The 57671-nt window shown below is 71.6% G+C and carries 48 protein-coding genes and 1 pseudogene (2 of these 49 cut by a window edge); 13 read left to right on the forward strand and 36 right to left on the reverse strand.

Annotated elements, in window-relative coordinates:
- Positions 1 to 757, reverse strand: partial view of an NAD-dependent epimerase/dehydratase family protein gene (locus tag AB0L37_RS18125; RefSeq protein WP_365505816.1) — the 5' portion only. Its footprint begins 98 nt before the window's first position; the window shows 757 of its 855 coding nt (coding positions 1–757); the start codon lies at positions 755 to 757; its stop codon lies beyond the left edge, outside the window.
- A gap of 138 nt (positions 758 to 895) precedes the next feature.
- On the opposite strand from AB0L37_RS18125, the gene AB0L37_RS18130 reads away from it, so the two are divergent.
- Positions 896 to 1726, forward strand: coding sequence for a helix-turn-helix transcriptional regulator (locus AB0L37_RS18130; RefSeq protein WP_365505819.1), 831 nt, complete (start codon positions 896 to 898; stop codon positions 1724 to 1726).
- Positions 1727 to 1742: 16 nt separating this feature from the next.
- On the opposite strand, the gene era is transcribed toward AB0L37_RS18130, so the two are convergent.
- Positions 1743 to 2693 (reverse strand): GTPase Era, encoded by a 951-nt coding sequence (era, locus tag AB0L37_RS18135; RefSeq protein ID WP_365505822.1) that lies wholly within the window; start codon positions 2691 to 2693, stop codon positions 1743 to 1745.
- 120 nt (positions 2694 to 2813) lie between these two features.
- On the opposite strand from era, the gene AB0L37_RS18140 reads away from it, so the two are divergent.
- A complete protein-coding gene (locus AB0L37_RS18140) occupies positions 2814 to 4130 on the forward strand; it encodes an ammonium transporter (protein WP_365505825.1) in 1317 nt (438 codons plus the stop codon).
- Complete coding sequence (locus AB0L37_RS18145) at positions 4127 to 4465, forward strand: P-II family nitrogen regulator (protein ID WP_365505828.1); 339 nt, start codon at positions 4127 to 4129, stop codon at positions 4463 to 4465. Before AB0L37_RS18140 ends, AB0L37_RS18145 begins: the two co-directional genes overlap by 4 nt.
- A gap of 89 nt (positions 4466 to 4554) precedes the next feature.
- Here AB0L37_RS18145 and AB0L37_RS18150 read toward each other — a convergent pair.
- From AB0L37_RS18150 to AB0L37_RS18160, 3 genes and pseudogenes are all read right to left on the reverse strand, one after another.
- Positions 4555 to 4920, reverse strand: a pseudogene (locus AB0L37_RS18150) (transglycosylase family protein); the annotation flags it as partial.
- 374 nt (positions 4921 to 5294) lie between these two features.
- Positions 5295 to 5648, reverse strand: a complete 354-nt coding sequence (locus tag AB0L37_RS18155) for a cytidine deaminase (protein ID WP_365505831.1) — start codon at positions 5646 to 5648, stop codon at positions 5295 to 5297.
- 52 nt (positions 5649 to 5700) lie between these two features.
- On the reverse strand, positions 5701 to 6525 hold the full coding sequence (locus tag AB0L37_RS18160) for a helix-turn-helix transcriptional regulator (protein ID WP_365506219.1): 825 nt from the start codon (positions 6523 to 6525) through the stop codon (positions 5701 to 5703).
- A 178-nt stretch (positions 6526 to 6703) separates the two neighbouring features.
- Between AB0L37_RS18160 and AB0L37_RS18165 the strand changes: the two genes are divergently transcribed.
- A complete protein-coding gene (locus AB0L37_RS18165) occupies positions 6704 to 8161 on the forward strand; it encodes an MFS transporter (protein ID WP_365505834.1) in 1458 nt (485 codons plus the stop codon).
- A 4-nt stretch (positions 8162 to 8165) separates the two neighbouring features.
- On the opposite strand, the gene AB0L37_RS18170 is transcribed toward AB0L37_RS18165, so the two are convergent.
- The 8 genes from AB0L37_RS18170 to AB0L37_RS18205 all read right to left on the reverse strand — a co-directional run bounded on the left by AB0L37_RS18170 (position 8166) and on the right by AB0L37_RS18205 (position 16378).
- On the reverse strand, positions 8166 to 8522 hold the full coding sequence (locus AB0L37_RS18170) for an MmcQ/YjbR family DNA-binding protein (protein WP_365505838.1): 357 nt from the start codon (positions 8520 to 8522) through the stop codon (positions 8166 to 8168).
- Complete coding sequence (locus AB0L37_RS18175) at positions 8519 to 9808, reverse strand: hemolysin family protein (RefSeq protein WP_365505841.1); 1290 nt, start codon at positions 9806 to 9808, stop codon at positions 8519 to 8521. The genes AB0L37_RS18170 and AB0L37_RS18175 overlap by 4 nt, the downstream gene beginning before the upstream one ends.
- Positions 9805 to 10302: an rRNA maturation RNase YbeY gene (gene ybeY / locus AB0L37_RS18180; protein WP_365505844.1), complete on the reverse strand. Its 498-nt coding sequence runs from the start codon at positions 10300 to 10302 to the stop codon at positions 9805 to 9807. The genes AB0L37_RS18175 and ybeY overlap by 4 nt, the downstream gene beginning before the upstream one ends.
- 13 nt (positions 10303 to 10315) lie before the next feature.
- The gene (locus AB0L37_RS18185) at positions 10316 to 11353 is read right to left on the reverse strand and encodes a PhoH family protein (RefSeq protein ID WP_365505847.1); all 1038 of its coding nucleotides are present in this window, start codon (positions 11351 to 11353) and stop codon (positions 10316 to 10318) included.
- 119 nt (positions 11354 to 11472) lie between these two features.
- On the reverse strand, positions 11473 to 12570 hold the full coding sequence (locus AB0L37_RS18190) for a PfkB family carbohydrate kinase (protein ID WP_365505850.1): 1098 nt from the start codon (positions 12568 to 12570) through the stop codon (positions 11473 to 11475).
- A gap of 68 nt (positions 12571 to 12638) precedes the next feature.
- Positions 12639 to 13943: an MFS transporter gene (locus tag AB0L37_RS18195; protein ID WP_365506221.1), complete on the reverse strand. Its 1305-nt coding sequence runs from the start codon at positions 13941 to 13943 to the stop codon at positions 12639 to 12641.
- Between the two features lie 180 nt (positions 13944 to 14123).
- Positions 14124 to 15428, reverse strand: a complete 1305-nt coding sequence (locus tag AB0L37_RS18200; RefSeq protein ID WP_365505853.1) for a glucarate dehydratase family protein — start codon at positions 15426 to 15428, stop codon at positions 14124 to 14126.
- The gene (locus AB0L37_RS18205) at positions 15425 to 16378 is read right to left on the reverse strand and encodes a 5-dehydro-4-deoxyglucarate dehydratase (RefSeq protein WP_365505856.1); all 954 of its coding nucleotides are present in this window, start codon (positions 16376 to 16378) and stop codon (positions 15425 to 15427) included. Before AB0L37_RS18205 ends, AB0L37_RS18200 begins: the two co-directional genes overlap by 4 nt.
- A 104-nt stretch (positions 16379 to 16482) precedes the next feature.
- Between AB0L37_RS18205 and AB0L37_RS18210 the strand changes: the two genes are divergently transcribed.
- Entirely contained in the window at positions 16483 to 17289 is an 807-nt protein-coding gene (locus AB0L37_RS18210) for an IclR family transcriptional regulator (protein WP_365505858.1), read from the forward strand.
- A gap of 264 nt (positions 17290 to 17553) precedes the next feature.
- Positions 17554 to 18909: an MFS transporter gene (locus AB0L37_RS18215; RefSeq protein WP_365505861.1), complete on the forward strand. Its 1356-nt coding sequence runs from the start codon at positions 17554 to 17556 to the stop codon at positions 18907 to 18909.
- On the opposite strand, the gene AB0L37_RS18220 is transcribed toward AB0L37_RS18215, so the two are convergent.
- From AB0L37_RS18220 to AB0L37_RS18245, 6 genes are all read right to left on the reverse strand, one after another.
- Entirely contained in the window at positions 18861 to 19892 is a 1032-nt protein-coding gene (locus tag AB0L37_RS18220) for an adenosine deaminase (RefSeq protein WP_365505864.1), read from the reverse strand. The genes AB0L37_RS18215 and AB0L37_RS18220 overlap by 49 nt on opposite strands.
- A gap of 26 nt (positions 19893 to 19918) precedes the next feature.
- The gene (locus AB0L37_RS18225) at positions 19919 to 20827 is read right to left on the reverse strand and encodes a ribonuclease Z (RefSeq protein ID WP_365505867.1); all 909 of its coding nucleotides are present in this window, start codon (positions 20825 to 20827) and stop codon (positions 19919 to 19921) included.
- Between the two features lie 19 nt (positions 20828 to 20846).
- Positions 20847 to 21200, reverse strand: a complete 354-nt coding sequence (locus tag AB0L37_RS18230) for a histidine triad nucleotide-binding protein (RefSeq protein ID WP_365505870.1) — start codon at positions 21198 to 21200, stop codon at positions 20847 to 20849.
- Between the two features lie 63 nt (positions 21201 to 21263).
- A complete protein-coding gene (locus AB0L37_RS18235; RefSeq protein WP_365505873.1) occupies positions 21264 to 22142 on the reverse strand; it encodes an RNA polymerase sigma-70 factor in 879 nt (292 codons plus the stop codon).
- 134 nt (positions 22143 to 22276) lie between these two features.
- A complete protein-coding gene (locus tag AB0L37_RS18240; protein WP_365505876.1) occupies positions 22277 to 25486 on the reverse strand; it encodes a PDZ domain-containing protein in 3210 nt (1069 codons plus the stop codon).
- A 27-nt stretch (positions 25487 to 25513) separates the two neighbouring features.
- Positions 25514 to 26029, reverse strand: a complete 516-nt coding sequence (locus AB0L37_RS18245; protein ID WP_365505879.1) for a hypothetical protein — start codon at positions 26027 to 26029, stop codon at positions 25514 to 25516.
- Positions 26030 to 26163: 134 nt separating this feature from the next.
- On the opposite strand from AB0L37_RS18245, the gene AB0L37_RS18250 reads away from it, so the two are divergent.
- Positions 26164 to 26550, forward strand: a complete 387-nt coding sequence (locus AB0L37_RS18250; protein ID WP_365505882.1) for a hypothetical protein — start codon at positions 26164 to 26166, stop codon at positions 26548 to 26550.
- Here the strand turns inward: AB0L37_RS18250 and AB0L37_RS18255 are convergent.
- The 5 genes from AB0L37_RS18255 to hrcA all read right to left on the reverse strand — a co-directional run bounded on the left by AB0L37_RS18255 (position 26547) and on the right by hrcA (position 31202).
- Positions 26547 to 26939: a VOC family protein gene (locus AB0L37_RS18255; RefSeq protein WP_365505884.1), complete on the reverse strand. Its 393-nt coding sequence runs from the start codon at positions 26937 to 26939 to the stop codon at positions 26547 to 26549. The genes AB0L37_RS18250 and AB0L37_RS18255 overlap by 4 nt on opposite strands.
- Before the next feature lie 99 nt (positions 26940 to 27038).
- Positions 27039 to 27785 (reverse strand): 16S rRNA (uracil(1498)-N(3))-methyltransferase, encoded by a 747-nt coding sequence (locus tag AB0L37_RS18260; RefSeq protein WP_365505887.1) that lies wholly within the window; start codon positions 27783 to 27785, stop codon positions 27039 to 27041.
- A complete protein-coding gene (locus AB0L37_RS18265) occupies positions 27782 to 28855 on the reverse strand; it encodes a nitronate monooxygenase (protein ID WP_365505890.1) in 1074 nt (357 codons plus the stop codon). The genes AB0L37_RS18260 and AB0L37_RS18265 overlap by 4 nt, the downstream gene beginning before the upstream one ends.
- Before the next feature lie 193 nt (positions 28856 to 29048).
- The gene (gene dnaJ, locus AB0L37_RS18270) at positions 29049 to 30185 is read right to left on the reverse strand and encodes a molecular chaperone DnaJ (RefSeq protein WP_365505893.1); all 1137 of its coding nucleotides are present in this window, start codon (positions 30183 to 30185) and stop codon (positions 29049 to 29051) included.
- Positions 30186 to 31202: a heat-inducible transcriptional repressor HrcA gene (hrcA, locus tag AB0L37_RS18275; protein WP_365505896.1), complete on the reverse strand. Its 1017-nt coding sequence runs from the start codon at positions 31200 to 31202 to the stop codon at positions 30186 to 30188.
- A gap of 140 nt (positions 31203 to 31342) precedes the next feature.
- Between hrcA and AB0L37_RS18280 the strand changes: the two genes are divergently transcribed.
- Complete coding sequence (locus AB0L37_RS18280; RefSeq protein ID WP_365505899.1) at positions 31343 to 32092, forward strand: MBL fold metallo-hydrolase; 750 nt, start codon at positions 31343 to 31345, stop codon at positions 32090 to 32092.
- A gap of 34 nt (positions 32093 to 32126) precedes the next feature.
- On the forward strand, positions 32127 to 32945 hold the full coding sequence (locus tag AB0L37_RS18285) for a DUF3097 domain-containing protein (RefSeq protein ID WP_365505901.1): 819 nt from the start codon (positions 32127 to 32129) through the stop codon (positions 32943 to 32945).
- Between the two features lie 120 nt (positions 32946 to 33065).
- Here the strand turns inward: AB0L37_RS18285 and hemW are convergent, their stop codons facing one another.
- Together hemW and AB0L37_RS18295 are read right to left on the reverse strand one after the other, a co-directional pair.
- A complete protein-coding gene (gene hemW, locus AB0L37_RS18290) occupies positions 33066 to 34298 on the reverse strand; it encodes a radical SAM family heme chaperone HemW (RefSeq protein ID WP_365505904.1) in 1233 nt (410 codons plus the stop codon).
- A 39-nt stretch (positions 34299 to 34337) separates the two neighbouring features.
- Positions 34338 to 36263 (reverse strand): SpoIIE family protein phosphatase, encoded by a 1926-nt coding sequence (locus AB0L37_RS18295; RefSeq protein ID WP_365505907.1) that lies wholly within the window; start codon positions 36261 to 36263, stop codon positions 34338 to 34340.
- Positions 36264 to 36491: 228 nt separating this feature from the next.
- On the opposite strand from AB0L37_RS18295, the gene AB0L37_RS18300 reads away from it, so the two are divergent.
- On the forward strand, positions 36492 to 40574 hold the full coding sequence (locus AB0L37_RS18300; RefSeq protein WP_365506224.1) for a HAMP domain-containing protein: 4083 nt from the start codon (positions 36492 to 36494) through the stop codon (positions 40572 to 40574).
- An 11-nt stretch (positions 40575 to 40585) separates the two neighbouring features.
- Positions 40586 to 41167, forward strand: a complete 582-nt coding sequence (locus tag AB0L37_RS18305) for a response regulator (RefSeq protein WP_365505910.1) — start codon at positions 40586 to 40588, stop codon at positions 41165 to 41167.
- Between the two features lie 30 nt (positions 41168 to 41197).
- Here AB0L37_RS18305 and AB0L37_RS18310 read toward each other — a convergent pair whose 3' ends face one another.
- Together AB0L37_RS18310 and lepA are read right to left on the reverse strand one after the other, a co-directional pair.
- A complete protein-coding gene (locus AB0L37_RS18310) occupies positions 41198 to 43084 on the reverse strand; it encodes a long-chain fatty acid--CoA ligase (protein WP_365505913.1) in 1887 nt (628 codons plus the stop codon).
- Positions 43085 to 43332: 248 nt separating this feature from the next.
- Positions 43333 to 45198: a translation elongation factor 4 gene (gene lepA / locus AB0L37_RS18315; RefSeq protein ID WP_365505915.1), complete on the reverse strand. Its 1866-nt coding sequence runs from the start codon at positions 45196 to 45198 to the stop codon at positions 43333 to 43335.
- A 222-nt stretch (positions 45199 to 45420) separates the two neighbouring features.
- Here lepA and rpsT point away from each other — a divergent pair, with 222 nt between their 5' ends.
- Positions 45421 to 45687 carry a 30S ribosomal protein S20 gene (gene rpsT / locus AB0L37_RS18320; RefSeq protein ID WP_338696377.1) on the forward strand — a complete coding sequence of 89 codons (267 nt, stop codon included), beginning with the start codon at positions 45421 to 45423 and terminating at the stop codon, positions 45685 to 45687.
- A 292-nt stretch (positions 45688 to 45979) separates the two neighbouring features.
- On the opposite strand, the gene holA is transcribed toward rpsT, so the two are convergent.
- The 8 genes from holA to leuS all read right to left on the reverse strand — a co-directional run bounded on the left by holA (position 45980) and on the right by leuS (position 57136).
- Positions 45980 to 46969 carry a DNA polymerase III subunit delta gene (gene holA / locus AB0L37_RS18325; protein WP_365505918.1) on the reverse strand — a complete coding sequence of 330 codons (990 nt, stop codon included), beginning with the start codon at positions 46967 to 46969 and terminating at the stop codon, positions 45980 to 45982.
- 65 nt (positions 46970 to 47034) lie between these two features.
- Entirely contained in the window at positions 47035 to 47280 is a 246-nt protein-coding gene (locus tag AB0L37_RS18330) for a hypothetical protein (RefSeq protein ID WP_365505921.1), read from the reverse strand.
- Between the two features lie 105 nt (positions 47281 to 47385).
- The gene (locus tag AB0L37_RS18335) at positions 47386 to 48267 is read right to left on the reverse strand and encodes a YceI family protein (protein ID WP_365505924.1); all 882 of its coding nucleotides are present in this window, start codon (positions 48265 to 48267) and stop codon (positions 47386 to 47388) included.
- Between the two features lie 356 nt (positions 48268 to 48623).
- Positions 48624 to 51218, reverse strand: coding sequence for a ComEC/Rec2 family competence protein (locus tag AB0L37_RS18340; RefSeq protein WP_365505926.1), 2595 nt, complete (start codon positions 51216 to 51218; stop codon positions 48624 to 48626).
- Between the two features lie 80 nt (positions 51219 to 51298).
- The gene (locus AB0L37_RS18345) at positions 51299 to 52324 is read right to left on the reverse strand and encodes a ComEA family DNA-binding protein (protein WP_365505928.1); all 1026 of its coding nucleotides are present in this window, start codon (positions 52322 to 52324) and stop codon (positions 51299 to 51301) included.
- Positions 52325 to 52474: 150 nt separating this feature from the next.
- Positions 52475 to 53323 carry a DegV family protein gene (locus tag AB0L37_RS18350; RefSeq protein WP_365505931.1) on the reverse strand — a complete coding sequence of 283 codons (849 nt, stop codon included), beginning with the start codon at positions 53321 to 53323 and terminating at the stop codon, positions 52475 to 52477.
- 82 nt (positions 53324 to 53405) lie between these two features.
- Positions 53406 to 54092 carry a hypothetical protein gene (locus AB0L37_RS18355; RefSeq protein ID WP_365505934.1) on the reverse strand — a complete coding sequence of 229 codons (687 nt, stop codon included), beginning with the start codon at positions 54090 to 54092 and terminating at the stop codon, positions 53406 to 53408.
- A gap of 155 nt (positions 54093 to 54247) precedes the next feature.
- Positions 54248 to 57136 carry a leucine--tRNA ligase gene (gene leuS, locus AB0L37_RS18360; RefSeq protein ID WP_365505936.1) on the reverse strand — a complete coding sequence of 963 codons (2889 nt, stop codon included), beginning with the start codon at positions 57134 to 57136 and terminating at the stop codon, positions 54248 to 54250.
- Between the two features lie 474 nt (positions 57137 to 57610).
- Here leuS and AB0L37_RS18365 point away from each other — a divergent pair, with 474 nt between their 5' ends.
- Positions 57611 to 57671, forward strand: partial view of a cytochrome b/b6 domain-containing protein gene (locus AB0L37_RS18365; protein WP_365505939.1) — the start only. The gene runs 1082 nt beyond the window's last position; 61 of the gene's 1143 nt are visible here — the first part of the coding sequence; its start codon is at positions 57611 to 57613; the stop codon falls past the right edge of the window.

A 57671-nucleotide genomic window follows, 5' to 3' on the forward strand; every position in this document is an offset into this window, starting at 1 on the left:
AAGGATCCGGGTCCACCTTGTCGTACACCTGCGCCGGCACCGCCATCCCGTTCAGCTGGAACAGGTCCACCGTCGTCACCGGCGCGTCATCGGCGATGTTGTACACCCCGGACGCCCCCTCCGCGTACAGCAGCCGCCGCAACCCCTGGGCCACGTCCACGTGATGCCCCATGTGAAGGCGCTGCGTCGCAGGCCAGTCGGGCGCCCACCGCATCACGTCGACCAGGTGCGGATCCCCGTCCCCGTACACGAACGGCAGCCGCCCGATCCGCAGGTCACCGAGACCGTCCATCGCCCCGAGCGCCCGCTCCGCCTCCCACTTGGACTCGGGGTACGCGCCCCACATGCCGCCGCCCGGCACCGTCTCGTCGCTCTCCACCAACGGCCTTCCCCGCCCGGCGCCGTACACCAGCGACGTACTGACCTGCACGAACCGCCGCACGCCGGAGGCCACCGCCGCGCGCCCCAGCTCGATCGCCGCGTCCCGGTTGACCGCCCGCGCCTCCTCGTCCGGCACTCCACGGAACGCCGCCGCGACGTTCACCACGGAGTCCACCCCCGCGGTCGCCTTGCCCAGCACGTCGACGTCGCGCAGATCGCCGAGAACCACCTCCGCGCCGAGCTCCGCGAACCGCTCCCCGCGGGCCGCGTCCCGGACCAGCACGCGCACCCGGTCCCCCTGCGGAGCGCTCTGCAGCAGCCGCGGTACGAACCGCTTCCCGACCTGTCCCGTCGCACCCGTCACCAATGTCAGCATGGCCGCCTCCTCGCTGTCGTAGCCATGCCTGAAGCCTCGGCGAACTCCGCTCGCGGCGGGAGAGACGCGTTTATCCAGGGACCGGCACTCCCTGGATACGCCCTGGCCGCACGCCCCGCTCCGCGCGATCCTGAAGAGGTGAACCGAGCCGAACTCGCCGACTTCCTGCGCCGCTGCCGCACCCGCCTGGCCCCTTCCGACGTGGGCCTGACCGAAGGACCGCGGCGGCGTACGCCGGGCCTGCGCCGCGAGGAGGTGGCGCAGCTCGCGGGGATGTCCGCGGACTACTACACGCGGCTCGAACAGCGCCGCGGCTCGCATCCTTCGCGGCAGATGCTCACCGCGCTGGCCCGCGCGCTGCGGCTGACGGACGCGGAGCGCGACCACCTGTTCCATCTGGCGGGCGAGGAGCCGCCGAGGCCCGGCGGCTCCTCGGGGCATGTGCGTCCGGGGCTGCTGCTGGTCCTGGACCGGCTGCACGATCTGCCGGCGAGCGTGATGAGCGACTGGGGCGAGATGCTCGCGCAGAACACGATGTCGATGGCGCTGACCGGCGACCACGAGGGCACGAACCTGATCCGCCGCTGGTTCACGGTGCCGGGCGCCCGCGACCTGTTCCCCGCGCAGGCCCACGCGGTGCACGCCCGCAGCCATGTGGCGAGCCTGCGCGCGGTCACCGCCGCCCGCCCCGACGACCCGGGCCCGGCCGCGCTCGTGGCCGAACTCCGGGCTGCGTCACGGGAGTTCGAGGAGCTGTGGCAGTCGCACGAGGTCACGGTGCGCCGCCCGTCGCCGAAGCGGTTCCTGCACCCGGTGGTCGGCGTTCTCGACCTGGACTGCGAGGTGCTGACCGGCGACGGCCACAGCCAGCAGCTCGTCGTGCATTCGGCGCGGCCGGGCTCGGACACGTACGAGCGTCTCGAACTGCTGCGGGTGATAGGCCTCCAGGACCTGACCCCGAGCGCGTAGAAGACGCGTAGAACTCCTAGAAGCCCAGCTTGCGCAGCTGGCGCGGGTCGCGCTGCCAGTCCTTGGCGACCTTCACGTGCAGGTCGAGGTAGACCGGCGTACCGAGGAGGGCCTCGATCTGCTTGCGGGACTTGATGCCGACGTCCTTGAGGCGCTTGCCCTTCGGGCCGATGATGATGCCCTTCTGGCTGGGGCGCTCGATGTAGACGAAGGCGTGGATGTCGAGGAGCGGCTTGTCGGCGGGGCGGTCCTCGCGCGGCAGCATCTCCTCCACGACGACGGCGATGGAGTGCGGCAGCTCGTCCCGTACGCCTTCGAGCGCGGCCTCGCGGATCAGCTCCGCGACCATGACCTGCTCGGGCTCGTCGGTGAGGTCGCCCTCGGGGTAGAGCGCCGGTCCCTCGGGCAGCAGCGGCACGATCAGATCGGCGAGCAGGCCGACCTGCTTGTCGCCGACGGCGGAGACGGGGATGATCTCGGCCCACTCGAAGCCGAGCTCCTTGCCGAGCTGGTCGATGGCGATGAGCTGCTCGGCGAGCTGCTTGCTGTCGACGAGGTCGGTCTTCGTCACGATCGCGATCTTCGGCGTCTTCTTGATCGACGCCAGCTCCTTCGCGATGAACCGGTCGCCGGGGCCGAGCTTCTCGTTGGCGGGCAGGCAGAAGCCGATGACGTCGACCTCGGCCCACGTGGTGCGCACGACGTCGTTCAGGCGCTCGCCAAGGAGCGTGCGCGGCTTGTGCAGACCCGGGGTGTCGACCAGGATCAGCTGCGCGTCGTCGCGGTGCACGATGCCGCGCACCGTGTGCCGGGTGGTCTGCGGCTGGTCCGCGGTGATGGCCACCTTCTTGCCGACCAGAGCGTTCGTGAGGGTGGACTTGCCCGCGTTGGGGCGGCCGACGAAGCACGCGAAACCGGCGCGGTGGGCAGGTCCGGCGGCAGGGGTGTGAACGCTCATGGGCCCCATTGTCCCTGATACCGCAGGCGCCGCTGCACCGTGAGACATCGGTAACACCTCGGCAACACGAAACACGGCGGAAACGCGTGGGTACGGATTCGGAAACGCGGGACCGTGACGCTGGCCCGCATGACCGTCCTCGCCGCCCCCGCACTCGATACCGGCGACACCGCATGGCTGCTCGCCGCCACCGCCCTCGTCCTGCTGATGACGCCCGGACTCGCCCTCTTCTACGGCGGCATGGTCCGCACGAAGAGCGTCCTCAACATGCTCATGATGAGTTTCGTGTCGATCGCCCTGGTCACGGTGGTGTGGCTGGTCGCCGGCTACTCCCTCGCCTTCGGCGACGACGCCTTCGCCGGCCTGATCGGCGGCCTCGACCACGCGGGCATGGCGGGCGTCGGCCCCTCCGACGTCACCGGCACGGTCCCCACCTTCCTCTTCACCACCTTCCAGCTGACGTTCGCGATCATCACGGCGGCGCTGATCAGCGGAGCCGTCGCGGACCGCACCAAGTTCGGGGCGTGGCTCGTCTTCGTACCGGTGTGGGCACTGCTCGTATACGTTCCCGTCGCGCACTGGGTCTGGGGCCCGGGCGGCTGGGTCGCGCACCGGCTGGGCGCCCTGGACTTCGCGGGCGGCCTGGTGGTCGAGATCGCCTCGGGCGCGTCCGGTCTGGCGCTCTGCCTCGTCCTCGGCCCGCGCATCGGGTTCAAGAAGGACGCGATGCGCCCGCACAACCTGCCGATGGTGCTCATGGGCGCCGGCCTGCTCTGGTTCGGCTGGCTCGGCTTCAACGGCGGCTCGGCACTCGGCGCCAACGGCCTCGCCGCCGCCTCCCTCTTCAACACCCTGATCGCGGGCTGCACCGGCCTGCTCGGCTGGCTGTTCGTGGAGCAGAGGCGCGACGGGCACCCGACGACGTTCGGCGCCGCGTCCGGCGCGGTGGCCGGCCTCGTCGCGATCACCCCCGCGTGCGGCGTCGTGGGCGTCATCGGCGCGGCGGTCGTCGGCCTCGCGGCCGGTGTCGTCTGCTCGTACGCCGTCGCCTGGAAGTTCCGCTTCGACTACGACGACTCCCTCGACGTCGTCGGCGTCCACTTCGTCGGCGGTGTCGTCGGCACGGTCCTCATCGGCCTGTTCGCCACCTCCGCCATGACCGGCTCGCCGGCCAGGCAGGGCCTCTTCTACGGGGGCGGGTTCGGGCAGCTCGGAAAGCAGCTGCTCGCGGTCGTGGTCGTGGCGGCGTACACCTTCCTCGTGACGTACGGGATCGGGAAGGCCATCGACAAGCTGATGGGCTTCAGGGCGTCCGCCGAGGACGAGATGACGGGCCTCGACCAGACGGTGCACGCGGAGAGTGCGTACGATCACGGCGTCCTGAGTGCGTCCACGCACCCCGCGCACATCCCCGCCGCCCTCGTAGGAAAGGCCAAGCAGCCATGAAGCTGATCACCGCGGTCGTCAAGCCGTTCCGCCTCGACGCGGTCAAGACGGCGCTGCAGGAACTGGGCGTGGACGGTCTGACGGTGACCGAGGCCAGCGGTTACGGCCGCCAGCGCGGGCACACCGAGGTGTACCGCGGCGCCGAGTACCAGGTCGACCTCGTGCCGAAGGTACGGATCGAGGTCGTCGTCGAGGACGCGGACGCCGAGCCCGCGATGGACGCCGTCGTGCGCGCCGCCCGCACCGGCAAGATCGGCGACGGCAAGGTGTGGTGCATGCCGGTCGACTCGGTGGTGCGGGTACGCACCGGCGAGCGCGGCCCGGACGCCGTCTAGCCCGTACGGACAAACGACGGAGCGCGGCCGGAGGCATCTCTGCCTCCGGCCGCGCTCCGTCGTCAGGCGGTGCTACTGCCGGTCGCTCACAGGCCGGCGCCGCACACCGGCCAGGCGTTCGGGCCCTGGTCCGCGAGGACCTTGTTGGCGACGGTGATCTGCTCGCTCTGGCTGGCCTGGTGCGCGGAGGCCGCGTACTGCGTGCCGCCGTAGGCGGCCCAGGTGGACGGCGTGAACTGGAGGCCGCCGTAGAAGCCGTTGCCCGTGTTCGCCGCCCAGTTGCCGCCGGACTCGCACTGCGCGACGGCGTTCCAGGAGCTCGCCGGGGCAGCGGCGGTCGCCGCGGAGGCGGTGCCCGTACCGGCGATCACCATGGCGCCGGCAGCACCGGCGAGGGCGCCGGCGGTGGCGAGACGACGGACGCGGGACGAGGACTTGAGAGCAGCGGAGAACACGTAGAACAGCCTTTGTTCGGGGACGGGGGTGTCGCGGCGCCTCCCGTGGACGGGACGCTGCGAGAGCGATCGGCGCCCGGCGACTGATCCACCATGACCGGCGCACCCCGCCCGCCCCAGGGGACCTAAGTCCCGTCGGCGGGACTTAGGTCCCGGATTCCCGGTCCGCCGCCGCGGGCCGGACGCTCCGGGCCGAGGGCCCCGCCGCCCTTGCGCCGCACGGCCGGCGCCCGCCCGAACGGCACGGAGCCGGGCCGGGACCAAAGTCCCGGCCCGGCTCCGACGTGACCGTCTTCACGCACTTCGGGCGAAAGCCGCTCCAGTGCTGGGATCGGGCATTTCGCTGTGACGCACGCCTCCCGGGGACTCCGTGCTCAGCCGGCCTCGACGGACGCCCGGAGCGACCCGTCGGCCGCCGCCAGGAACACCGGCGTCCCCGCCCCGCCCAGATCCCGTACGGCCGCCAGATCCGCGGCCGCGACGGACTCGGCCGCGGAGACCACGGCCGCCGCCTCCAGGGACTGCGCGCCGGACGCCACGGCCATGGCCACGGCGGTCTGCAGCGCGCTCAGCTTCAGCGAGTCCAGGGCGACGGTGCCCGCGACGTACGTACGCCCGGTCTCGTCGCGCACGGCCGCGCCCTCGGGCACGCCGTTGCGGGCCCGCGCGGAGCGGGCCAGGGTGACGATCTTGCGGTCCTCGGGGCCGAGGTCGGTGCTCTCAGTCATGGGGTGAGCATAAGAGCCCGGGTACGACCCCCCGGCTCCCGGCCTCCCCCGCTCATCCTGCGACCGGGTACATCGACCCGCGCCGCCCCTCCGGCGAAGCCAGCCACTCCAGCTTGGCCGCGGTGTCGGCCTCGGGCAGCGGCGTGTGCAGGACGACGGTCAGGTCCGGGCGGGCCGGTACCTTCATGGCCGTCGACTCGACGACGAGCAGCCCCGCCACCGGATGCTCCAGCTCCTTGCGGATCGTGCCCTGCGCCTTGATGTCACGCCGCTCCCACAGCGCCGCGAACTCCGGGCTGGCCTCCTTCAGCTGGGCGACGACGTCCTGGAACGCGGCGTCGTCCGGGCAGTCCGAGCAGGCCTGGCGGAACTGGGCCACGACCGTCTCCGCGTTCTCCTCCCAACTCGCGCTGCGCGAGCGGTAGAGCGGGTCGGTGAAGAAGTCCAGGATGCAGTTCTGCGTGTTCTCCGGGCGCATGCCGAGCACCATCGCCGCCGCGTGGTTGTACATCACGCAGTTGTAGTAGCCGTCCATGATGTGCGCCGGATACGGCATCCATGTGTCGATCAGCCGCCGCAACTGCTCGCCGCCGCTCGCCTGGTACGCCGGATCGGCCTGCGGCGCGGGCGGGTTGAGCCCCGCGAGGACGTACAGGTGCCGGCGCTCGGCGTCGCTCAGCCGCAGCACCCGCGCGACCGCGTCGAGCACCTGCGGCGACACCGAGATGTCGCGGCCCTGCTCCAGCCACTGGTACCAGGACGCCCCGACCCCGGCGAGCACGGCGACCTCCTCGCGCCGCAGTCCGGGGGTGCGCCTGCGGGCACCGCCGTCGGGCAGCCCGGCCTGCGCGGGCGTCACCCGGGCCCGCCGGCTCATCAGGAACTCCCGCAGTTCGCCCAGCCGATGGGCCTTGCGCGCCTCGCTGTCCGCGTCAGCCACGGACTCCCCCTCCGCATAGCTGCTGATGCCAGCTGGTGGTGCCTAGCTGGTGGTGCGACCACCAGCATAAGTTCCCACTCTCCACGAACAGTCCGGGACGACGAAGCTCATGGCCATGGCAACCGACACCCTCCCCGCCGCACCTGACACCACGGCCCTCGCACCCGCCCCGGCACCCGCGCCGACGCCCCGTCTCTCCCGCCGCGACAAGCTCGTCCTGTTCGTGCTGTGCGCCGCGCAGTTCATGGTCGCGCTCGACTTCTCCATCCTGAACGTGGCCCTGCCCGCCCTCGGCCCCGACCTCGGCATGAGCCAGTCCGCCCTCCAGTGGGCGGTCACCGCCTTCGCCCTCCCCTCAGGCGGCTTCCTGCTCCTGTTCGGCCGGGTCGGCGACCTCTACGGACGCCGCCGCCTGTTCCTGGCCGGCCTGACCGTGTTCGGCGCGGCCTCGCTGCTCACCACGTTCGCCTGGGACCCCACGTCGTTCCTGGCGGGACGCGCGCTGCAAGGCCTCGGCGCCGCCGCGATCGTCCCGACCGGCATGTCCCTGCTGACCACGACGTTCCCCGAGGGCCCGCAGCGCGAGAAGGCGCTCGGCATCTCCGGCACCGTGCTCTCGCTCGGCTTCACCGTCGGCATGGTCGCCGGGGGCACCCTCACCGACACCCTGGGCTGGCGCTCGACGATGGGCCTGCTCGCCGTCTTCACCGCGCTCGTCCTGCCGCTCGCCCCGGGCCTGCTGCCCGAGTCGCGCACCCCGGACCGCCCGCGCCTCGACATCCCCGGCGCCATCACCGTCACCGGCGGTCTGCTCGCCCTGATCTACGCCCTGTCCACGGCGGCCGAGCGCGGCTTCGGCGGCGCCGACGTCATCGCCGGACTGATCGCGGGCATCGCCCTGCTCGCCCTCTTCGGCTACGTGGAGTCCCGTACCGCCCAGCCGCTGGTGTCGCTGCCGATGCTGCGCCGCCGCTCGGTGGCCTTCGGCAACCTGGGCGGGCTGATCACCTTCTCGATGATGTCGACGATCGTCTTCGTCCTCACCCTGTACCTCCAGGAGACCCTGAAGCTGTCGGCGTTCGCGACCGGCCTCATCTTCGGCCTCCAGGGCGCGATGGCCGTCGTCAGCGGCATGATCGCCCCGCGCGTCATCGGGCGCTTCGGCGCCCCCCGCACGCTGGTCGGCTCGCTGGTCGCCCAGGGTCTGATCACCGCGTCGCTGCTCGGCATCGGCACGGACGCAGGGTCGGTGTGGCTCGCGACGGCCGCCGCCGCGCTCGCCTGCGTCGGACACCTCGGCGCGATCGTCGCCTACAACGTCACCGCCACCTCGGGCGTCCGCGACGAGGAGCAGGGCCTGGCCACCGGCCTGGTCACCTCGACCCAGCAGGTCGGCATCACGATCGGCATCCCGCTGCTCGGCGTCCTCGCCACCACGTCGACGGACCTGCTGACCGGCGTCCACACGGTCATCGCCCTGGACGCGGCGATCGTCCTGCTGACGGCCGGGGTGGTGGCCCTGGGCCTGCGCACCAAGAAGACGCAGGCAGAGGCACAGGCGGTGAAGGCCTGAGGGGCTAGGGCCGATCGAGCTTGAGCCGCTCGGCGCGGGGCAGCCCCGCCACCACCAGGTCGTACGAATCCTCGACGAGCTCCCGGACGAAACGGTCCGGGAGCTCGCCCGCGCTCACCGTGTTCCAGTGCCGCTTGTTCATGTGCCAGCCGGGCACGACGAGACCCTCGTACTCGGCGCGAAGCCGCACCGCGTCCTCCGGGTCGCACTTGAGATTGACGGTCAGGGGCCGCGCGTCCAGATGCGTCAGGGCGAACATCTTGCCCAGCACCTTGAAGACCGAGATCTCCGGGCTGAACGGGAAGTCCTCGACCGCCGCGTTGAACGACAGGCACAGCGCGCGCAGCTCCTGCGGTGTCACGTCTTCTGCTCCTCCGTGGCCGTGGGCTCGACAAGCACCGTCACGATCTTGTTGCGGCGGCCGGCCGCGGCCTCCGCGGTCAGCCGCAGGACCCGCCCGTCGGGCAGTGTCACCGCGGACGAGGCACCGGCGATCGGCACCCGGCCGAGCGCCTTGGCGAGCAGTCCGCCGACCGTCTCCACGTCCTCGTCGTCGAACTCCTCGATGCCGTACAGCTCACCGAGGTCGCCGATGTCGAGCCGGGCCGTGACCCGGAACCGGTCGTCGCCGAGCTCCTCCACGGGCGGCAGCTCACGGTCGTACTCGTCGGTGATCTCACCGACGATCTCCTCAAGGATGTCCTCAATGGTGACAATGCCCGCCGTGCCGCCGTACTCGTCGATGACGACCGCGACGTGGTTGCGCAACTGCTGCATCTCGCGCAGCAGGTCACCGGCGTTCTTCGTGTCCGGGACGAAAGCGGCGGGCCGCATGGCGGTGGACACCAGCTCGGCCTCGGAGTCCCGGTTGATGTGCGTCTTCCTGACCAGGTCCTTCAGATACACGATCCCGACGACGTCGTCCTCGCTCTCGCCGACCACGGGGATCCGCGAGAACCCGGACCGCAGCGCCAGCGTCAGCGCCTGCCGGATCGTCTTGTACCGCTCGATGACGACGAGGTCGGTGCGCGGCACCATCACCTCGCGCACCAGCGTGTCGCCCAGCTCGAAGACGGAGTGCACCATCCGGCGCTCGTCGTCCTCGATCAGCGACTCCTTCTCGGCGAGGTCGACCATGGCCCGCAGCTCGGCCTCGGAGGCGAACGGCCCGCGCCGGAAGCCCTTGCCGGGCGTCAGCGCGTTACCGATCAGAATCAGCAGCGGCGGAATCGGCCCCATGATCCGCGCGAGCGGCAGCAGCACATACGCCGCCGCCGTCGCCGTGTTCAACGGATGCTGGCGCCCGATGGTCCGCGGGGAGACACCCACGGCCACGTACGAGACGAGCACCATCACGCCGATCGCGACGAGCAGCGCCTGCCAGGTCTCGCTGAACTCCTCCAGGCACGCGTACGTGACCAGCGCGGCGGCCGCCATCTCGCAGGCCACCCGCACCAGGAGCGCCACGTTCAGATAGCGCGTCGGATCGGCGGCGACCTGCGCCAGCTTCGCGCTGCCGCGCCGCCCGGACCGTACGGCCTCCTCGGCGCGGAAGCTCGACGTGCGGGCGATACCGGCCTCGGCGCACGCCGCCAGCCAGGCGACGACGACCAGCGCGACGGCGCCCGCGATGAGGGAGAAACTCATGACACGGTCGGGGCCGGTGACGGCCCCTCCATCCCCTTCTCCGCACGCCAGCCGTCGACGATCGCGGCCTGAAGACCGAACATCTCGGCCTTCTCGTCGGGCTCCTCGTGGTCGTACCCGAGCAGGTGCAGCACGCCGTGCACGGTGAGCAGCTGAAGCTCCTCGTCCATCGAGTGCTGCGTCGGCGCGTCCTCACCCTGCTTCTTCGCGACCTCCGGGCACAGCACGATGTCACCGAGGAGCCCCTGCGGGGGCTCCTCGTCGTCCTTCGACGGCGGACGCAGCTCGTCCATCGGGAAGGACATGACATCGGTCGGACCCGGCAGGTCCATCCACTGCACGTGCAGCTGCTCCATGGCGTCGGCGTCCACGACGATCACCGAGAGCTCGGAGAGCGGGTGGATGCGCATCCGCGCGAGGGCGTAGCGGGCGATGTCGAGGATCGCCTGCTCGTCGACCTCGGTTCCGGACTCGTTGTTGACGTCGATCGACATGGCGCTCGTTCTTCTACTTCCGCTTGGTGCGGCCGCCCTGGTGGGAGCCGTTCTCCGTACCGTGCTCGGTGTCGTACTTCTCGTACGCGTCGACGATACGGCCGACCAGCTTGTGCCGGACGACATCCTGGGACGAGAGCCGCGAGAAGTGCACGTCGTCGACCCCCTCCAGAATGTCCTGCACCTGCCGCAGCCCGCTCTTCGTCCCACCCGGCAGGTCGACCTGCGTCACGTCACCCGTGATCACGATCTTCGACTCGAACCCGAGCCGGGTCAGGAACATCTTCATCTGCTCGGGGCTGGTGTTCTGCGCCTCGTCGAGAATGATGAAGGCGTCATTGAGCGTGCGACCCCTCATATAGGCCAGCGGCGCCACCTCGATGGTCCCCGCCGCCATCAGCCGGGGGATCGAGTCCGGGTCCAGCATGTCGTGCAGGGCGTCGTACAGCGGGCGCAGGTACGGGTCGATCTTTTCGTAGAGGGTGCCGGGGAGGAAGCCGAGGCGCTCGCCCGCTTCCACGGCGGGGCGGGTCAGGATGATGCGGTTGACCTGCTTGGACTGGAGGGCCTGGACGGCCTTGGCCATGGCCAGGTACGTCTTGCCGGTGCCGGCGGGGCCGATGCCGAAGACGATGGTGTGCTTGTCGATGGCGTCGACGTAGCGCTTCTGGTTGAGCGTCTTGGGGCGGATGGTGCGGCCGCGCGAGGACAGGATGTTCTGGGTGAGGACCTCGGCGGGGGTCTCGTCGGCGCCGCCCTCCCCGTTCTGCGTCGCCTTCAGCATGGCGATGGAGCGCTCCACGGCGTCCTCGGTCATCGGTGCCCCTGTCCTCAGAACCAGCATCATCTCGTCGAACAGGCGCTGGATGAGGGCCACTTCGGCGGGCTCTCCGGTCGCACTGATCTCGTTGCCCCGGACGTGGATGTCGGCCTCCGGGAAGGCCTTCTCGATCACTCGCAGCAGCGCGTCCCCGGATCCGAGGATCTCCACCATGGGGTGCTTCGCCGGGACGGTGAACTGCGCGCGGGCGCTGGATGGTGTCTGCGTCATGGGCGGGCTCTGTAGGCCGCGATCTCCTTGTGACAGCCGTGGTCTGATGCGCTCCAGCCTACGACGCCGCACTGACATCGCCGAGAGCTTTTCCGGCGCCGGTGCGCGGGTGCCGCGGGCTACGCGGAGCGGCCGAAGCCGATCGTCGGGACGGCGCGGCGCAGCGGCCAGGGGCGTGCGGCGTCGGGGAGCAGCGGGTCGAGGAAGGCGTAGCGGTCCAGGGCGGCGGGGTCCTGGTCGTCGTAGGCCTGGATCTGCCGCCACCATGCGGCGACCTCCGACCAGCCGGGGGCGGAGAGGGAGCCGCCGAATTCCTGGACGGAGAGGGCGGCGGTGAGTCCGGCGAAGGCGAGGCGGTCGGCGAGGGGCCAGTCGGCGAGGGTGCCGGTGACGAATCCGGCGACGAAGACGTCGCCGGCGCCGGTCGGGTCGAGGGCGGCGACCTCGATGGCCGGGACGGAGGCGGTCTCGCCGGTGCGGCCGTCGACGGCGTAGGCGCCTTCGGAGCCGAGGGTGACGACGGCGAGCGGTACGTGTTCGGCGAGGGCGTGGGCGGCGGCGCGGGGGCAGCTGGTGCGGGTGTAGCGCATGGCTTCTTCGGCGTTGGGGAGGAACGCTTCGCATTGAGCGAGGTCGGGCAGGGCGGCGAGGTCCCAGCGGCCGGTGTCGTCCCAGCCGACGTCGGCGAAGATGCGGGTGCCTTTGCGGGCGGCCTCGGCGACCCAGGGGGCGTCGGTGCCGGGGGTGAGGGAGGCGACGGCGGCTCTCGCGCGGGGCGGGCAGCGCGGGGCGGGCTCCTGGGGCGGCGGTTCGTGGCCGTGGCTGACCATGGTGCGTTCGTTCTCGTACGCCATGGAGACGGTGACCGGGGAGTGCCAGCCGGGGACGGTGCGGGAGTGGCCGAGGTCGATGCCCTCGCCGTTCTCCAGGGTGTCCCAGCAGTATTCGCCGTAGTGGTCGTCGCCGAACGCGGCGGCCAGCGAGGTGCGCAGGCCGAGGCGGGCGAGGGCGGTGGCCATGTTGGCGACGCCGCCGGGGCTCGATCCCATGCCGCGTGCCCAGGACTCGGTGCCGCGCACGGGGGCGCTGTCGAGTCCGGTGAAGATGATGTCGAGGAAGACGGTGCCGGTGAGGTAGACGTCGCAGGCGGGTTCGCCGGGTGTGCGCAGCGCCGCGAGGGGGTCCGTGTGGTCGGGGTCCTGGCCGGTGGAGGTCATCACGCTCCCTGCAGTGGTACGGGTCCGGACAGTGTGCCCGACGGGTTCCCGTACCACTGCGGGTGACATCAGGTGGTCGCGGGACCGATGCGTGTGGCGGTGCCGGGTGCCGTCCCGGGCCGGGGCCGCGGGGCGGTGCCGCGGGCGGTGCGCACGGTGTCGTTGCGGCCGCCGCCGCGTACGAACAGGACGCTGAGCGCGGCGAGGAAGCCGACGACGGTGAGTCCGACGAGGCCGGCCCGGGTGGAGCCGGTGGCGTCCTCGATGAGGCCGAAGGCGGTCGGGGCGACGAATCCGCCGAGGTTGCCGATGGAGTTGATGAGGGCGATGCCGGGGGCGGAGGCGCGTGCGTCGAGGTAGCTCTGGGGGATGGTCCAGAAGATGGGCGAGGCGGGCTTGAAGCCCATGGCGGCGAGGCAGAGCGCGCCGAGTCCGACCCAGGGTGAGACGAAGACGGCGAGCAGGGTGCCGGTGCCGCCGACGAGGAGCAGTCCTACGAGGATGGGGCGCCGTTTGCCGATGCGGTCGGAGAGGCGTCCGGAGACGTAGACGGCGGCGATGGCGAACAGCCAGGGGACGGCGGTGACGAGGCCGACCTGGAAGTCGCCGAGTCCGCCGATGTCGTCGACGATCGAGGGCAGCCAGAACGTGACGGCGTACAGGGCGACGTTGATCGCGAAGTAGATCCACAGGAAGAGGAGCATCTGCGGGTCGGCGAGGAGTTTCCAGCGGGAGACGGTCGCGCCGCCGCGTCCGGCGGCCTCGCGGCCCTGCTGTTCCTGGTCGATGACGGTGACGAGGCCGTCCTTCTCGTCCTGGGTGAGCCAGGTGGCGCTTTCGACGCTGGAGTCGAGGAAGCGGTAGACGACGAATCCGAGGACGACGGAGACGACGCCTTCGATGAAGAACATCCACTGCCAGCCGGAGTGTCCCCAGATGCCGTGCATTTCGAGGAGGGCGCCGGAGATGGGGCCGACGATGACGGTGGCGGTGCCGGAGCCCATGAGGAAGATCGAGGTGGCGCGGCCGCGGTGGGAGTCGGGGAGCCAGCGGGAGAAGTAGTAGATGACGGCGGGGAAGAAGCCGGCTTCGGCGACGCCGAGGAGGAAGCGGAGCGCGTAGAACATGCCCGCGCTGTTCACGAAGGCCATGGCGGTGGCGACGACGCCCCAGCTGATCATGATGCGGGTCAGCCAGACCTTGGCTCCGAAGCGTTCCATCAGCATGTTGCTGGGGACTTCGAAGATGGCGTACGCGATGAAGAAGATTCCGGCGCCGAGTCCGAAGGCGGCGGCGGAGAGTCCGACGTCGGCCCGCAGCTGGTCCTGGGCGAAGCCGAGGTTGACCCGGTCCATGTAGTTGGCGACGAACATGACGAAGAAGAGCGGGACGACCCGTCGGAAGATCTTGCGGATGGCCGACTGGACGGCGGCGGGGTGCTCCTGGGGACTGGTTACTGCGGACACGAGCGGCTCCGGTCGTGGGGCAGGTGTGAGGGGAAGTCGGAGGAGGGGGCCCGGGCGGGGAACTCCCGGGCCCTGTACGGGAGTTGGCTACCAGCGCGGGACGGCGGGCGTGACCCACTCCGGGTCGAGGACGCGCATGGCGGCCGCGTCGTCGCGGTCGCGCAGGTGGGCGTGGGCGGGGTCGAGCCACCGCCGGTGCAGGGCCTCGACCTTGGCGGGGTCGAGGGTGACGCCGAGGCCGGGCGCGTCGGAGACGGCGACGCGGCCGCCTTCGAAGGTGAGGCGTTCGGTGAGGACGTCCTCGGACTGCCAGGGGTAGTGGGAGTCGCAGGCGTGGTGCAGGTTCGGCACGGTGGACGCGACGTGGGTCATGGCGGCGAGGCTGATGCCCAGGTGCGTGTTGGAGTGCATGGAGATGCCGACGCCGAACGTGCGGCAGATCGCGGCGAGTTGCTGGGTGTTGCGCAGCCCGCCCCAGTAGTGGTGGTCGGAGAGGACGACCTGCACGGCGCCGGTCGTGAACGCTTCCTCGATCTCGGCGAACGTCGTCACGCACATGTTGGTGGCGAGCGGGACGCCTGCCTTGGCGGCGACCTCGGCCATGGCGGGCGTGCCGAGCGCGGGGTCCTCCAGGTACTCCAGTACGTCACGCAGCTCGCCTGCGACCTTGAGTGAAGTCTCCACGGACCAGGCGCCGTTGGGGTCGAGGCGCAGCGGCTTGCCGGGGAAGGCCTCGGCGAGTGCCTTGATCGCGGCGATCTCCTCGTCGGGCGCGAAGCAGCCGCCCTTGAGCTTGAACGACTCGAAGCCGTACCGCTCGTGGAAGAGGCGGGCCTGGGCGACGACGCCGGCCGGGTCGAGGGCGGCGCCCCAGTCGTCCTGCTCACTGGCGATGCCCTCGGGGTGGTGCTCGTTCTTGTAGAAGAGGTAGGCGCTGTACTCGACGGAGTCGCGCAGCTTGCCGCCGAGCAGGGCGTGCACGGGCAGGCCGAGTGCCTTGCCGAGCGCGTCGAGGCAGGCGACCTCGAATCCGGAGACGACGGACAGGCGCAGCTTGTCGGCGGTCTGGACGCCGCGCAGGCCGCCGACGTCGACCTGGTCGTCGACGCGCGCGTCGTCCACGGCGACCTCGTCGGCGATCACGAACAGGCCGTTGAGGTCCGATACCTGACGGTCTGTCAGTTTCTCGGCGAAGGGCCGGGCGAGCTCCAGGTACTTGGCGTCGCCGTAGGTCTCGCCGACGCCGGTGACGCCGCCGGCCGTCTCGATCTCGATGATGAGCCGGGGCGTGTACGGCTGGTGCAGGCCCTGGGTGTTCAGGAGCGGCGGGTCGGCGACGAGGATCGGGGTGAGGCGGACGTCGGCGATGGCGAGGTCGGACGTGTTGCTCATCGGGCGGCTCCGGCGAGAGTGGGGGCGGATACGAGGTCGAGTCCGGCGGCGAGGACGCGCTCCAGGTCGGCGAGGTCGCCGGGGGCCGGATCGGCGAGCGGGGCGCGGACGGGGCCGACGGGGCGGCCGCGCAGCCGGGCGGCGGCCTTGACGAGGGAGACCCCGTAGCCGGGGACGCGGTCGCGGATCTCGACGAAGGGGACGTAGAACTCCCTGAGCAGTCGGTCCACTTGGGGGTTGTCGCCGTCGCGCAGGGCGGTGAAGAACGCGGTGGCGATCTCGGGTGCGAAGGCGTGCACGGCCGAGGAGTAGGCGGGGACGCCGACGCCGGCGTACGCGCGGGCCTGGATCTCGGCGGTGGCGGCCCCGTTGAAGAAGAGGAAGCCGTCGGGTGCGGCGAGGGTGAGGCGCTGGAGCCGGTCGAGGTCGCTGTGGCCGTCCTTGAGGCCGATGACGCCGGGCAGGGCGGCGACGCGCTTCAACGAGTCGGCGGTGAAGGCGACCTGGTCGCGCTGGTAGACGATGAGCGGCAGCCGGGTGCGGGACGCGAGCTGTTCGACCTGGGCGACGAGTCCGTTCTGCGGGCCGCGCACCAGGTAGTGCGGCAGGACGAGGAGGGCGTCGGCCCCCGCCTCTTCCGCGATCCGCGCGAAGCGGGCGGCCTGGGCCCAGCCGTATCCGACGCCGGCGACGACGGGCACGCGGCCCGCGGTCTCCTCGACGGCTGCGGTGACGACGCGGCGGTACTCGTCCTCGTCGAGGGAGAAGAACTCGCCGGTGCCACAGGCGGGGAAGACGGCGCCGGGCCCGGTGGCCACCTGGTCCGCGACGTAGGCGCGGAACCCGTCGAGGTCGAGTGCGCCCCGCTCGTCGAAACTCGTCAGCGGGAACGAGAGGACGCCCTGCGCCATGCCCTCGCGCAGCCGCCCCACGATGTCACCGTTCACCATCGCCGCCACTCCCCGTCTTCGTACGTAGATGCCATCCACACATGTAGATGGAGATTAGATACGCGAACGGGGGCCGTCAATGGGTCGGCGTCTACGATCAGCGCATGCCAGAGCAGCAGGAGCACGAGGAGCAGGTCCGCGGCGTCCGCGAGGTGAAGTCCGCGGCCCGCACCGTGGAGCTGCTCGAAGTCCTGGCCGAGCGCGGCGACCGCCCGGCCCGCCTCCAGGAGCTCGCGGACGAACTGGCCGTGCCGCGCAGCTCCATGTACGCGCTGCTCCAGACGCTCATCGGCCGCGGCTGGGTCCGCACCGACGTCACGGGGTCGCTGTACGGCATCGGCATCCACGCCCTGCTCACCGGCACCAGCTACCTGGACACGGACCCGTACGTCCAGGCCGTACGCCCCTTCCTCGACGAGGCGTCCGAGGCGCTCGGCGAGACGATCCACCTGGGGCGGCTCGACGGCTTCGCGGTGGCGTACCTCGCGACCCGGGAGTCGCACGAGTACCTGCGCACCATCAGCCGCGTCGGGCGCCGGCTGCCCGCGCACGTCGGCGCCCTGGGCAAGGCGCTGCTCGCGGAGCGCTCCGACACCGAGCTGCCGCCTGACCCGTACACCCGGGTCACGGACAACACGCACACCACGCGCGAGGCGCTCGCCGCCGATCTCGCGGACATCCGCGCGCGCGGCTACTCGATCGACCGCGAGGAGGGCGTGCCCGGCATCGTCGGCTTCGGGTTCGCCCTGCGCTACGCCGCTCCCGCGCACGACGCGATCAGCTGCTCGGTGCCGGTCGCGCGGCTCACGCCGGAGCACCAGGAGCGCATCGTCACGGTCATGCGGGAGACCCGTACGAAGATCGAGACGACGGTCCACCGGGGCTTCGCGGGAACCCCCAACTGGCGCTGAACCAGCACCGAGAGGCGGCCGAAAAGGCCCTCTTCTGCCCGGCTGAACCACACCCAAACCATATGTGTCTCAGGTCACACAGCCCCGACTTCTGTGCGGCCCCTTTGGCTTGATACAAATTGGCCGCGCAGGGCGTCAGCCTGCTGCGGGTCGGTTCCGTTCGCAAAGACGTCGCGCTCCACCACCCCCTTTTCCTTACCACCCCCTTGCCCAAAACAGCGGCGCGACCGAGTCCGGGCAGAGGGTCCGTCTCCAGGACTGCCCGTGTCTTCGCGCGCTCCCAGGCCCGCACTCATAGCCCTCTTCACAGCCGGCTATCTCGCTGCCTATCTGTTGCCCACGGTCGTCGGCCGACTCGCCGACAGCCTGCGCCTCACTCCCACCCAGGCCGGTCTCATGGGCAGCGCCCTGCTGCTGAGTTCGGCCACCGCGGGCCTGGTGCTCGCGGCCCGCGTCGAACGGATCGGCGCCCGCCGCGCCGCCCGCGCCGGGCTCCTGCTCGCCGCCGTCGGCTACGGCACCGCGGCACTGACCGCCACCGTCCCACTGGTCGTCGCGGGTGCGATGATCGGCGGCTTCGGATCGGGCACGGCCACCGCCGTCGCCGCGACCGGGATCGCCGCGCAGAAGGATCCGCACCGGGCGTCCACGCTCGGCCTGCTGAGCGTCTCCGCGCTCGCGGGCGCCCTGTATCTGACCCTGCCGCGGATCAGCGACGGGCACGGCCTGCCGTTCGCCGCGCTGGCCGCCACGGCGCTCGCCGTGTGGCCGGCGACGAGCCGCCTCGCGGGCCCGGCCACGCCCGACAACTGCGCCGCGCAGGCGCCCAAGTCCCCGCTCCCGTACGCCCGTTCCGGGATGGTCCTGGCCGCCACGCTGGTCTGCTGGTCGATGGCGCAGAACTCCCTGTGGGGTGTCAGCAGCCGGATCGGCACCGAGCAGGCGGGCCTGAGCGAGGTCGCGGTCGGCAGTGTCTTCGCCGTGGCGCTCGGCGCCGGGCTGCTCGGCGTGATCGGCGCGGGCGCGCTCGGCGTCCGGGCCGGCCGCGCGCTGCCCATCGGGGCGGGCACGGCGGCCATCGCCTGCTGCATCGCCCTGAGCGCCCGCGCGGACGGCCTCGCGTCCTTCGCCACCGGCGAGATCGCCTGGAACACCCTCTACCCGGTGGTGCTCTCGTACCTGCTCGGCCTCGCCGCCTCGCTCGACCCGCGCGGCCGCTGGGCGGTCCTGGTCGGCTCGGCGTCGTCGCTGGGCACCGCGTGCGGGCCCCTGGTGGGCAGCTCCCTGTCACAGGCGACCGGGTTCGCCACGATGGGCGCGGTGCTCGCCGGGGCGCTGCTCCTGCTGGCGGTGCCGCTGACGGCGGTGACGCTGCACACCGGAGGCCGCCCGCTGTTCGCGGGTGCGGCCAGGCGGCGCAGCGGCGCCCCGGTCGGCGCGACGGTCCCGCCGTCGGGCGTCCTGGAGCAGCCGGTCGTCGAGATCTTCGACATCGAGGTGCCCGCCGTCATCGCCGAGTCCCGGCCGGAGCCGGTGCAGGACGAGTTCACGACGGCGGGCCCTCAGGCGGGTCAGCCGGAGATGTCGTCCAGCTCGTACGCCTCGACCTCGGCGATGTAGCGCGCCCGCAGCGCCTCCTCCTCGGCGCTGCCGTCGAGGAACGACGCCACGAACGAGTTGCGGGCCAGCTCCCGCAGCCGTTCGTGGTCGAGCGCGAGGGCCTCGTGCACGGCGTGGAACGTGTCGCCGGCGTACCCGCCGAAGTAGGCCGGGTCGTCGGAGTTCACGGTGCACAGCAGGCCCGCGTCCATCATCTTGGCGAGCGGGTGCTCCTCCAGGACGTCGATGGCGCGCAGCCGCACGTTGGACAGCGGGCAGAGCGTCAGCGGGATCCGGTCCCGTACGAGACGGGCGACGAGCTCGGGGTCCTCCAGGGAGCGCAGGCCGTGGTCGACGCGCTCCACGCCGAGGACGTCCAGGGCCTCCCACACGTACGACGGGTCGCCCTCCTCGCCCGCGTGCGCGACCTTGCGCAGGCCGAGCGCGCCCGCGGCCTCGTACACCTCGCGGAACGTGGAGGCCGGGTTGCCGACCTCGGCGGAGTCGAGGCCGACGCCGACGATCCGGTCGAGGTACGGCTTCGCGGCTTCCAGGGTCTCCATCGCCGACTCGGCGGACTGGTCGCGCAGGAAGCACATGATGAGCTTGGTGGTGATCCCGTGGCGCTCCTCGCTGCGCGCGAGCGCCCGCGAGAGTCCCTCGACGACGGTCCCCATCGTCACGCCGCGCGCCATGTGGGCCTGCGGGTCGAAGAAGATCTCCGCGTGCCGCACGCCCTGCTCGGCGGCGCGCGCCAGGTACGCGTCGGCGAGCGCCTCGAAGTCGTCCTCGGTGATCAGGACGGCCATCAGGCCGTAGTAAAGGTCGAGGAACGACTGGAGGTCGGTGAAAAGGTACGCCGTGCGGAGCGCCTCGGTGTCGGCGTACGGCAGCGTGATGCCGTTGCGGGCGGCGAGTTCGAAGGCCAGCTCGGGTTCGAGGGTGCCTTCGATGTGCAGGTGCAGCTCGGCCTTGGGGATGCGAGCGAGGGGTTCGAGGGACATCGGACCATCGTACGCAGGGCCCCAGGTCAGACCCGTTTCGGCACGGGCACCCGGTCGAGGTCGCGGGCGACGGTCAGCTCCCCGTCGAACCCGGCGGCGCGCGCCTGCCGCTCGAACTCCCCCGGGTCGCTGTAGCGCTGGCTGAAGTGGGTCAGGACGAGATGGCGCACACCGGCGTCCCGGGCGACGCGGGCGGCCTGCCCGGCGGTCAGGTGCCCGTGATCGGCGGCCAGTCGGCGGTCCTCGTCCAGGAAGGTCGACTCGATGACGAGCAGATCGCAGCCGTCGGCGAGCATCTCGACGCCCTCGCACAGCCGGGTGTCCATGACGAAGGCGACGCGCTGCCCGCGCCGCACCTCGCTCACGTCGTCGAGGGTGACCGTGCCGAGGCTCCCCTCGCGGTGCAGCCGCCCCACGTCGGGCCCGGCGATGCCGTGCGCGGCGAGCCGCTCGGGCAGCATCCGCCGCCCGTCGGGCTCCACGAGCCGGTAGCCGTACGACTCGACGGGGTGCGAAAGGCGGCGCGCCTCAAGCCGGTACGAGGATGTCTCGGCCAGCACCGCGCCCTCCCCGCCGACCGGCTCCTCCGTGATGCCGACGGTCTCCCGGTACGCGGTGGAGTACCGCAGCCGGTCGAAGAACCGCTGCCCGGACGCCGGGAAGTGGGCGGTCACGGGGTGCGGAACCCGGTCCAGGTTGATGCGCTGGATGACACCGGCGAGGCCCAGCGAGTGGTCCCCGTGGAAGTGCGTGACGCAGATCCGGTTGAGGTCGTGCGCGGCGACACCGGCGCGCAGCATCTGCCGCTGGGTGCCCTCTCCCGGGTCGAAGAGGATACCCTCGGCGTCCCAGCGCAGCAGGTAGCCGTTGTGGTTGCGGTGCCGCGTCGGCACCTGGCTCGCGGTACCGAGCACGACGAATTCACGTACGGACACGGGGAGTTGACCTCTGCGCCTATCCGGGAGGCCACTGGAGGCCGCGGCCGCCGAGGACGTGGGCATGGGCGTGGAAGACGGTCTGGCCCGCGCCGCTGCCGGTGTTGAACACGATCCGGTAGCTGCCGAGCGCCTCCTCCTTGGCGACCTCGCCGGCCTCGCGCAGCACGTCGGCGGCGATCTCCGGTTCGGCGGCGGCCAGCGAGGCGGCGTCGGGGTGGTGGACGCGCGGGATGACCAGGACGTGGGTCGGCGCCTGCGGGTTGATGTCCCGGAACGCGACGGTGGTCTTGGTCTCCCGGACGATGGTCGCGGGCACGTCCCCGGCGACGATCTTGCAGAACAGGCAGTCAGCCTGGGGTTCTCCGGCCACGTTCGGCTCCTTCGCACGGTCGTCTCGGTACTGCGGCATCGTATCGATCGCCCGGACGGGGGCTCAGACCCAGGCCCTCAGGCTGACGGTGGTCTCCTCGGCGACCCGGGACAGCTTCTCGGGGTTGCGCACGGCGTAGATCCCGCTGATGAGCCCGTCGTCGAAGCGGACGGCGAGCACGCTGTCGACCTCGCCGGGGATCCGGACGAACAGCGCCGGACACCCGTTGACGTACGTGGGGCGCAGCTCGGCGCGGCCGGAGACATGGGCGAGCACCTGGACGACGCGCTCGGCGCCGACGATGGGCCGCAGGGCCGCCTCGACGACACCGCCGCCATCGGTGAGCAGCACGACGTCCGGCGCGATCATGTCCAACAGCCCCTGGAGATCCCCGGTCTCGACCGCCCGCCGGAACGCGTCCAGGGCCCCCTTGCGCTCGGCCGGCGTCACGGCACCGCGCGGACGGCGGGCCGCGACGTGGTTCCGCGCGCGGTGGGCGATCTGCCGTACGGCGGCCGGGGTCTTGTCGACGGCGGCCGCGATCTCGTCGTACTCCATGGCGAACACCTCGCGCAGCACGAACACGGCCCGCTCGGTCGGCCCCAGCGTCTCCAGGACGAGCAGCATCGCCATGGAGACGCTGTCCGCGAGCTCGACGTCCTCGGCCACGTCGGGCGCGGTGAGCAGCGGCTCGGGCAGCCACGGCCCGACGTACGACTCCTTGCGGCGGCGCAGCGTCCGCAGCCGGGTCAGCGCCTGCCGCGTCGTGATCCGCACCAGGAACGCCCGCGGCTCCCGCACCCCGTCGAACTCCACCCCGGTCCACCGCAGCCAGACCTCCTGCAACACGTCCTCGGCATCGGCGGCGGACCCGAGCATCTCGTAGGCGACGGTGAACAACAGCTTGCGGTGAGTGACGAACGCTTCGGTGGCAGAGTCCATACGCACAGGACGCCACAGGACGCGGCTTTGTGACACCGCGCCCGGAGATGCGGAGCATCTCAGGGGCGCGGGGAACTGCGCGCCCAGCCACGACGAAACCTGCACCCCGCAATCCACCGACTTGGGCAGACGCTCTACGGCAATGAAGGCGCAGCCTTCGCCGGATTCTCGCTCAGCGCGGCCAGCGCGATCCGCACAGCCTCATCCAGCTGAGGATCCCGCCCCGCCACGACATCCTGCGGCGCGGCCACGACCTCGACATCCGGGTCCACCCCGTGATTCTCGAGCCCCCACCCGTACCCCTCCATCCACGTCGCATACTTCGGCTGAGTCACCAGCGTCCCGTCCACCAGCCGGTACCGGCTGTCGATCCCGATGACCCCGCCCCACGTCCGCACCCCCACAACGGGCCCGATCCCGAGCGCCTTGATCGCCGCGTTGACGATGTCGCCGTCGGACCCGGAAAACTCGTTGGCGACGGCGACGACGGGACCGCGGGGCGCGTCCATCGGGTACGAGAAGGGGCGGCTGCCGCGCGGCAGGTCCCAGCCGACGACGCGCCGCGCCAGCTTCTCCACGACGAGCTGCGACGTGTGCCCGCCCCGGTTCTCGCGGATGTCGACGACGAGGCCGTCGCGGGCGACCTCGACGCTCAGATCGCGGTGGATCTGCGCCCAGCCCGGCGCCATCATGTCCGGCACGTGCAGATAGCCGAGCCGCCCGCCGGACCGCTCGTGGACGTACGCCCGCCGGTCGGCGACCCACGCGTGGTAGCGCAGCGGCTCCTCGTCGTCGACGGGCACCACGACGACATGCCGTGGGTCGCCGCCGCCGGCCGGTGACACGGTCAGCTCGACGGGCTTGTCCGCGGTGCCGACGAGCAGCGGAGCGGGCCCTGTCACCGGGTCGACGGGCCGCCCGCCCACGGCGAGGACCGTGTCCCCGGCGCGCACGGCGACCCCGGGCGCGGCGAGCGGGGAGCGGGCGCGCGGGTCGGACGTCTCGGAGGGCAGCACCCGGTCGATGCGCCAACTGCCGTCGTCCTGGCGGGAGATGTCGGCGCCGAGCAGCCCCTGGCGGCGTGCGGCGGAGCCTCCGGAGCCGCGCGGGACGACGTACGCGTGCGAGGTGCCCAGTTCGCCCTGCACCTCCCACAGCAGGTCGACGAGGTCGTCGTGGGTGGCGACCCGGTCGAGGACGGGGCGGTACCGCTCCAGGACGCCGTCCCAGTCGACGCCGTTCATGTCGGCGCGCCAGAAGTTGTCGCGCATCAGGCGGCCGGTCTCCTCGTACATCTGCCGCCACTCGGCGGCCGGGTCGACGTGCTGGCTGATCCGGCCGAGGTCGACGGTGATGTTGGTGTCGGAGTCGTCGTCGTGCGCGGGGCGCCGGTCGCTGGGCACGACCTTGAGGACCTCGCCCGTCCACAGCAGGACGCGCTTGCCGTCTCCGGTGACCTCGTAGTGGTCGGCGTCGGAGCCGATCTCCTCGATGCGCCGCTGCGCCAGGTCGTAGCGCTCGAGGCGGGTCTTCGGCGCGGGGTCGTCGAGCCCGGCGCGGGAGTCGCCGAGCACGCCGCGCACGGGGTGGCGCAGCCACAGCACGCCGTCCTTGGCGGTGCGCAGCGTCGAGTAGCGGGCGGCCTCGACGGGGAACGGCACGATGCGGTCGCCGAGCCCTTCGAGGTCGACGCGGGTGACGGGCGTGCCCTCGCTGTCGGGCGTCTCGTCCTTGTCGGGCGCGTCGAAGGGGCGCCCGTGCCGCTGCGGTCCGAACGGTGACGGGGTCGTCGCGGCGAGCGTGATCAGGTGCGGCCGCGAGCCGCTGACGAACGCGAGGTCGAAGGCGTGCTCGTCGTAGACGGGGTCGAAGGAGCGCGCCGACAGGAACGCCAGGTGCTTGCCGTCGAGGGTGAACGCGGGCGCGTAGTCCCGGAACCGCAGCGGGGTCGCCTCGGTGACGGCGAGGTCGGCGGCGTTGGCGAGCTTGAGCTGTCGCAGCCCGTGCGGACCGGCATGCGACCAGGCCAGCCACCCGGAGTCCGGCGAGAACACGAGCCCCGTGGCATGCCCGTCCTCGCTGCGGTCCACTTCCCTCACGTCACCGCTGTCGCGCTCGACCAGCAGGATCCGCCCGTCGTGCGCGGCCACGGCGACCCGGCCGCCGTCCGGGGCGACGGCGAGCCCGAGGACCCGGCCGAACCGTCCGGCGCCGAGCCGGCGCGGGGTGGCACCGGCGGCGGCGCCGGTGGCGGGCGCGAACTCCAGGGCGTCGTCGCCCTCGGCGTCGGTCACCCACACCACGTGCTCCTCGCCGGCGCCCCCATCAGCACGGAAGGTGTGCGGGAGTCTGGCCCGTACGCCCGGTTCGGCGGCGAGGGCGCGGGCGGGCCCGGAGCGGTGGGTCACCCAGTGCACGGCGCCGCGCACGGCGACGGCGCTGCCGCGTCCGGTGTGGTCGGGCGACGCGGCCCCGAACCAGCGGGCGGCGTCGACGGGACGCGGCTGGAGATCGGCCCGCTGCCCGCCGAGCCGCACGCCGACCCGCCGAGCCTCGACACCCTCCTCCAGCCCCTCGACCACCCACAGCTCACCGGCACTTGAGTACACGACGCGGCTGCCGTCGGTGGTGGCCTGACGTGCGTAGAACCCGTCCACCGGGGTGTGGCGGCGCAGTTCGGACCCGTCGGGCAGCGACGAGTAGAGCGCCCCCACGCCTTCGTGATCGGAGAGGAAGGCTATGCGCTCCCCCACCCACATCGGGTACTCGATGTTCCCGTCGAGGTCCGCGTGCAGCCGTACGAAGTCGCCGTCGCCGCTCGCGTCGATCCACAGCTTGCCCGCGGTGCCGCCCCGGTACCGCTTCCACGAGGCGGCCTCACGCCCCATCGGCGCGGACAGCAGCAGCACTTGGGAGTCGGGGCCGAACACCACGCCGCCCACCGGCCCGTACGGCAGCGTCTCGGCGGGCCCGCCGTCGAGCGGCACGGCCCGCGCCCAGCTGCGCCGCGACGACGCCTGCCCGTAGGCGCTGACGGCGATGACCCGGCCGTCGGGGGTCCAGCCGCGCACGGCGGTCGTCCAACTCCCCCAATAGGTGAGGCGGTTGGCGGAGCCGCCGTCGAGCGGGGCGACATGCACCTCGGGGGCGCCGTCACGCCGTGACGTCCAGGCGACGGTGGCGCCGTCGGGAGAGATACGGGGATGACTCACGGGCACGTTGTCGGCGCTGACCCGCCAGGCGCGGCCGCCGTCGAGGGGCGCCGCCCACACGTCGTCCTCGGCGGTGAAGACCACCGACTCGCCGTGCAGGTGCGGAAACCGGAGATAGGCAGAATTCGTCACCCCGCCCACCCTAGAACTCACCAGAACTCACTTGCCCTGGAAACAGGAGCACGTCGGGTCGGGCGGGTACACGGTGACGGTCCTGGTGACGGTGCGCGTGGTGCCGGGCTGGGGCTCGTGGTACGTGGGTTTGTCGTGGTGCGAGGGGGGCGGGTTCTGCGGCGCGTGCGAAGTCCGGTCCGATTCGGCGCAGTTGCCGAGGACATCGAGGTGGAACCAGACCTTGCCGTCGACCCGCGCGATGAAGTCGCCGCGCACACAGTGCCCGGAGACGACACCGTGCGCCCACCCCTTGACGGTGATCCTCTCGCCCTTGCCCGTCTTGCCCTGGCAGTCCACCTCGACCTCACTGGGCGTCGAACTGCTGGGCGTGGAGCGGCCGTTGTACGACCCGGTGCAGCTGAGCCAGGCCACGGGGGCCTTCTGCCGCTCCAGTTCCTGCGTGGCTTCCTGGTCGGTGGTGGCGGCCACCGTGGACGGGTTCAGGTCGCCGCCGACCGGCTCACAGGCGACCCCGCCGGCGACGGCGGCACCGATCAGCACACCGGTCGCGAGCCAGCGCCTATGCCGTAAACGGGATCCAATACGCCTCAATGCCCCCATGAACGGCAGCATGCCAGCCCCGCCACCGCGGCGGTAGAGCACATGCGGCCACAGCGGGCGCCTAGAGTGCCGCCATGGGAAGCAGGCGCAGGGTCCGCCGACTCGTCGCGGACGGCACGGAGTACATGTGGTGCTTCAGCCACCGCCACGACCGCGTGCGCGGCTACCCGGGGTGCGCCAACACCCTGACGCTGTGGCGGGCGGGGTCACGGGCCCGGCTGCGCCTGGTCTTCCGGCCCGGACCGGGCCGGATCATCTCCGACGGGTACTTCGCGGAGGGCGACGTGGTGCGGATGCCGGGCCAGGTCTGCCTCAACCTCCACGAGCCGGGCACCGTACGGCAGTTGCTCGACGAGGCGCTGACCCGCGGCCTGTACCCCGAGGCGCCGCGGACGGTGGAGGTGGACGCCTGGCCACTGTTCGACGCGGTGACGGACCGCGCCGGGTCCACGTCCGGCTAGCCGCGCAGCAGCAGCCACTCCTGAAGCTCGACGAGATTGCCCTCGGGGTCCTTGAGGTGGGCGACGCGCATCCGCTCCGTGAACGGCGCGGGTCCGTGCACGAGAACGCCGCCGCGCTCGACGACCTGAGCACAGTAGGCGTCCAGGTCATCGACGCGCAGCACCACGAGCGAACGGTGCCCGGTGGCCAACTCCCCGACTTCGCCCAGCACTTGGGCCATCATGGCCCGGTCCTGCAGCGCGATCCCCGCGGATCCGCCGGGCGGCGAGAACTTCTCGTACGGTCCACTCTCCGCTCCGGACTGCGGCTTGAGCCCGAGCACATCGGCGTAGAACCGATAGCAGGCCCCGAAGTCACTGACGAGCAGCCTCACCTGGGCGAGTTCCATGGGTTCAGTTTACGGGTCCGAGCCCCGCGGGGGCGCGGGGAACGGAGCGACCAGCACCCACACAACACCACCCGGTACGGCGAGTAGTCACCCGACCACTCAGCCCCACCGTCCGGTCCGCCCCAGCAACAACGCCACCGCCGCCGTCCCCGCCGTGGACGTCCGCAGAACACTCCGCCCCAACCGAAACGCCCGCGCCCCAGCCGCCTCGAACACCGCGAGCTCCTCCGGCGAAACCCCGCCCTCGGGCCCGACGACGAGCACGATCTCCCCGCTCGCAGGAAGCTCGGCCGACGCGAGCGCCTCGCTGGGAAACTCCCGGTCCTCATGCAGCACGGCCGCGAGATCAGCCCCCGCGAGCAGCGCGGCGACCTCCTTCGTGGACGCCGCGTCCGCCACCGCGGGAAACCGCACGCGCCGCGACTGCTTCCCCGCCTCCCGCGCGGTCGCCCGCCACTTCCCGAGCGCTTTGAGCCCCCGCTCGCCCCGCCACTGCGTGATGCACCGGGACGCGGCCCACGGCACGATCGCGTCGACCCCGGTCTCGGTCATCGTCTCGACGGCGAGCTCGCCCCGGTCCCCCTTGGGCAGCGCCTGTACGACGGTGATCCGCGGCCGCGCCTCGTCCTCGACCCGCACCGGGCCGGCGTCGAGGAGCAGCCGGTCCTTGCCCTCGCTGCCGGTGACGACCGCGTCGCACCAGGACCCGAGCCCGTCCGTGAGGACCACGGCCTCGCCCGCCCGCAGCCGCTTCACGGAGACGGCGTGCCGCCCCTCGGGCCCGTCGAGCACATACGCACCGTCGCCGGGAACCGCGCCCTCGACCACGAACACCGGCGCCGTCATGCCGCACCCCGCTGCCCCAACGCGGCCTTGGCGGCGTCGAGTTCGGCCGCGAGGACCTCCACGAGCTGCCCGGCGGGCAGCTCGCGGGCGAACCGGTGCCCCTGCCCCGCCCACAGCGCCATGCCCTGCGGGTCACCGGCCTTGGCGGCGGCCTTGCGCAGCGGTGACGTCATGTGGTGGACCTGGGGGTAGGCGGCGGGCGCGTACGGGCCGTGCTCGCGCAGGAACCGGTTGACGAGCCCGCGCGCCGGCCGCCCGGAGAACGCCCGGGTCAGCTCGGTCCTGGTGAACAGCGGATCGGTCATGGCCTGTTTGTGCAGCGTGGGCGCCCCGGACTCGGGGGTGACGAGGAACGCGGTGCCCAGCTGCGCGAGTTCGGCGCCGGCGGCGAGCACCGCGGCGATCTGCGAGCCGCGCATGATGCCGCCCGCGGCGATGATCGGCAGCTGCACGGCCTCCCGCACCTGGGCGACCAGCGAAAGGAGTCCGACCCCGCTGCAGTCGGCCTCGGGGTTGTCGCGGTGCGTGCCCTGGTGGCCGCCGGCCTCGATGCCCTGGACGCACACGGCGTCGGCGCCGGCCTGCTGCGCGGCCCGCGCCTCGTCGACCGTCGTGACGGTGACGGCGCTGCGGGTGCCGACGCGCTGGAGGGCCTGCACGACCTCGCGCGTGGGGCAGCCGAACGTGAACGTGACCAGCGGTACCGGGTCGTCGAGGAGGATCGCCAGCTTGGCGTCGTAGCCGTCGTCGCGCCCGCTGTCGGGGTCGCCGAGCGCGGTCTGGTACCAGGTGGCCTCGCCGGCGAGCTGATGGCGGTAGACGTCGACGGCGGCCGGGTCGGCGTACTCGGGCTGCGGCATGAAGAGGTTGACGCCGAAGGGCCGGTTCGTCAGCCCCCGCACCTGCTTGATCTCCTGGTACATGCCGTCGGCCGTCTTGTACCCGGCGGCGAGGAACCCGAGCCCGCCCGCCTCGCAGACGGCGGCCACGAGCGCGGGACAGGAGGCGCCGCCCGCCATGGGGGCCTGCACGATCGGATAGTGGCAGAGATCGGTCAGTGCGGAGGACATGCCCGCATCGTGCCACGTCCCGTACGGACAACCGAATCGACCCATTCCGGCTGCACAGGCGCCCCAAAGGGGCGCGGGGAACGGCGCGCGCAACCACGACGGCGCAGCACCCGGCAACGCACGGCACCCCCACCCCATCAGCCGCAAAAAAACGGGGCCCGGGGAAAAACCCCAGGCCCCGCAAGACACAAGCTCAACGCCCGTTGAACGCATCCTTCAACCGCGAGAACAACCCCTGCTGCCCCGGCTGGAACTGCCCCGTGGGCCGCTCCTCGCCCCGCAACTTCGCCAGCTCCCGCAGCAACCGCTCCTGCTCGGGATCGAGCTTCTGCGGCGTCGTGACCTCGACGTGCACGATGAGGTCGCCACGGCCGCCGCCCCGCAGATGCGTGACACCGCGCCCGTGCAGCGGCACCGACTGGCCGGACTGCGTGCCCGGCCGGATGTCGATCTCCTCGAGCCCGTCGAGCGTCTCCAGCGGCACCTTCGTACCGAGGGCCGCCGCGGTCATCGGGATCGTCACCGTGCAGTGCAGATCGTCGCCGCGCCGCTGGAACGTGGGGTGGGGCAGCTCGTGGATCTCGACGTAGAGGTCACCGGCGGGCCCGCCACCGGGACCGACCTCGCCCTCACCGGCGAGCTGGATCCGCGTCCCGTTGTCCACACCGGCCGGGATCTTCACCGTCAGCGTCCGCCGCGACCGGATGCGGCCGTCACCGGCGCACTCGGGGCAGGGCGTCGGAACCACGGTCCCGAATCCCTGGCACTGCGGACACGGCCGCGAGGTCATGACCTGGCCGAGGAAGGACCGCGTGACCTGCGAGACCTCGCCGCGCCCGCGACACATGTCACAGGTCTGGGCGGAGGTCCCGGGCGCCGCGCCCTCACCGCTGCAGGTCGTGCACACCACAGCGGTGTCGACCTGGATGTCCTTGGTGGTCCCGAAGGCGGCCTCGTCCAGCTCGACCTCGAGCCGGATCATGGCGTCCTGGCCACGGCGCGTACGGGACCGGGGCCCACGCTGCGACGCCGTACCGAAGAACGCGTCCATGATGTCCGAGAAGTTCCCGAACCCACCGGCGCCGAAGCCTCCGGCCCCGCCTCCGCCGGATTGCGACAGGGGGTCGCCCCCGAGGTCGTAGACCTGCTTCTTCTGCGGGTCGGAGAGCACCTCGTAGGCGGCGTTGATCTCCTTGAACCGCTCCTGGGTCTTCGGATCCGGATTCACGTCCGGGTGCAGCTCGCGCGCGAGCCTCCGAAAAGCCTTCTTGATCTCGTCCTGGGAAGCGTCGCGGCGCACGCCGAGTACGGCGTAGTAGTCCGTGGCCACTTACGACTCCGCCAGGATCTGTCCGACGTAACGTGCCACTGCGCGTACTGCTCCCATCGTTCCCGGGTAATCCATGCGTGTCGGTCCGACGACACCGAGCTTGGCGACTGCCTCGCCGCCCGAACCGTAGCCGACCGACACGACGGACGTGGAGTTGAGTCCCTCGTGTGCGTTCTCGTGACCGATCCGTACGGCCATGCCCGAATCCCCCACCTCACCAAGCAACTTGAGGAGCACGACCTGCTCCTCAAGGGCCTCGAGGACGGGCCGGATGGTGAGGGGAAAGTCATGTCCGAAGCGGGTGAGATTGGCGGTGCCGCCGATCATCAGCCGCTCCTCGGACTCCTCGACGAGCGTCTCCAGAAGAGTGGAGAGCACCGTCGAGACCGTGCCGCGGTCCTCCGCCTCGAAGGCCTCCGGCAGATCCTGCACCAGCTGCGGTACGTCGGCGAAGCGGCGGCCCGCGACCCGGCTGTTGAGCCGGGCGCGCAGATCCGCCAGAGGCGATTCGCCGAACGGCGCCGGGCAGTCGACCATCCGCTGTTCGACGCGCCCAGTGTCCGTGATCAGCACGAGCATCACACGGGCGGGCGCCAGCGAGAGCAGCTCGACATGGCGCACGGTGGACCTGGTCAGGGACGGGTACTGGACGATCGCGACCTGCCGGGTGAGCTGCGCGAGCAGCCGCACGGTCCGCCCGACGACGTCGTCGAGGTCGACGGCGCCCTCCAGGAAGTTCTGGACGGCGCGCCGCTCGGGAGCGGTCATCGGCTTCACGTTCGTGAGCTTGTCGACGAAGAGGCGGTACCCCTTGTCGGTCGGGATGCGCCCGGCACTGGTGTGCGGCTGGGCGATGTATCCCTCGTCCTCCAGGGCGGCCATGTCGTTGCGCACCGTCGCCGGCGAGACGCCGAGGCGGTGCCGCTCCGTGAGCGCCTTGGAGCCCACGGGCTCCTCGGTCCCGACATAGTCCTGGACGATGGCGCGCAGCACTTCGAGCCTGCGTTCACTGAGCATCGGCGCACACCTCCAGCGGCTTCCCGTCGTGATCTTCTCGAACGTCCTATTTGGCACTCGCTACGGGTGAGTGCCAGTCGTCCCCGCCTCAGTGTACGGCCGTGAGGTACGGCCCCGGCAAGGCCGCTAGCGTCGTACGCATGGAACGTGACGTACGTATCGACTGGGCAGCGGCGGGCTGGGAGGAGCTGGCCCCGCGCGTGGGGCGGGTCCGGCTGCCCGGCTGGGACTGCACGACCGGCCTCGTCGTGGGGGACGGCGCCGCCCTGCTGATCGACACCGGATCCTCACTGCGTGAAGGCTCCCAGCTGCGCGCGGACGCCCAGCGCCTCCTGACCGAACACGGGAGAGTGACGCACATCGCGCTCACGCACCCGCACTTCGACCATGTCTTCGGCACGGCCGCGTTCGCGGGTGTCGAGGTGTACGGGGCCGTGGGCATCGACACCGTCTTCGCGCACGGAGCGGACGCGGTGCGCGCCAGTGCCGTACGCAACGGCCTCGGCCCGGACGCGGCGGCCGATGCGGCCGACCTGCTCGTCACGCCGCACCACCGGGTGTGCGGGGAGTGGACGCTCGACCTGGGCGGCGGCCTCCAGGTGCTGCTCGCGAACGTCGGCCCGGCGCACAGCGGCCACGACCTCGTCGTCCTCGTGCCCGGCGCGGCCGGCACCCCGGAGATCGTCTTCTGCGGCGACCTGGTCGAGGAGTCCGGCGAGCCGCAGGCGGGCTCGGACGCGGCGCCCCGCCACTGGCCGGCCGCGCTCGACCGGCTCCTCGAACTCGGCGGCGAGGACGCACGCTACGTCCCCGGACACGGATCCGTGGTGAATGCGGGCTTTGTCCGCGAGCAGCGCGCCGCACTGGCGACCCGCTTCGGCGTGTCCTAGGACGGGCGCCCCGGCTTCTCATATCGTCGGCCAAATGCGCCAGTACTCCCACGCCGACCTCACTCCCCCCTGGAAGCGGAACAAGCCGGTGCCCGAGGTACCGGCCGAGCCGGACCTCGTCGTCGAAGAGGTCACCACCGGCTACTGCGGAGCCGTGATCCGCGTGGAGAAGACGGCGCAGGGGCCGACGGTGACGCTGGAGGACCGCTTCGGCAAGCAGCGCGTGTTCCCGATGGAGCCGCGCGGTTTCCTCCTGGAGGGCAAGGTCGTCACGCTGGTGCGCCCGACGGCGGCAGCGCCCGTGCGCCCCACGCGCACCGCCTCCGGTTCGGTGGCGCTGCCGGGCGCCCGCGCCCGGGTGGCCCGGGCCGGACGCATCTACGTCGAGGGCAAGCACGACGCGGAGCTCATCGAGCGGGTCTGGGGCGACGACCTGCGCATCGAGGGCGTGGCGGTCGAGTTCCTCGAGGGCGTCGACGACCTCCCGGCGATCGTCGCCGACTTCGCGCCGGGCCCCGACGCCCGCCTCGGCGTCCTGGTCGACCACCTGGTCCCCGGCACCAAGGAATGGCGGATCGCCCAGTCGGTGACGAGCGAACACGCCCTGGTCGTGGGCCACCCCTACATCGACATCTGGGAGGCGGTGAAGCCGTCGTCGGTGGGCATCGAGGCGTGGCCCCGCGTCCCGCACGGCCAGGACTGGAAGACGGGCGTGTGCCGCGCGCTCGGCTGGCGCGTGGCGAACACGGGCGAGGCCTGGCAGCACATCCTGTCCCGGGTCCGCACGTACAAGGACCTGGAACCCGAACTCCTGGGCCGAGTGGAAGAACTCATCGACTTCGTCACGGCGTGACCCCGCCGCCCGAGCCTTGGGCAATCTGCCGCCTAGGGCGGCACGGTGGGCAAGGCGGCCCCCAGCGCGGGGCGAGCGCTCCCGTCAGGCCCCCGCCCAGCAGCCCGGCCCAGCCCAGCCTCAGTCCACCAGCTCCCGCACGACCCCATCCGCCAACAACCGCCCCCGCAACGTCAGCACAGCCCGCCCCTCCCCGAACGGCCCGGCCTCCAACAGCCCCTCCCCCAACGCCTTCCGCGCGGCCGCGAGCCCCGCCTCCCGCAGCAACGACAACGGACACCCCTCCTTGAGCCGCAGCTCAAGCAGAATCCGCTCGACCCGCCGGTCCTCGTCGGCCAGCACCTCCCGCCCCGCCCCGGGCGACCTCCCCGCACCCAGAGCAGCGGCATACGCCCCGGGATGCTTCACGTTCCACCACCGCACCCCGCCCACATGCGAGTGCGCCCCGGGCCCGGCCCCCCACCAGTCGGCCCCCCGCCAGTACAGCTCGTTGTGCAGACACCGCCCCGCCTCGGACGTGGCCCAGTTCGACACCTCGTACCAGTCGAACCCGGCCCCCGAGAGCACCTCGTCCGCGATCAGATACCGGTCGGCGTGCACGTCGTCGTCGGTCATCGGCACCTCGCCCCGCCGAATCCGCCGGGCGAGCTGCGTGCCCTCCTCCACGATCAGCGCGTACGCCGACACATGGTCGGGCCCCGCCCCGAGCGCCGCGTCGAGGGACGCCCGCCAGTCGTCGTCGGTCTCCCCCGGCGTCCCGTAGATCAGATCCAGGTTCACGTGCTCGAACCCGGCCGCCCGCGCCTCGGCGACGCACGCCTCGGGCCGCCCCGGCGTGTGCGTACGGTCGAGGACCTTCAGGACGTGCTGCCGCGCGCTCTGCATGCCGAACGACACCCGGTTGAAGCCCCCGGCCCGCAGCTCCTCCAGATACGCCGGGTCGACCGACTCCGGGTTCGCCTCGGTCGTCACCTCCGCGTCGTCCGCGAGCCCGAACTCGTCCCGGATCGCCTTCAGCATCCGTACGAGATCGGAGGCGGCGAGCAGCGTCGGCGTACCGCCTCCGACGAACACGGTCCGCACGGGGCGCGGGTCGTCGCCGAGTACCTTGCGGGCGAGCCGCACCTCGTCGACGACCTGGTCCGCGTAGTTGTCCCGGGACGCGAGCACACCGCCGCTGCCGCGCAGCTCGGTCGCCGTGTACGTGTTGAAGTCGCAGTAGCCGCAGCGCGTGGCGCAGTACGGGACGTGCAGGTAGAAGCCGAGCGGACGCGACGCGGCGTCGGCGAGGGCCGAGGGGGGCAGCGAGCCGTCGTCGGGTACGGGCTCACCGTCGGGGAGTGCGGAAGGCATGGACCCATTGTCCCGCCTCCGGGAAATCCGCAGCGCCGCTCACTGCGCCTGGAGCACGAGCAGCGCCAGATCGTCGTCGGGCGGGCTGTCCGCGAAGGCGTGCACGAGGCGCCGGATGCGCTCCGCGACCAGCGGCGCGGTCAGCCCTGCGCACCCGGCGAGGGCGTGCGCGAGCCCGTCGGCGTCGTCGAACTGGAGGTGTCCGCGGCGCCGCTCCGTCACCCCGTCGGTGACGCACAGCAGGGTGTCGCCGGTGAGCATCTCGAACGTCTCGCTCGTGTAGTCCGGGTCGTCGACGACCCCGAGCAGCATCTGCGGCCCGGCCGCGGGGACGACCTCGCCGCCCGGCCGCATCAGCAGCGGCAGCGGGTGCCCGGCGGAGGCGAGCGTGCAGGTCACGCCCGACTCGGTGGGCGTCAGTTCGCCGTAGAGCAGCGAGAGGAAGCGGGCGGACGAGCCCTCGGGCGGCACGCCCTGTCCGCCGGCGGCGGCCGCGAGCGCGCGGGCGGCGGAGTCGGCGGCCTCGGTGGCGTCGTCGAGCAGCAGCCGGTTGAGCCGGTCGAGGACCTGGGCGACGGGGTAGCCCTCGCGGGCGAGCAGCCGCAGCCAGGGCCGGGCGAGACCGATCACCACGGCGGCCTCGGGGCCCTTGCCCTGGACGTCGCCGAGCGCGAAGCACCAGCGGCCGTCGCTCGCGGGGAACACGTCGTAGAAGTCGCCGCCGGGGCCGCCCGCCTCCCTCGGCTCGTACACGAGAGCGCTCTTCATGCCGGGGATCTCGGCGATGGCGGACGGCAGCAGGCCGCGCTGGAGGATGCGGCTGATGGTGGCCTGCCGGGTGAAGCGGCGGGCCGCGCTGACGGCCAGCGCGACGCGGCGGCTGAAGTCCTCGACGAGCCCGGTGACCTCGTCGGGGAAGTGCGGCAGCCCGGCGCGGCCGATGAGCAGGATGCCGAGCGCCCGGCCGCCCGCGGAGAGCCGGTAGGCGAGCGCGGCCCCGGTCTCACCCTGCGTCGCGAAGGGCCAGGGCACGGCGACGGGGGCGGAGTGCGGGCTGTCGGGCAGCCGCGGCGGTTCCTTCTCCAGGAGCCGGCGGAGTTCCTCGATGCGGCCCTCGTGGGAGTGCCAGACGCGGGCGAGGCGGGGCGGCGGCATGGCGCCGGTGCCGCGGGTGTCGGGCTCGACGGGTCCCGGCATGCCGCGGCCCTCCTCGTCGTAGAACCAGACCGCGCACCAGTCCGCGAGCCGCGGGACGAGGAGCTGGCCGACGAGGGCGGCGACCATGTCGACGTCGAGCTGCCCGGCGAGCATGTCGGAGGCCTCGGCGAGGAACGAGAGGGCGCCGCGGTTGACCCAGTCCCGGTCGGGGGCGCGCCGGGGCGGCGGCGCGAGGAACTCCGTGGCGTGCAGGCCGCGCTGGAGGGCACGGGTCGTGGACTGCGGGTCGGCCTCGGCCGCGGGCAGCTCGGTGCCCGCGGCGGGCAGCCGGGCCCAGACGGTCTTGGTGCCGGTCCTGTACGTGATGCCCCACGACTCGGAGAGCGACGCGACGAGGCGCAGGCCGCGCCCGTACTCGGGCATGTCCGGTGCGCGGCCCGGGTGTTCGCCCCGCAGGGCGCGCGCCGGATGGTGGTCGGTGACCTCGATGACGAGGGCGGCGCCGGTCAGGTGGCACAGGACGTCGACGCTGGTGCCGGCGTGCACGACGGCGTTCGTGACGAGTTCGCTGACGATGACCACGGCGTCGTCGGCCAGCCGGTCGACGGCCCCTTCCGCCCCGGGCGGTTCGGCCTCCGCCCAGCCGTCGAGCGTCGCGCGGACGAAACGCCGGGCCGCGGCGGGGGCCAGTTGGTTCCCGGGCAGCGAGGTGCGCGCCTCCACCGGTCCTGCGTGCCCTTCGTGCGAGTGGTCCGGCAGGTCGGCGGCGAAGGCGGCGGTTTCCCGCTGGACAGGAATCGACCCCACTTTTCGGCTCCAGAGCAGTTGTGGCAAAGACGCCTCGGGCGACACGCTCAGAGTGACAGACTGACCGCGCCCATAAGCGCCGAGTTACCGAAGTGGGCCGCTATGAGTGAGAACAGTGCCAAGCCTGCACCGAAGAGGGCGGTTTCGAACGGGACATCGGGTCAGGCGGTGGTCGCACCCCCGGGTGAGGTGATCCGGACCTCCGACCTCCGTGCGCTCCTTGCCGCGATGACGGCCGCCCGCGACGGGAACTTCATCCGGGTCCCGGACAGCGGTGACGGCCTGGTGGGTGAGCTCGGCGCGGTCTTCAACCAGATCATTGACCGCAGCACCCACTACAACGTCGAACTGACGCGGGTGCGCCGGGAGATCGTCCGTCACGGGCGTCTCGACGAACGCCTTGAGGCGAGCCCGGGCCAGGGCGGCTGGGCGACCCGGATCCACGACGTCAACACCATCATCGGCGCGCTGGTCGCCCCGGCGGCCAACGCCACGCGGGTGCTCGACGCGGTGGCGGGCGGCGACCTGACCCAGCGCGTCGATCTGCACGACGGCACACGTCAACTCCGCGGGGATCTACGGAGGTTGGGCGGCGCCGTCAACAAGATGGTGGACCAGCTCTCCCTGTTCACCGGGGAGGTGACCCGCGTCGCGCGCGAGGTCGGCACCGAGGGCCGCCTCGGCGGCCGCGCCAAGGCCCAGGGCCTGTCCGGGAGTTGGCGCGATGTCACGGAGGCCGTCAACACGATGGCCTCGCGCCTGACCGCTCAGGTCCGCGACATCGCACTCGTGACGACGGCGGTGGCGCGGGGTGACCTGACGCGCACGGTGACGATCGAGGCGACGGGCGAGCTGCTCGAACTGAAGCTGACCGTGAACACGATGGTCGACCAGCTCTCCGCCTTCGCCGACGAGGTCACGCGCGTGGCCCGCGAGGTCGGCACGGAGGGCCAGTTGGGCGGGCGCGCCCAGGTCCGCGGCGTCTCCGGCGTCTGGAAGGACCTCACCGACAACGTCAACTTCATGGCGTCGAACCTGACCTCGCAGGTCCGCAACATCGCCCAGGTCACCACCGCCGTGGCCAACGGCGACCTGAGCCAGAAGATCACCGTCGACGCGCAGGGCGAGATCCTCGAACTCAAGTCGACGATCAACACGATGGTCGACCAGCTCTCCGCCTTCGCCGACGAGGTCACCCGCGTCGCCCGCGAGGTCGGCACCGAAGGCCAGTTGGGCGGCCGCGCCCAGGTCCGCGGCGTCTCCGGCGTCTGGAAGGACCTCACCGACAACGTCAACTTCATGGCGGACAACCTGACGTCCCAGGTCCGCAACATCGCGCTCGTGTCGACGGCCGTGGCACAGGGCGACCTCGGCAAGAAGATCACCGTCGAGGCGAAGGGCGAGATCCTCGAACTGAAGTCGACGATCAACACGATGGTCGACCAGCTCTCCGCCTTCGCCGACGAGGTCACCCGCGTCGCCCGCGAGGTCGGCACGGAAGGAAACCTGGGCGGCCAGGCCCAGGTCCGCGGGGTCTCCGGCGTCTGGAAGGACCTCACCGACAACGTCAACTTCATGGCGTCGAACCTGACCTCGCAGGTCCGCAACATCGCCCAGGTCACCACCGCCGTGGCCCAGGGCGACCTGTCGAAGAAGATCTCGGTCGACGCGCGCGGTGAGATCCTCGAACTGAAGGACACCGTCAACACGATGGTGGAGCAGCTACGGGGATTCGCCGACGAGGTGACCCGCGTGGCCCGCGAGGTGGGCACCGACGGCCGCCTCGGCGGGCGTGCAACCGTGCACGGCGTGTCAGGCGTCTGGAAGGACCTGACCGACAACGTCAACTACATGGCGGACAACCTGACTTCCCAAGTGCGCAACATCGCGCAGGTCGCCACCGCGGTGGCGCAGGGCGACCTGTCCAAGAAGATCGACGTCGACGCGCGCGGCGAGATCCTCGAACTCAAGACGACCATCAACACGATGGTCGACACGCTCTCCTCCTTCTCCTCCGAGGTCACCCGCGTGGCCCGCGAGGTCGGCTCCGAGGGACAGCTCGGCGGCCAGGCGCGGGTCGAGGGCGTGTACGGCACCTGGAAGCGCCTGACGACGAACGTGAACGAGCTGGCCTCGAACCTGACCACACAGGTGCGCGCCATCGCCGAGGTCGCCTCCGCGGTGACCTCAGGCGACATGTCCCGCTCCATCACCGTGGAGACCCAGGGCGAGGTCGCCGAGCTCAAGGACAACATCAACCTGATGGTGGCCAACCTCCGCGAGACGACCCGCGCGAAGGACTGGCTGGAGTCGAACCTGGCCCGCCTCGCGGCACTGATGCAGGGCCACCGCGACCTGATGGAGGTCGCGGACCTGATCCTGCGCGAGCTGACGCCGCTGGTGAACGCGCAGTACGGCGCCTTCTTCCTCGCCGAGCCCGACGAGGACGACACCCCGATCCGCTCGGCCATCCCCACCAAGGGGCTCGCCTACATCGCGGGGTACGGCTCGGCGGCGGCCCTCGTCGTCGACACGGGCGGCATGCCGGTGCACGGGCTCGTACGGCAGGCGGCGCTGGAGAAGAAGCGCATCCTCGTCGAGGAGGCGCCGCCGGACTACATCAAGATCAACAGCGGGCTCGGGGAAGCGGCACCGGCGTCCGTGGTCATCATCCCGATCCTCTTCGAGGACAAGCTCCTCGGCGTCATCGAGCTGGCCTCGTTCTCCCGCTTCTCCGACGTCCACCTGGCGTTCTTCGACCAGTTCGTGAACACGATCGGCGTCGCGATCAACACCATCATCGCCAACTCCCGCACCGAGTCCCTGCTCGGCGAATCCCAGCGCCTGGCCACGCAGTTGCAGGAACGATCGGACGAACTCCAGCGCCAGCAGGCGGAGTTGCAGCGCTCGAACGCCGAACTGGAGGAGAAGGCCGCCCTGTTGGCGACCAGCTCCCAGTACAAGTCGGAGTTCCTGGCGAACATGTCGCACGAACTCCGCACCCCCCTCAACTCCCTCCTCATCCTGGCCCGCCTGCTCTCCGACAACCCGGACGGGCATCTGAACGACCAGGAGGTCCAGTTCGCGACGACGATCCACCGCTCGGGCTCCGACCTGCTCCAACTCATCAACGACATCCTCGACCTGTCGAAGATCGAGGCCGGGCGCATGGACGTACGACCCAAGAAGCTGCCCCTCATCAAGCTCCTCGACTACGTCCACGCCACGTTCCGGCCGATCACCCTCGACCGGGGTCTCGCCTTCGAGGTGTCGGTCGGCGAGGACGTGCCGCGCGAGGTGTTCTCCGACGAGCAGCGCCTCCAGCAGATCCTGCGCAACCTCCTGTCGAACGCGATCAAGTTCACCGCGAACGGCAAGGTCGAGCTGCGGGTCAAGCGGATCAAGGACCCGGAGCACACGCTCGTGCGCGAGGCCGACGACCTGCTGGCCTTCGCCGTCTCGGACACCGGCATCGGCATCGCCCGCGACAAACTCCCCGTCATCTTCGAGGCGTTCCAGCAGGCCGACGGCACCACCAACCGCAAGTACGGCGGCACGGGCCTCGGCCTGTCCATCAGCCGGGAGATCGCGGGGCTGCTCGGCGGCCGCATCATCGCCGAGAGCGAGCCGGGCGAGGGCTCCACGTTCACGCTGTACGTCCCTGTCGTCTATCCGGGCCACGACCCGGCCGCCGACGGGCCGCAGGAACTGCCCGACCCGGACCAGGCGCCGCTCGTGCCCGCCCAGCAGAACCAGAGCGCGGACGCGTACACGATCCACGAGCAGGAGGACAACTGGCCGACGCCGACGAAGCTGGAGCAGTGGCGTCAGGGCCGGGCCGGCCAGATCCTGCCGGGCCGCCGCGTCCTCATCGTCGACGACGACATCCGCAACGTCTTCGCGCTCACCCACGTCCTCGGCCGGGTCGGCATGCCGGTCCTGTACGCGGAGAACGGCCGGGAGGGCATCGAGACGCTCGACCGCAACCCGGACATCGAGCTGGTCCTGATGGACATCATGATGCCGGAGATGGACGGTTACGAGACCATCTCCGTCATCCGCAGGACACCACGCTGGGCCGGGCTGCCCATCGTGGCGCTCACCGCGAAGGCGATGCCCGGCGACCGTGAGAAGTCGATCGCCAAGGGCGCCAACGACTACGTCCCCAAGCCGGTGGACGTGGACCAACTGCTGACTGTCGTCTGCGACCTCCTTGCTCCCGAGGCCACCGACACCTCCGACGGCGAAGCCGCCGACCTGGAGCCACGGGAGGTCGAAGGAGAGCCCGTCGCCCCGCCGACGACCGAGTGAGGCACCGCCACATGACCACCCCCGCAGAGACCGGTTCCCATGATCGCGCCAGCATCCTGCTGGTCGACGACATGGAGGACAACCTGGTAGCCCTGGAAGCCGTCCTCGGAACACTCAACGAGCCCTTGGTGCGGGCCCGTTCGGGCGAGGAGGCCATGAAGGCGCTGCTGCGCCGACGCTTCGCCGTCGTGCTCCTGGACATCCGGATGCCCGGCATGGACGGCTTCGAGACGGCGACCAACATCAAGCGCCTGGACCAGACGAAGGACGTCCCGATCATCTTCCTCACGGGCACGGACGCGGACGCCGGCTATGCCTTCCGGGGCTACGCGACCGGCGCCGCCGACTACCTGACCAAGCCCTTCGACCCGTGGGTGCTGCGGGCCAAGGTCACCGTCTTCCTCGACCTGCACCGCAAGAACCGCCAGCTGGAGCGGCTGCTGGCGCGCGAACAGCAGCAGTTCGAGAGCCTGGCCGCCCGGATGGACTCGATCGAGCACAGCCTGGCCGCCCATCCGAACCCGGAGGTGAACCAACTGCGCACGCACCTCGCGGAGATGGAGGAAACGTTGCGCACGATGCGCCGCCCCTGACCGGGACGACGCATCGTCGGGCGACTCCGCCTAGCCTTCGCGGCTTCCCGCGTACATCTCGTCGAGCAGCTCCTTGTACTCCCGCTCGACGACCGGCCGCTTCAGCTTGAGGCTGGGCGTCAACTCGCCGTGCTCGATGTCGAGATCACGCGGCAGCAGCTTGAACTTCTTGATGGTCTGCCAGCGCTGGAGCCCCTGGTTCAGCTCCTTCACGTAGCCCTCGACGAGCTGCACCGTGGCGGGCGCGGCCACGACATCGGCGTACGACTTGCCCTCCAGCCCGTTCTCCTTGGCCCAGTCGAGGATCGCGGGCTCGTCGAGCGCGATGAGCGCGGTGCAGAAGTTCCGGTCGGCGCCGTGCACCAGGATGTTGGAGACGTACGGGCACACCGCCTTGAACTGGCCCTCGACCTCGGCGGGCGCGATGTACTTGCCGCCGGACGTCTTGATGAGGTCCTTCTTGCGGTCGGTGATCCTCAGGTACCCGTCCACGGACAGCTCACCGATGTCCCCGGTGTGGAACCAGCCGTCGCTCTCCAGGACTTCGGCGGTCTTCTCGGGCAGCCCGTGGTAGCCGGCCATGATGCCGGGGCCGCGCAGCAGGATCTCGCCGTCGTCCGCGATCCGTACGTCCGTGCCGGGCAGCGGCTTGCCGACGGTCCCGGTCCGGTACGCCTCACCGGGGTTGACGAAGGAGGCGGCCGACGACTCGGTCAGCCCGTACCCCTCCAGGATGTGAACTCCCGCGCCGGCGAAGAAGTATCCGATCTCGGGCGCGAGCGCGGCGGACCCCGACACACAGGCCCGCAGCCGCCCGCCGAACGCCTCGCGCAGCTTGCTGTAGACGAGCGCGTCGGCGACCTTGTGCTTGGCCCCGAGCCCGAAGGGCACCGAACTCACGCCGGTCCTGCGGAAGTTGTCCTGGCTGACCTTCGCGTACTCGCGCGCGACACCGGCCGCCCACTGGAAGATCTTGTACTTGGCGTTGCCCCCGGCGCGCGCCTTCGCGGCGACGCCGTTGTAGACCTTCTCGAAGATGCGCGGCACGGCGGCCATGTACGTGGGCTGCACGATCGGCAGGTTCTCGATGATCTTGTCGACGCGCCCGTCGACCGCCGTCACGTGCCCGACCTCGATCTGCCCGCTGGTGAGCACCTTGCCGAAGACGTGCGCGAGCGGCAGCCACAGGTACTGCACGTCGTCCGGACCGACGAGCCCGGTCGCCGCGATCGCCTTCGCCATGTACGACCAGTTGTCGTGCGGGAGCCGAACGCCCTTGGGGCGCCCGGTCGTTCCCGAGGTGTAGATGAGCGTGGCCAGCTGTTCCTTCTGGATCGCCCCGACCCGCTCCTTGACGACCTCGGGGTTCTTCTCCAGGTAGGCGGCGCCGCGCGCCTCCAGGTCCTCCAGGGTGAGCAGCCATCCGTCGGGGTCGGCGGCGTCGGGCTCGACCCCGGTCGCGTCGATCACCACGACGTGCGCGAGCTCGGGCAGCTCGGCCCGCTGCTCGCGCGCCTTGGCGAGCTGCGCCGCGTCCTCCGCGACGAGCACCTTCGACCCGGAGTCGGAGAGGATGAACGCCGACTCCTCGGCGTTGGTCTGCGGGTAGATCGTCGTGGTCGCCGCGCCCGCGCACATGATGCCGAGGTCGGCGAGGATCCACTCGACCCGCGTCGAGGCGGCGAGCGCCACCCGCTCCTCCGGCTGCACCCCGAGCTCGACCAGGCCGGCGGCGATGGAGTAGACACGCTGCGCGGCCTGCGCCCAGCTCAGCGACTTCCACTCGTCGGGTCCTTCACCGGCGGCGGGCACCGGGTAGCGGTACGCCTCGGCATCCGGTGTGGCCGCCACGCGCTCCAGGAAGAGAGACGCCACAGAGGGCGGACGGTTCTCGATCAGGGTCTGTGTGTCGCTCACGACGTCCTCCGGGCCCGCGGCGGTGCGGCTGGCTTGTTTAACTGGCGAGTAACTATGGAGCAGTGATCAGGGTAAGCGTCACTCGCCCGCCGCGTAAGAGGCACCGGCCCTCAACTTCCACCGGGCCGTCCCAGCGGCCTCCGCCCACACAGGGCCCACACAAAAGCGGTGGGCCCGCCACGCCTGTGCGCGCCGGGCCCACCGCTGGGGCACGTCCTCCGCCGAACCTGCCGGTAAGGCCGTCCGGGTTACTTCTTGCCCTTGCCGCCACCGGAGTCGTCGCTGGACAGAACCGCGATGAAGGCTTCCTGCGGCACCTCGACGGAGCCGACCATCTTCATGCGCTTCTTGCCTTCCTTCTGCTTCTCGAGCAGCTTCCGCTTACGGGAGATGTCACCGCCGTAGCACTTGGCGAGGACGTCCTTGCGGATGGCGCGAATGGTCTCGCGGGCGATGACCCGGGAGCCGATCGCGGCCTGGATCGGCACCTCGAAGGCCTGGCGCGGGATGAGCTCGCGCAGCTTGGCGACGAGCCGGACGCCGTAGGAGTAGGCCGCGTCCCGGTGCGTGATCGCCGAGAACGCGTCGACCTTGTCGCCGTGCAGCAGGATGTCGACCTTGACCAGGTTGGCGGTCTGCTCGCCGGTGGGCTCGTAGTCGAGCGAGGCGTAGCCGCGGGTCTTGGACTTCAGCTGGTCGAAGAAGTCGAAGACGATCTCCGCGAGGGGCAGCGTGTAGCGGATCTCGACCCGGTCCTCGGAGAGGTAGTCCATGCCGAGCAGCACACCGCGCCGGGTCTGGCACAGCTCCATGATCGAGCCGATGAACTCGGACGGCGCGAGAATGGTGGCGCGCACGACCGGCTCGTAGACCTTGTCGATCTTCCCCTCGGGGAACTCGCTCGGGTTGGTGACGACGTGCTCGGAGCCGTCCTCCATGTCGACGCGGTAGACCACGTTCGGCGCGGTGGCGATCAGGTCGAGCCCGAACTCGCGCTCCAGGCGCTCACGGATCACGTCGAGGTGCAGCAGGCCGAGGAAGCCGACGCGGAAGCCGAAGCCGAGTGCGGCCGAGGTCTCCGGCTCGTACACCAGCGCGGCGTCGTTGAGCTGAAGCTTGTCGAGGGCGTCGCGCAGCTCGGGGTAGTCCGAGCCGTCCAGCGGATACAGCCCCGAGAAGACCATCGGCTTCGGGTCCTTGTAGCCGCCGAGGGCCTCCGTCGCGCCGTTGTGCAGGGAGGTGATCGTGTCACCGACCTTGGACTGGCGGACGTCCTTCACGCCGGTGATCAGGTAGCCCACCTCGCCGACGCCGAGGCCGTCGGCCGCCAGCATCTCGGGCGAGTTCGTCCCGATCTCGAGCAGCTCGTGGGTGGCGCCGGTCGACATCATGCGGATGCGCTCGCGCTTGTTGAGCTGGCCGTCGATGACACGGACGTACGTGACGACGCCACGGTACGAGTCGTAGACCGAGTCGAAGATCATCGCGCGGGCGGGGGCGTCGGCGACGCCGACCGGCGCGGGGATCTCGGCGACGACCTTGTCGAGCAGCGCGTCGACGCCGATGCCGGTCTTCGCGGAGACCTTGAGCACGTCCTCGGGCTGGCAGCCGATGAGGTTGGCCAGCTCCTCGGAGAACTTCTCGGGCTGGGCGGCCGGCAGGTCGATCTTGTTGAGCACCGGGATGATCTTGAGGTCGTTCTCCATCGCCAGGTACAGGTTGGCGAGGGTCTGGGCCTCGATGCCCTGGGCGGCGTCGACGAGCAGGACCGTGCCCTCGCACGCGGCGAGCGAGCGCGAGACCTCGTACGTGAAGTCCACGTGGCCCGGGGTGTCGATCATGTTGAGGATGTGCGTCTTGCCGGGGTCGTCGGTGGGCGCCCACGGCAGACGCACGGCCTGGGACTTGATCGTGATGCCGCGCTCGCGCTCGATGTCCATCCGGTCGAGATACTGAGCACGCATCTGCCGCTGCTCGACCACACCGGTCAGCTGGAGCATGCGGTCGGCGAGCGTGGACTTGCCGTGGTCGATGTGCGCGATGATGCAGAAATTGCGGATCAGAGCCGGGTCGGTACGGCTCGGCTCGGGCACATTCTTAGGGGTCGCGGGCACGCAGGGTCCTGTCTCTTGAGGCGCCTTATGCCTCGGGTCGGATCGATACGTAGCTTCCATGGTCCCACGGCGGCGGGACTGCGCCGGGTTTGGGCCGGTGGGAGTACGGCTGGTACCGTGGGCAGCTGTGTCTCATGCCCTCTCAGCGCGAGGCACACTCGGTAAAAATCATCGGTACGGGTCCTTCGCGGGCCTGTGCCTGAACCTGAAAAGGCTCATTTCGTGGCGAACATCAAGTCCCAGATCAAGCGGATCAAGACCAACGAGAAGGCTCGGCTGCGCAACAAGGCCGTCAAGTCCTCCCTGAAGACCGCGATCCGCAAGGCCCGCGAGGCCGCTGCCGCGGGTGACGTCGAGAAGGCCACCGTCGCCGCGCGCGAGGCCGCGCGCAAGCTCGACAAGGCCGCCTCGAAGGGCGTCATCCACAAGAACCAGGCCGCCAACAAGAAGTCGGCGCTTGCTTCGCAGGTCGCGTCCATCAAGGCCTGAACCTGACGTTCGGGGCTCGTCCCCGGACACCTGATCTGAACGCCGGAAGGACCCGGGCGGGCCCTCTCTCATCCGCCCCCGACCGGCCCCCGAGCCGCACGCGGCCTGCGTTCGCCACGCGGGTGCGGCTCACCTCATGCGTGACCCGAGGCCCCGACCAGGTTTCCTGGCCGGGGCCTCGGTGTGTCCGTACCGGCCCGTCCGGCGTTTGAGGACGAGGCCGTCCAGGCCGAAGGGGGTCTGGGGGCGCAGCCCTCAGGGACGGGAAGGGAAGGGGCGGCGGGGGCGAGATTCAGCGGTTGCGTCCGGCCCGCGCGGCCCGCGCGACGGTGACCACGGCCTTCTCCAGGGCGTATCCCGGGTCGTCCCCACCGCCCTTGACGCCGGCGTCGGCCTCGGCCACGGCACGCAGCGCCATGGCGACCCCGTCCGGCGTCCAGCCCCGCATCTGCTGACGCACCCGGTCGATCTTCCACGGCGGCATCCCGAGCTCCCGCGCCAGATCCGCGGGGCGCCCGCCCCGCGCGGACGAGAGCTTCCCGATGGCCCGCACGCCCTGCGCCAGCGCACTGGTGATCATCACCGGTGCGACGCCGGTCGCGAGCGACCACCGCAGCGCCTCCAGCGCCTCGGCGGCCCGGCCCTCCACGGCCCGGTCGGCGACGGTGAAGCTGGAGGCCTCGGCCCGCCCCGTGTAGTAGCGGCCGACGACGGCCTCGTCGATCGTCCCCTCGATGTCGGAGACGAGCTGCGTGGCGGCGGAGGCCAGCTCGCGCAGGTCACTGCCGATCGCGTCGACCAGGGCCTGGCACGCCTCGGGGGTCGCGGAGCGGCCGAGCGCGCGGAACTCGCCGCGCACGAACGCCAGCCGGTCCGCCGGCTTGGTCATCTTGGGGCAGGCCACCTCGCGCGCCCCGGCCTTGCGGGCGGCGTCGAGCAGCCCCTTGCCCTTGGCGCCGCCGGCGTGCAGCAGGACCAGCGTGATCTCTTCGACGGGCGAGCCGAAGTACGCCTTCACGTCCTTGATCGTGTCGGCCGACAGGTCGTGCGCATTGCGCACGACGACGACCTTGCGCTCGGCGAACAGCGACGGGCTGGTCAGCTCGGCGAGCGTGCCGGGCTGCACCTGGTCCGGCGTGAGGTCCCGTACGTCCGTGTCCGCGTCGGCGGCACGCGCGGCCGCCACCACCTGCTGCACCGCGCGGTCGAGCAGCAGATCCTCCTGGCCCACCGCGACGGTGACGGGGGCGAGCGGGTCGTCGTGTGCAGTGTTCCTGGCCATCGCGGTCAAGCATCCCACGCGGCACTGACAACCCGGCCCGCCCGCCTAAGAGCCCGACGCCCGGCTCACTGCTCCTCGCGCCAGCCGTCCCACTCGCCGGCGAACGCGTCCAGCTCGTCCGGGTCGAGCCGCCCCGCCGGGTCCTCGACGACGACCAGCCACTGCGCGTCCTCGGCGTCGTCCTCACCGGCCAGTGCGTCCCGTACGAGCTGGGGCTCCTCGGCGACCGCGAAACGCTCCTTCAGCGCCTCCGCGGCCTCGTCCGCGGCGTCGCGGTCCGGCAGCACCAGTACGTGTCTCTCATCGCTCACGGAACCATTTTCGGGCACGGCGGCGGTCACCCCGAACCGGGCCGGCGGTCAGCGGCTCGCGACCGTCAGCCCTGGGCACCACCCGTCAGCCCTGGGCACGACCCGTCAGCCCTTGGGCACGATCTGCACGTCCAGCTCGATCTTGACGCTGGAGCCGACGACGGCGATGCCCCTGGCCAGCATGGTCTGCCAGCTGACGGTGAAGTCGTCGCGGTGCAGCTCGACGGTGGCCCGGCAGGCGGCGCGGGTCTCGCCCTCCATGCCGTTGCCCAGGCCCAGGTACTCCGCGTCGAGGGTGACCGTGCGGGTCACACCGTGCAGGGTGAGCGCGCCGGGGATCGCCCAGCGGCTGCCGCCCTTGTGGATGAACCGCTCGCTGTAGAACTCCAGGGTCGGGAAGCGGTCGACGTCGAGGAAGTCCGCGGACCTGAGGTGGTCGTCGCGCATCTTCACGTTCGTGTCGATGGACGAGGCGTCGATGACGACGTGCATCGCGGACTGCTCGATACGGTCGGCGACGCGCAGCGCCCCGGCGAACGTGTTGAAGCGACCGTGGATCCGGGCGAGCCCGATGTGCCGTGCCGTGAACGCGATCGAGGAGTGCATCGGCTCGATCTCCCAGTCGCCGGACCGCGGCAGCTGCGGCGGCGGGGTGACCTGGAGCGTCACGTCACCGAGGGAGGCGTGGCCGCTCTCCGCGACGGTCGCGTTGGCCCGGTAGGGCGCGTACCCCTCGGCGGAGACGGCGAGCCGGTAGTCACCGGCGGGCACGGCCGCCATGAAGGAGCCGAACGGGTCGGTGCCCCCGCTGACCACCTTGCGCCCCATCGCGTCGCTCACCGCGAACTCGGCGCCGCGCACCGGCTCGTTGACCGGGTCGAGAACGCGACAGGTGAGCACCCCCGCGCTGGGCGGCATCGTCAACGCCGCCAGTGGACTTGTCCGTTGAGCCCGGTTCGTACGGTTTCCCAGCCAGCGGCCGAACATGAACTACCCACCCCAGGTGTGCCTTGACAACGTCCGTCACTACTTCAACGAAGAAGCATTCGATCACCGTTGCGGCTTTCGAGGCAACACGGGCCCACATCGCAAGAATGCCGAGGTAGGTGCACAGCTGCCCCCGAGTGCGCCGAATTACCCCCTCCGGTTGACATTTCGGCAGGTCAGAGGCATTTCTACTCACGGGTAGCAACAGCTCGGGCACGGTCCGCCGAACTCCTTGTCATACGCACCGACACCTCGTCACCCAGGGCGCGCACCCCATGACACGCAGCACCCTCGCGGTTCGTCGCGGGGATCGCCCCGCCCTCACCGCCTCTCCCCGCACCCCTGAGGGGGCACGATCACCGACCTATATGCGCCACCTCCAGCCCCGCCCCGCCGGCTCGCCCCGTCGTCCCCCGGCCCTCCCCCACGTCGCCCTCCCCCACGACGGCGACCGCTCCGTCCCGGTCGGTCCGCAGCACCGCCGCTCCGCGGTCCCGCAACGCCTCGACCGTGCTCGGCGCCGGGTGGCCATAGGGGTTGTCCACGCCACAGCTGATGAGCGCGAGCCGGGGCGCGGCCCGGCGCAGCAGCTCCGGGTCCTGGTACGCCGATCCGTGGTGGGCGACCTTGAGCACGTCCACCGGCGGAAGCCCGTCCGCGCCCGCTCTCAACAGGGCCCGCTGCGCCGCAGGTTCGAGATCGCCGAGGAGCAGCAGGGTCAGACCCGCGGTGCGCACGAGCAGCGTGACGCTCGCCTCGTTGGGCCCGTCGGGGGCGGGTGCCGGGCGGGCCTGCGGCCACAGCACCTGCCAGTCGAGCGGCCCGGCCCTGCGCCGCTCGCCCGCCACCGCCCGGGTCACCGGAATCCCGCGCGCCGCCGCGAGGGCCAGGACGGACGCCGCCTGGTCCGCGGGCTGCGCGAACCCTGTCGTCTCGATCGCCCCGACCGAGCGCCCCCGCAACACCCCCGCGAGCCCCGCCACATGGTCCGCGTGGAAGTGCGTCAGCACCACGAGGGGGACAGTGGTGATGCCCAGCGACCGCAGACACCGGTCCACGAGCAACGGGTCGGGCCCCGCGTCCACCACCACCCCCGCCCCCGCTCCCGCCGCGAGCACGAGCGCGTCCCCCTGCCCCACGTCGCACATGACCAGGCGCCACCCCGGCGGCGGCCACCCCGTGACGATCCGGGTCAACGGCGCCGGCTGGACGAGCACCAGAAGCAGCACCAGTACGCAGATCCCGCTGATCCAGGGCGACTTGAGCACTCTACGCCCGACCACGACGAGTACCGCCGTCCCGAGTGCGAGCAGCGCACCCCCTCGCCAGCCGCCCGGCCAGTCCACCCCGCTGCCCGGCAACGAGGCCCCGGTGCGGGCGATGTCCACGATCCACCCCGCGGGCCAGCCGGCGCACCAGGCAAGGAACTCGGCCACCGGCATCGCCACCGGCGCGGCCGCCAGCGCCCCGAACCCGAGCACCGTCGCCGGAGCCACGGCGAACTCCGCGAGGAGGTTGCACGGCACCGCCACCAGACTCACCCGCGCCGCGAGCACGGCGACCACCGGCGCGCACAGAGTCTGGGCGGCAGCGGCGGCCCCGAGCGCCTCGGCGAGCCGCGCCGGAACGCCGCGTCCGCGCAGCGCCGCGCTCCATCGAGGCGCCAGCGTCAGCAGCGCCCCGGTCGCGAGCACCGACAGCAGGAACCCATAACTCCGCGCCAGCCACGGGTCGTACAGGACGAGCAGCAGGACGGCCGTGGCGAGCGCCGGGATCAGCGATCTGCGGCGCCCGGTGGCGACGGCGAGCAGCGCGATCAGCCCGCAGGACGCGGCGCGCAGCACGCTCGGTTCGGGCCGGCACACCACGACGAAGCCGAGCGTGAGCGCCCCGCCCAGCAGCGCCGTCGACCGCAGCGACAGTCCGACGCGGGGCGCGATGCCCCGCCGCTCGACCCGGTGCGCGGTGCCGGGCGGACCGATCAACAGGGCCAGCAGAATGGTGAAGTTGGCTCCGCTGACGGCCATCAAATGCAGCAGATCCGTCGCCTGGAAAGCCGCGTGCAACTCCGGCGTGACCCGTGCCGTGTCGCCGACGACGAGGCCGGGCAGCAGGGCCCGCGCGTCCGCCGGCAATCCGTCCGTCGCCGCCCGCAGCCCCGCCCGCAGGGTCCCGGCCAGGCGCTGCGGCCCGCTCGGCGCAGCCACCACGTGCGGCCGCACCCCCGCCCCGACGCGCAGCACCGCGGCGATCTTCTCGCCGTCCCTGAGCGGGGGCGCGAGCCCGCCGCTCACGCGCAGCCGGGTGCTGGGCAGCAGGGCCAGCCAGGGGCCGGCGCCGGGGACATCGGCCCGGCCGTCAGCGCCGGGCCGGCCGACGGCGCCGGGCCGGCCGACGGCGTCAGCCCCGCCGTCCGCGCGCGCCGCATCGACCAGCACCAGTACAGGCGCCCGAGTCCGCGACTCGGCTCCGTCCGCCCTCGTCACCCGCACCACATCCGCCTCGACGAGCACCGCGGTCGGCGCCGCGTGGTCCCCTCGGATCCGCGGCCGCGTGAGCCGCGGGTCGGAGGTGACCTCCAGCTCGACGCTCACCCGGGCGTACCGGGCGGCCAGGGCAGGCAGCGGGCCACGGTGCAGATCGGCTGCGTGCAGCCCTGCGGAGGCGGCCGCCGCCGCGATGCACAGGAGCAGCACGGCCGCGGACGGGCGCCGCCACGACGCTTTCCCGCAGCGGCGTCCGCGTATCCGCTCCGCCACCAGCAGTCCCGCCCCCACGACCAGGCACACCACCGCCCCACCCGCCGACCAGCCGGCCGGCGCCGTCAGCGCGAGAGCCGCCGTCGCCCACGCCGCCAGGGCGGGCAGCACCAACCTCAGGTCCGGCGGCCCTTCTTGACGCGGGTCCGCGTCTCCGAGGCGCCCGACCACCTGCTGGAACTCGGCGCCCACCCGCTCGACTCTCCGCCCCCGCGCGGCCGTACGCGTCACAGCCCTGCGCGTCACAGCCCTCGGCGTCATCGCCCCGCGCTTCATGGCCGGACGAGATTCTGGAGGTCCTCGAAGCGGCGGTCCCCGATGCCGTTGACCTCGCGCAGTTCGTCGACCGAACGGAAACCGCCGTGCTCGGTGCGGTAGTCGATGATGTGCTGCGCCAGCACCGGGCCCACCCCCGGCAAGGTGTCGAGCTGCTCCACGGTGGCCGTGTTGAGCCCGATCGGCCCCGCCGACGCCGAGCCTGCCGGGGCGGCCGCGCCGCCCGGCCCGCCCGGTGGCGCCGCGGCCTCCGCCGGAGCCCCCACCAGCACCTGCTCGCCGTCCGTCAGCAGCCGCGCCCGGTTCAGCCCGGAGGTGTCGGTGCCTGGCCTGACTCCCCCGGCCGCCCGCAGCGCGTCCGCCACCCGTGCCCCCGCGGGCAGTCGGTGAACCCCCGGCTGCCGGACCTTGCCGCTGACGTCCACCACGATCCCGGCGCCGCCCCCGGTCGATGCCGCGGCGGACGGTTCCCCGATCTCGGGACCGCCCCGCGTCTGCCCGCTCCCCGACGGCCCGGCGTCCGCCGCGACCGCTTCCGGCGCCGCCGCACGCACGGCCTCGGGCGCCCGAACCGGTTGCGTGCGCCCGCTCCAGAAGTGCTGCACGGCGAAGAGGGCCAGCACACCGAGCACCACGGCCAGCGCCGTCGCGCCCCGCCGCTCGATCCCGCACCGCGTCTGCACCCACAGCGGCAGCCGGTCGCGCACGGCGAGCGCGGCCCGCTCCCGCCATGGGAGCACCGGCGGCCCGGGGTCCGGCTCAGGCCCGGGAGCGCGCGAAACCGGCTCGTCGTGTGCGGGGTTCCGCGCCCTGCCCTTCTGCGGCGCGGGAGCCTGCACGGGGTGCCTCTCGGGCGGCGCGAACAGCGCCTCCGCGCGCAATCGGGTCTGCTCCGCCGCGATGCGCCTGCGCCGCGTCCTCCGCCGAACGACGTGCCGGTGGCGGGCGCGGCTGTCGGATGCGGGGCCGCGCCCCGGCCCGCTGGATGCCTGTGCTGTCCGTGACAGTGATCGAAGTGCCATGCCACGAAACGGTAGGCACATCACCACGGCTCAGTGGATCTTGGTCAATTCCCGGGGAGAACCCGGCAGTTGTGGATAACTCGACCGCCCGGACCGGTGAAAACCCGGGGACCCGCCCCGGGAAGCCGCCCCGGGGACCGGTGCTCGCCCCTACGACCGAGGCGAGACCACCGCGCCCAACAGCCCCGGCCCGGTGTGCGCCCCGATCACCGCCCCCACCTCGCTGACGTGCAGCTCGCCGAGGTTGGGCACCCGCTCGCGCAGCCAGTCCGCCAGCACCTGGGCCCGCTCCGGCGCGGCCAGGTGATGGACGGCGATGTCCACCTGCCCGTCGCCCGCGCGCTCGGCGACGATCTCCTGCAACCGGGCGATCGCCTTCGACGCCGTGCGGACCTTCTCCAGGAGTTCGATGCGGCCGCCGTCGAGCTGGAGCAGCGGCTTGACCGCGAGCGCGGACCCGAACAGTGCCTGCGCGGCACCGATCCGCCCGCCGCGCCGCAGGTAGTCCAGGGTGTCGACGTAGAAATACGCGGAGGTGCCCGCGGCCCGCTTCTCCGCGGCCAGCACCGCCTCGTCGACGGTGCCTCCGGCGTCGGCCGCCTCCACCGCCGCCAGGGCGCAGAAGCCGAGGGCCATCGCCACCATCCCGGTGTCCACGACGCGCACCGGCACCGGCGCCTCGCGCGCGGCGAGCACCGCGGCGTCGTACGTGCCGGAGATCTCGGACGACAGATGCAGCGAGACGATGCCGGTGACGCCGGTCTCGGCGACCTTGCGGTAGGTCTCGGCGAACAGTTCGGGGGAGGGTCTCGACGTGGTCACCGAGCGGCGCTTGCGCAGCGCCTCGGCGACCGAGCGGGCGGAGATCTCCGTACCCTCCTCGAGCGCCTGGTCGCCCAGAACCACGGTCAGCGGCACCGCCGTGATGTTGTGGCGCTCCATCGTCCGCTGCGGCAGGTAGGCCGTTGAATCGGTGACGATCGCGACATGGCGGGACATGCACCGGAGGTTACCCGCCGGGGCCCGTCGACGGCAGCCCGGCCCCTCTGGGCGGCCCGTCGGCCGTGCCGGCCGGCCAGGGTCAAGTCGTGCTCTCGGGACGGGGTTTCTTCTGCCACGGATACACCGGCCGCACACCCGGCGGGGTGATCGCGGGCTTGCTCGGCTCCTGCGCGGGTCCCGCGTCGCGCGACGCCTGCCGCGCGGCCCGCGGCGGCTCGGTCGGCTCCGTCGTCCAGTGCCGCAGCGCTCCGGCCTCCAGGTCGATCTGCGTGCTCAGCGAGTCCAGGTCGTCGCCGGCGAACCGGGTGGCCCGGTCCCGCGCGGCGTGGCGCAGGGCGTCGGCCGAGTTCGTGATCTGCTCCGTACGCGCCCGCAGCTCCGGCAGCAGCCGTGCCACGTGGGCCTTGTCGGGCTCGCTCTCCAGCCGCTTGAGCTCGGCGTCCACCTCGTGCCCGTGCGCGCTGAGGCGCTCGAAGAGGCCGACGGACTCCTGGAGCGAGGCGTCCTCGGCCACGCGCGCGTGCAGTGCGTCCTGAGTGGCCCGCATGGAGGTGCGCAGCCTCAGCCGCAGCTGGGCCAGCTCGCTCGCCGCCCCCGGCTGGAACGTCTTGGCCCGCAAGGTGGTGTCCTCCACCGTGCGCCGGGCCTGCGCGACCGTGCGGTCCACACCGCGCTTGGCGGCGCCGACCGCCTTCACCGTCGCGTACGCCCCGAGCACCAAGAACGCGACGAAGAGCAGCGCCACGATCACAAGCACGACTTCCATGGCGCTCCTCCACATCGTCCGCCGACCGGTCGGCCGCCGGTCTTCCCCGTCCCACCGGCTCCACCGGCTCCACCGTCTCCACCGTAAACGGAACAGGCAGGCCGGGGGTTCCAGCGGAACCCCCAACCTGCCCGTAGGGAAGAACCCCGAGTGCCTTACGCAGGCACGATGTTCACCAGCTTCGGCGCCCGCACGATGACCTTGCGGATGCCGGCGCCGTCCAGCGCCGCGACGACCTTCTCGTCGGCCAGGGCGGCCTTCTCCAGCTCCGCGTCCGAGATCGACGGGGAGACCTCCAGGCGCGCCTTGACCTTGCCCTTGATCTGCACGACGCAGGTGACGGCCTCATCGACGACGTAGGCGGGGTCGGCGACCGGGAAGTCCTGGTGGACGACCGAGTCGGCGTGGCCCAGCTTGCGCCACAGCTCCTCGGCGACGTGCGGGGCCAGCGGCGCGACCAGCAGCACCAGACGCTCGGCGACCGAGCGCGGCAGGGAGCCGCCCGCGTACGACTTGACCAGGTGGTTGTTCAGCTCGGTGACCTTGGCGATGGCGGTGTTGAACCGCATGCCCGCCAGGTCGCCGCGCACCGCGTCGATCGCCTTGTGCAGAGCGCGCAGGGTGGCCGCGTCGATGTCCGCCTCGGCGACGTCCACGACGGTGACCTCGCCGGTCTCCTCGTCGACGATGTTGCGCCACAGGCGCTGGAGCAGGCGGAACTGGCCGACCACCGCGCGCGTGTCCCACGGACGCGACACGTCCAGGGGGCCCATCGCCATCTCGTACAGACGCAGCGTGTCCGCGCCGTACTCCGCGCAGATCTCGTCCGGCGTGACGGCGTTCTTCAGGGACTTGCCCATCTTGCCCAGCAGCCGGGAGACCTTCTCGCCCTCGTAGTAGTAAGCGCCGTCGCGCTCCTCCACCTCGGCGGCCGGTACGGCGATACCGCGCGCGTCCCTGTAGACGTACGCCTGGATCATGCCCTGGTTGAACAGCTTGTGGAACGGCTCGGCCGACGAGACGTGGCCCAGGTCGAACAGCACCTTCGACCAGAAGCGCGCGTACAGCAGGTGCAGCACCGCGTGCTCGGCGCCGCCCACATACAGGTCGACACCGCCGGTGGGCATGCCCTCGCGGGGGCCCATCCAGTACTGCTCGACCTCCGGGTCGACCAGCTTCTCGCTGTTGTGCGGGTCCAGGTAGCGCAGCTCGTACCAGCAGGAGCCCGCCCAGTTGGGCATGGTGTTGGTCTCGCGGCGGTACCTCTTGGGGCCGTCACCCAGGTCCAGGGTGACGTTCACCCAGTCCTCGTTGCGCGACAGCGGCGTCTCGGGCTCGGTGTCGGCGTCCTCCGGGTCGAAGGTCCGCGGGGTGTAGTCGTCGACCTCCGGCAGCTCCAGCGGCAGCATCGACTCGGGCAGCGCGTGGGCGATGCCGTCCTCGTCGTAGACGATCGGGAAGGGCTCGCCCCAGTAGCGCTGGCGGCTGAACAGCCAGTCGCGCAGCCGGAAGTTGACCGTGCCGTGGCCGATGCCCTTGCGCTCCAGCCACTCGGTCATCCGCGCCTTGGCGTCGGCGACGCCCAGACCGTCCACGGAGATGTCGTCGCCGCTGGAGTTCACCAGCTTCGCCTCGTACGCGACGAACGCGTCGTCCCACGTCGAGGGGTCGGTGCCGCGGTCGTCCGACGGCTCGACGACACAGCGCATCGGCAGCTCGAAGGCGCGCGCGAAGGCGAAGTCGCGGGCGTCGTGCGCCGGTACGGCCATGATCGCGCCGGTGCCGTAGCCCATCAGCACGTAGTCGGCGATGAAGACGGGAACCTTTTCGCCGCTGACGGGATTGATGGCGTACGCGCCGGTGAAGACGCCGGTCTTGTCCTTGGCCTCGGCCTGGCGCTCGACGTCCGACTTGGATGCGGCCTGCTTGCGGTACGCGGCGACGGCCTCGGCGGGGGTGGCGTGCCCGCCCGTCCACACGTCGTGCGTGCCCTCGGGCCACGCGGCCGGGGTGATCTTCTCGACCAGGTCGTGCTCGGGCGCCAGCACCATGTAGGTGGCGCCGAACAGCGTGTCCTGGCGGGTCGAGAAGACGGTGATGGCCTCGTCGCCGACGGCGAAGTCGATCCGGGCGCCCTCGGAGCGGCCGATCCAGTTGCGCTGCTGCAGCTTGATGGCCTCGGGCCAGTCCAGGCCGTCCAGGTCGTCCAGCAGGCGGTCCGCGTAGGCGGTGATGCGCATGTTCCACTGGCGCAGCTTCGCCTTGAAGACGGGGAAGTTGCCGCGCTCGGAGCGGCCGTCGGCGGTGACCTCCTCGTTGGCCAGGACGGTGCCCAGGCCCGGCGCCCAGTTCACGGGCGCGTCGGAGGCGTACGCCAGGCGGTACTCGCCCAGGATGTCGGCGCGCTCGGCCTCGCTCAGACCGGCCCAGTCACCGCCGCCGGGCACAGCGCGCTCACCGGTCTCGAACTGCTTGACCAGCTCGGCGATCGGGCGGGCCTTCTTCAGGTCCTCGTCGTACCAGGAGTTGAAGATCTGCAGGAAGATCCACTGCGTCCACTTGTAGTACTCCGGGTCGATCGTGGCGAACGACCGGCGCTTGTCGTGCCCCAGACCCAGGGCGCGCAGCTGCGCCTTCATGTTCTCCATGTTGGCCTCGGTCGACGTGCGCGGGTGGGTGCCCGTCTGCACGGCGTACTGCTCGGCCGGCAGGCCGAACGCGTCGAAGCCCAGGGTGTGCAGCACGTTGTGCCCGGTCATGCGCTGGAAGCGCGCGAAGACGTCCGTGGCGATGTAGCCCAGCGGGTGACCGACGTGCAGCCCCGCACCCGAGGGGTACGGGAACATGTCCATGATGAACTTCTTGGGCCGGGCGGCGACCTCCGGGTCACCGGCCAGGTCACCCGTCGGGTTCGGCGCCTCATAGGTGCCGTTCTCGTCCCAGAAGTCCTGCCAGCGTGCCTCGATGTCGGCGGCCATGGCCGCCGTGTAGCGGTGCGGCGCGACCGCCGCCTCGGAAGGGGCGGCGGTATTCGTCTCGCTCATGATCCTCAAAGCTCCATCGATCGTCTCTGCCGGCGGCCCGTGCCTAGGAAATGAAAAAGCCCCTCGCACAGGAGGGGACGCCGCGCCGATGCCGACCTCACGCCCGGGGGCGGGTCGGGACTGATCAGCGCGGCTCGCTAAGCAGAAGGCGTACGGCACGCATGGCGTCAGGGTACCGCAGGCCTCGCGCGGGCCGCGACGGGCTTCTTCCCGCCCCACCGAGGGCCAAGGGTTACTCCGCGTACCGCCCGCTATCGGGGCAACACAAAGACCGGGCGTCGTCTAGATAACGGCGAGATAACTCAAACCTCGTACTGGCTGGTATTCATCGACCTAGAGTGCGGGCTGTGGGTCCACTGTGCCGAACCATTCGGAGTCGCCCCCATGAACCCTCGAACGCTGAACCATCTGAACTCCCCACGTACACAGAGGAGTTCAGGCACTACTAGAAGCAGCCGCCGCAGGACAACGGGGGTGTTGAGCGCGGCGGCCCTCGCCCTCGTACCCGTGGTCGTGGTCACAGGGAGCGACGCCT

It is taken from the genome of Streptomyces sp. NPDC052225, from assembly GCF_040679615.1.
Lineage (GTDB): Bacteria > Actinomycetota > Actinomycetes > Streptomycetales > Streptomycetaceae > Streptomyces.

Excerpts from the sequence above, each read along its gene's own strand:
- era (WP_365505822.1), bottom strand. The coding sequence starts at position 2,693 with ATGGGGCCCATGAGCGTTCACACCCCTGCCGCCGGACCTGCCCACCGC.
- AB0L37_RS18140 (WP_365505825.1), top strand. The coding sequence starts at position 2,814 with ATGACCGTCCTCGCCGCCCCCGCACTCGATACCGGCGACACCGCATGG.
- AB0L37_RS18145 (WP_365505828.1), top strand. The coding sequence starts at position 4,127 with ATGAAGCTGATCACCGCGGTCGTCAAGCCGTTCCGCCTCGACGCGGTC.
- AB0L37_RS18155 (WP_365505831.1), bottom strand. The coding sequence starts at position 5,648 with ATGACTGAGAGCACCGACCTCGGCCCCGAGGACCGCAAGATCGTCACC.
- AB0L37_RS18160 (WP_365506219.1), bottom strand. The coding sequence starts at position 6,525 with ATGAGCCGGCGGGCCCGGGTGACGCCCGCGCAGGCCGGGCTGCCCGAC.
- AB0L37_RS18165 (WP_365505834.1), top strand. The coding sequence starts at position 6,704 with ATGGCAACCGACACCCTCCCCGCCGCACCTGACACCACGGCCCTCGCA.
- AB0L37_RS18175 (WP_365505841.1), bottom strand. The coding sequence starts at position 9,808 with ATGAGTTTCTCCCTCATCGCGGGCGCCGTCGCGCTGGTCGTCGTCGCC.
- ybeY (WP_365505844.1), bottom strand. The coding sequence starts at position 10,302 with ATGTCGATCGACGTCAACAACGAGTCCGGAACCGAGGTCGACGAGCAG.
- AB0L37_RS18185 (WP_365505847.1), bottom strand. The coding sequence starts at position 11,353 with ATGACGCAGACACCATCCAGCGCCCGCGCGCAGTTCACCGTCCCGGCG.
- AB0L37_RS18190 (WP_365505850.1), bottom strand. The coding sequence starts at position 12,570 with ATGACCTCCACCGGCCAGGACCCCGACCACACGGACCCCCTCGCGGCG.
- AB0L37_RS18195 (WP_365506221.1), bottom strand. The coding sequence starts at position 13,943 with ATGTTCGTCGCCAACTACATGGACCGGGTCAACCTCGGCTTCGCCCAG.
- AB0L37_RS18200 (WP_365505853.1), bottom strand. The coding sequence starts at position 15,428 with ATGAGCAACACGTCCGACCTCGCCATCGCCGACGTCCGCCTCACCCCG.
- AB0L37_RS18205 (WP_365505856.1), bottom strand. The coding sequence starts at position 16,378 with ATGGTGAACGGTGACATCGTGGGGCGGCTGCGCGAGGGCATGGCGCAG.
- AB0L37_RS18210 (WP_365505858.1), top strand. The coding sequence starts at position 16,483 with ATGCCAGAGCAGCAGGAGCACGAGGAGCAGGTCCGCGGCGTCCGCGAG.
- AB0L37_RS18220 (WP_365505864.1), bottom strand. The coding sequence starts at position 19,892 with ATGTCCCTCGAACCCCTCGCTCGCATCCCCAAGGCCGAGCTGCACCTG.
- AB0L37_RS18235 (WP_365505873.1), bottom strand. The coding sequence starts at position 22,142 with ATGGACTCTGCCACCGAAGCGTTCGTCACTCACCGCAAGCTGTTGTTC.
- AB0L37_RS18250 (WP_365505882.1), top strand. The coding sequence starts at position 26,164 with ATGGGAAGCAGGCGCAGGGTCCGCCGACTCGTCGCGGACGGCACGGAG.
- AB0L37_RS18255 (WP_365505884.1), bottom strand. The coding sequence starts at position 26,939 with ATGGAACTCGCCCAGGTGAGGCTGCTCGTCAGTGACTTCGGGGCCTGC.
- AB0L37_RS18260 (WP_365505887.1), bottom strand. The coding sequence starts at position 27,785 with ATGACGGCGCCGGTGTTCGTGGTCGAGGGCGCGGTTCCCGGCGACGGT.
- AB0L37_RS18265 (WP_365505890.1), bottom strand. The coding sequence starts at position 28,855 with ATGTCCTCCGCACTGACCGATCTCTGCCACTATCCGATCGTGCAGGCC.
- hrcA (WP_365505896.1), bottom strand. The coding sequence starts at position 31,202 with ATGCTCAGTGAACGCAGGCTCGAAGTGCTGCGCGCCATCGTCCAGGAC.
- AB0L37_RS18280 (WP_365505899.1), top strand. The coding sequence starts at position 31,343 with ATGGAACGTGACGTACGTATCGACTGGGCAGCGGCGGGCTGGGAGGAG.
- AB0L37_RS18285 (WP_365505901.1), top strand. The coding sequence starts at position 32,127 with ATGCGCCAGTACTCCCACGCCGACCTCACTCCCCCCTGGAAGCGGAAC.
- hemW (WP_365505904.1), bottom strand. The coding sequence starts at position 34,298 with ATGCCTTCCGCACTCCCCGACGGTGAGCCCGTACCCGACGACGGCTCG.
- AB0L37_RS18300 (WP_365506224.1), top strand. The coding sequence starts at position 36,492 with ATGACGGCCGCCCGCGACGGGAACTTCATCCGGGTCCCGGACAGCGGT.
- AB0L37_RS18305 (WP_365505910.1), top strand. The coding sequence starts at position 40,586 with ATGACCACCCCCGCAGAGACCGGTTCCCATGATCGCGCCAGCATCCTG.
- holA (WP_365505918.1), bottom strand. The coding sequence starts at position 46,969 with ATGGCCAGGAACACTGCACACGACGACCCGCTCGCCCCCGTCACCGTC.
- AB0L37_RS18335 (WP_365505924.1), bottom strand. The coding sequence starts at position 48,267 with ATGTTCGGCCGCTGGCTGGGAAACCGTACGAACCGGGCTCAACGGACA.
- AB0L37_RS18345 (WP_365505928.1), bottom strand. The coding sequence starts at position 52,324 with ATGGCACTTCGATCACTGTCACGGACAGCACAGGCATCCAGCGGGCCG.
- AB0L37_RS18350 (WP_365505931.1), bottom strand. The coding sequence starts at position 53,323 with ATGTCCCGCCATGTCGCGATCGTCACCGATTCAACGGCCTACCTGCCG.
- AB0L37_RS18355 (WP_365505934.1), bottom strand. The coding sequence starts at position 54,092 with ATGGAAGTCGTGCTTGTGATCGTGGCGCTGCTCTTCGTCGCGTTCTTG.
- leuS (WP_365505936.1), bottom strand. The coding sequence starts at position 57,136 with ATGAGCGAGACGAATACCGCCGCCCCTTCCGAGGCGGCGGTCGCGCCG.